54 protein-coding genes (2 of these 54 cut by a window edge) are annotated in these 57,671 nt (G+C 42.5%); 19 read left to right on the plus strand and 35 right to left on the minus strand.

The genetic code is table 11. The annotated features are described in order from the left end of the window. From PGRAT_RS22315 to PGRAT_RS34445, 12 genes are all read left to right on the plus strand, one after another. A protein-coding gene (locus PGRAT_RS22315; RefSeq protein WP_025705853.1) for a type II secretion system F family protein crosses the window boundary here: on the plus strand, window positions 1-686 show its 3' portion. The gene continues 250 nt to the left of window position 1, outside the view; 686 of the gene's 936 nt are visible here — the last part of the coding sequence; its start codon lies off the left edge, out of view; the stop codon is at window positions 684-686. Then, entirely contained in the window at window positions 683-892 is a 210-nt protein-coding gene (locus tag PGRAT_RS22320; protein ID WP_025705854.1) for a hypothetical protein, read from the plus strand. Before PGRAT_RS22315 ends, PGRAT_RS22320 begins: the two co-directional genes overlap by 4 nt. Continuing rightward, a complete protein-coding gene (locus PGRAT_RS22325; RefSeq protein ID WP_025705855.1) occupies window positions 892-1,638 on the plus strand; it encodes a JAB domain-containing protein in 747 nt (248 codons plus the stop codon). The genes PGRAT_RS22320 and PGRAT_RS22325 overlap by 1 nt, the downstream gene beginning before the upstream one ends. An 18-nt stretch (window positions 1,639-1,656) precedes the next feature. Further along, window positions 1,657-2,529 (plus strand): hypothetical protein, encoded by an 873-nt coding sequence (locus PGRAT_RS22330; protein WP_025705856.1) that lies wholly within the window; start codon window positions 1,657-1,659, stop codon window positions 2,527-2,529. Between the two features lie 34 nt (window positions 2,530-2,563). After that, window positions 2,564-2,956 carry a DUF4320 family protein gene (locus tag PGRAT_RS22335; protein WP_025705857.1) on the plus strand — a complete coding sequence of 131 codons (393 nt, stop codon included), beginning with the start codon at window positions 2,564-2,566 and terminating at the stop codon, window positions 2,954-2,956. Continuing rightward, window positions 2,953-3,495, plus strand: a complete 543-nt coding sequence (locus tag PGRAT_RS22340) for a hypothetical protein (RefSeq protein ID WP_036705099.1) — start codon at window positions 2,953-2,955, stop codon at window positions 3,493-3,495. Before PGRAT_RS22335 ends, PGRAT_RS22340 begins: the two co-directional genes overlap by 4 nt. 127 nt (window positions 3,496-3,622) lie before the next feature. Further along, window positions 3,623-4,213: a DUF6550 family protein gene (locus PGRAT_RS31790; protein WP_025705859.1), complete on the plus strand. Its 591-nt coding sequence runs from the start codon at window positions 3,623-3,625 to the stop codon at window positions 4,211-4,213. A 68-nt stretch (window positions 4,214-4,281) separates the two neighbouring features. Next, window positions 4,282-6,021 (plus strand): DUF8193 domain-containing protein, encoded by a 1,740-nt coding sequence (locus tag PGRAT_RS22350; protein ID WP_025705860.1) that lies wholly within the window; start codon window positions 4,282-4,284, stop codon window positions 6,019-6,021. Between the two features lie 18 nt (window positions 6,022-6,039). Continuing rightward, window positions 6,040-6,711 carry a TraC-like domain-containing protein gene (locus tag PGRAT_RS22355; RefSeq protein ID WP_025705861.1) on the plus strand — a complete coding sequence of 224 codons (672 nt, stop codon included), beginning with the start codon at window positions 6,040-6,042 and terminating at the stop codon, window positions 6,709-6,711. Window positions 6,712-6,714: 3 nt separating this feature from the next. Then, window positions 6,715-7,536 (plus strand): C39 family peptidase, encoded by an 822-nt coding sequence (locus tag PGRAT_RS22360; RefSeq protein WP_025705862.1) that lies wholly within the window; start codon window positions 6,715-6,717, stop codon window positions 7,534-7,536. A 13-nt stretch (window positions 7,537-7,549) separates the two neighbouring features. Beyond that, window positions 7,550-9,364 (plus strand): VirB4 family type IV secretion system protein, encoded by a 1,815-nt coding sequence (locus PGRAT_RS22365; protein ID WP_025705863.1) that lies wholly within the window; start codon window positions 7,550-7,552, stop codon window positions 9,362-9,364. A 96-nt stretch (window positions 9,365-9,460) separates the two neighbouring features. Further along, window positions 9,461-10,477 carry a PIN domain-containing protein gene (locus PGRAT_RS34445; RefSeq protein ID WP_025705864.1) on the plus strand — a complete coding sequence of 339 codons (1,017 nt, stop codon included), beginning with the start codon at window positions 9,461-9,463 and terminating at the stop codon, window positions 10,475-10,477. A 142-nt stretch (window positions 10,478-10,619) separates the two neighbouring features. On the opposite strand, the gene PGRAT_RS22375 is transcribed toward PGRAT_RS34445, so the two are convergent. The 5 genes from PGRAT_RS22375 to PGRAT_RS22395 form a co-directional block, all read right to left on the minus strand. Further along, a complete protein-coding gene (locus PGRAT_RS22375; RefSeq protein ID WP_025705865.1) occupies window positions 10,620-12,305 on the minus strand; it encodes a hypothetical protein in 1,686 nt (561 codons plus the stop codon). After that, window positions 12,286-13,365 carry a dsDNA nuclease domain-containing protein gene (locus PGRAT_RS22380; RefSeq protein ID WP_051424732.1) on the minus strand — a complete coding sequence of 360 codons (1,080 nt, stop codon included), beginning with the start codon at window positions 13,363-13,365 and terminating at the stop codon, window positions 12,286-12,288. The genes PGRAT_RS22375 and PGRAT_RS22380 overlap by 20 nt, the downstream gene beginning before the upstream one ends. A gap of 262 nt (window positions 13,366-13,627) precedes the next feature. Then, window positions 13,628-15,352: an ADP-ribosylglycohydrolase family protein gene (locus PGRAT_RS31795; RefSeq protein ID WP_025705867.1), complete on the minus strand. Its 1,725-nt coding sequence runs from the start codon at window positions 15,350-15,352 to the stop codon at window positions 13,628-13,630. A gap of 14 nt (window positions 15,353-15,366) precedes the next feature. Then, complete coding sequence (locus PGRAT_RS22390; RefSeq protein ID WP_025705868.1) at window positions 15,367-16,044, minus strand: DarT ssDNA thymidine ADP-ribosyltransferase family protein; 678 nt, start codon at window positions 16,042-16,044, stop codon at window positions 15,367-15,369. Continuing rightward, entirely contained in the window at window positions 16,041-17,462 is a 1,422-nt protein-coding gene (locus PGRAT_RS22395) for a 3'-5' exonuclease (protein ID WP_025705869.1), read from the minus strand. Before PGRAT_RS22395 ends, PGRAT_RS22390 begins: the two co-directional genes overlap by 4 nt. A gap of 290 nt (window positions 17,463-17,752) precedes the next feature. On the opposite strand from PGRAT_RS22395, the gene PGRAT_RS31800 reads away from it, so the two are divergent. Further along, complete coding sequence (locus PGRAT_RS31800; RefSeq protein WP_025705870.1) at window positions 17,753-18,100, plus strand: helix-turn-helix domain-containing protein; 348 nt, start codon at window positions 17,753-17,755, stop codon at window positions 18,098-18,100. Then, complete coding sequence (locus PGRAT_RS22405) at window positions 18,090-18,626, plus strand: ImmA/IrrE family metallo-endopeptidase (RefSeq protein ID WP_025705871.1); 537 nt, start codon at window positions 18,090-18,092, stop codon at window positions 18,624-18,626. The genes PGRAT_RS31800 and PGRAT_RS22405 overlap by 11 nt, the downstream gene beginning before the upstream one ends. An 824-nt stretch (window positions 18,627-19,450) precedes the next feature. Here PGRAT_RS22405 and PGRAT_RS22410 read toward each other — a convergent pair. Next, window positions 19,451-20,200: an SDR family NAD(P)-dependent oxidoreductase gene (locus PGRAT_RS22410; protein ID WP_036705100.1), complete on the minus strand. Its 750-nt coding sequence runs from the start codon at window positions 20,198-20,200 to the stop codon at window positions 19,451-19,453. 226 nt (window positions 20,201-20,426) lie between these two features. Between PGRAT_RS22410 and PGRAT_RS22415 the strand changes: the two genes are divergently transcribed. Beyond that, complete coding sequence (locus tag PGRAT_RS22415) at window positions 20,427-21,038, plus strand: TetR/AcrR family transcriptional regulator (RefSeq protein WP_025705872.1); 612 nt, start codon at window positions 20,427-20,429, stop codon at window positions 21,036-21,038. A 189-nt stretch (window positions 21,039-21,227) separates the two neighbouring features. Then, window positions 21,228-22,550 (plus strand): IS4 family transposase, encoded by a 1,323-nt coding sequence (locus PGRAT_RS22420; protein WP_025705873.1) that lies wholly within the window; start codon window positions 21,228-21,230, stop codon window positions 22,548-22,550. Between the two features lie 199 nt (window positions 22,551-22,749). On the opposite strand, the gene PGRAT_RS22425 is transcribed toward PGRAT_RS22420, so the two are convergent. From PGRAT_RS22425 to PGRAT_RS22435, 3 genes are read right to left on the minus strand one after another with little or no spacing between them, the layout of a single operon-like run. Beyond that, window positions 22,750-23,424: an SDR family NAD(P)-dependent oxidoreductase gene (locus PGRAT_RS22425; RefSeq protein WP_025705874.1), complete on the minus strand. Its 675-nt coding sequence runs from the start codon at window positions 23,422-23,424 to the stop codon at window positions 22,750-22,752. A 23-nt stretch (window positions 23,425-23,447) separates the two neighbouring features. Then, window positions 23,448-24,101 (minus strand): NADPH-dependent F420 reductase, encoded by a 654-nt coding sequence (locus PGRAT_RS22430; RefSeq protein ID WP_025705875.1) that lies wholly within the window; start codon window positions 24,099-24,101, stop codon window positions 23,448-23,450. Further along, entirely contained in the window at window positions 24,098-25,075 is a 978-nt protein-coding gene (locus PGRAT_RS22435) for an SDR family NAD(P)-dependent oxidoreductase (protein WP_025705876.1), read from the minus strand. Before PGRAT_RS22435 ends, PGRAT_RS22430 begins: the two co-directional genes overlap by 4 nt. Window positions 25,076-25,355: 280 nt before the next feature. Between PGRAT_RS22435 and PGRAT_RS22440 the strand changes: the two genes are divergently transcribed. Next, window positions 25,356-25,640 (plus strand): hypothetical protein, encoded by a 285-nt coding sequence (locus tag PGRAT_RS22440; RefSeq protein WP_025705877.1) that lies wholly within the window; start codon window positions 25,356-25,358, stop codon window positions 25,638-25,640. Between the two features lie 127 nt (window positions 25,641-25,767). Here the strand turns inward: PGRAT_RS22440 and PGRAT_RS34450 are convergent, their stop codons facing one another. Then, window positions 25,768-25,896 (minus strand): HTH domain-containing protein, encoded by a 129-nt coding sequence (locus PGRAT_RS34450; RefSeq protein WP_238326810.1) that lies wholly within the window; start codon window positions 25,894-25,896, stop codon window positions 25,768-25,770. 274 nt (window positions 25,897-26,170) lie between these two features. Beyond that, on the minus strand, window positions 26,171-26,302 hold the full coding sequence (locus PGRAT_RS34685; RefSeq protein WP_280515241.1) for a hypothetical protein: 132 nt from the start codon (window positions 26,300-26,302) through the stop codon (window positions 26,171-26,173). A gap of 195 nt (window positions 26,303-26,497) precedes the next feature. On the opposite strand from PGRAT_RS34685, the gene PGRAT_RS22445 reads away from it, so the two are divergent. Further along, entirely contained in the window at window positions 26,498-27,475 is a 978-nt protein-coding gene (locus PGRAT_RS22445) for an AraC family transcriptional regulator (RefSeq protein WP_025705878.1), read from the plus strand. Between the two features lie 78 nt (window positions 27,476-27,553). Here the strand turns inward: PGRAT_RS22445 and PGRAT_RS22450 are convergent, their stop codons facing one another. The 9 genes from PGRAT_RS22450 to PGRAT_RS22485 all read right to left on the minus strand — a co-directional run bounded on the left by PGRAT_RS22450 (window position 27,554) and on the right by PGRAT_RS22485 (window position 35,827). After that, window positions 27,554-28,411 carry a class II fructose-bisphosphate aldolase gene (locus PGRAT_RS22450; protein ID WP_025705879.1) on the minus strand — a complete coding sequence of 286 codons (858 nt, stop codon included), beginning with the start codon at window positions 28,409-28,411 and terminating at the stop codon, window positions 27,554-27,556. A gap of 29 nt (window positions 28,412-28,440) precedes the next feature. Further along, complete coding sequence (locus tag PGRAT_RS22455) at window positions 28,441-29,571, minus strand: carbohydrate kinase family protein (RefSeq protein WP_025705880.1); 1,131 nt, start codon at window positions 29,569-29,571, stop codon at window positions 28,441-28,443. A 32-nt stretch (window positions 29,572-29,603) separates the two neighbouring features. After that, complete coding sequence (locus PGRAT_RS22460; RefSeq protein ID WP_025705881.1) at window positions 29,604-30,638, minus strand: TIM barrel protein; 1,035 nt, start codon at window positions 30,636-30,638, stop codon at window positions 29,604-29,606. 196 nt (window positions 30,639-30,834) lie between these two features. Beyond that, window positions 30,835-31,950 carry a zinc-dependent alcohol dehydrogenase gene (locus PGRAT_RS22465; RefSeq protein WP_202903640.1) on the minus strand — a complete coding sequence of 372 codons (1,116 nt, stop codon included), beginning with the start codon at window positions 31,948-31,950 and terminating at the stop codon, window positions 30,835-30,837. Window positions 31,951-32,115: 165 nt separating this feature from the next. Further along, entirely contained in the window at window positions 32,116-32,676 is a 561-nt protein-coding gene (locus PGRAT_RS22470; protein ID WP_025705883.1) for a TetR/AcrR family transcriptional regulator C-terminal domain-containing protein, read from the minus strand. Window positions 32,677-32,703: 27 nt separating this feature from the next. Next, window positions 32,704-33,021, minus strand: coding sequence for a helix-turn-helix domain-containing protein (locus PGRAT_RS34965; RefSeq protein WP_025705884.1), 318 nt, complete (start codon window positions 33,019-33,021; stop codon window positions 32,704-32,706). Between the two features lie 1,212 nt (window positions 33,022-34,233). Further along, on the minus strand, window positions 34,234-34,575 hold the full coding sequence (locus tag PGRAT_RS22480; protein ID WP_025705886.1) for a carbohydrate ABC transporter permease: 342 nt from the start codon (window positions 34,573-34,575) through the stop codon (window positions 34,234-34,236). 85 nt (window positions 34,576-34,660) lie between these two features. Continuing rightward, a complete protein-coding gene (locus PGRAT_RS34455) occupies window positions 34,661-34,936 on the minus strand; it encodes a hypothetical protein (protein ID WP_036705102.1) in 276 nt (91 codons plus the stop codon). 48 nt (window positions 34,937-34,984) lie between these two features. Then, on the minus strand, window positions 34,985-35,827 hold the full coding sequence (locus PGRAT_RS22485) for an AraC family transcriptional regulator (RefSeq protein ID WP_025705887.1): 843 nt from the start codon (window positions 35,825-35,827) through the stop codon (window positions 34,985-34,987). A gap of 113 nt (window positions 35,828-35,940) precedes the next feature. Here PGRAT_RS22485 and PGRAT_RS22490 point away from each other — a divergent pair, with 113 nt between their 5' ends. Further along, the gene (locus PGRAT_RS22490) at window positions 35,941-37,926 is read left to right on the plus strand and encodes a beta-galactosidase (protein WP_081758839.1); all 1,986 of its coding nucleotides are present in this window, start codon (window positions 35,941-35,943) and stop codon (window positions 37,924-37,926) included. Window positions 37,927-38,316: 390 nt separating this feature from the next. Here PGRAT_RS22490 and PGRAT_RS22495 read toward each other — a convergent pair whose 3' ends face one another. From PGRAT_RS22495 to PGRAT_RS22565, 15 genes are all read right to left on the minus strand, one after another. Next, window positions 38,317-39,906 carry a glycoside hydrolase family 43 protein gene (locus tag PGRAT_RS22495; RefSeq protein ID WP_025705889.1) on the minus strand — a complete coding sequence of 530 codons (1,590 nt, stop codon included), beginning with the start codon at window positions 39,904-39,906 and terminating at the stop codon, window positions 38,317-38,319. Between the two features lie 39 nt (window positions 39,907-39,945). Then, window positions 39,946-40,704, minus strand: a complete 759-nt coding sequence (locus PGRAT_RS22500; protein ID WP_025705890.1) for a response regulator transcription factor — start codon at window positions 40,702-40,704, stop codon at window positions 39,946-39,948. Next, window positions 40,701-42,533: a cache domain-containing sensor histidine kinase gene (locus PGRAT_RS22505; protein WP_025705891.1), complete on the minus strand. Its 1,833-nt coding sequence runs from the start codon at window positions 42,531-42,533 to the stop codon at window positions 40,701-40,703. Before PGRAT_RS22505 ends, PGRAT_RS22500 begins: the two co-directional genes overlap by 4 nt. A 59-nt stretch (window positions 42,534-42,592) precedes the next feature. Continuing rightward, window positions 42,593-43,459 (minus strand): carbohydrate ABC transporter permease, encoded by an 867-nt coding sequence (locus PGRAT_RS22510; protein WP_025705892.1) that lies wholly within the window; start codon window positions 43,457-43,459, stop codon window positions 42,593-42,595. Window position 43,460: 1 nt separating this feature from the next. Beyond that, on the minus strand, window positions 43,461-44,372 hold the full coding sequence (locus PGRAT_RS22515) for an ABC transporter permease (RefSeq protein WP_025705893.1): 912 nt from the start codon (window positions 44,370-44,372) through the stop codon (window positions 43,461-43,463). 107 nt (window positions 44,373-44,479) lie between these two features. Then, complete coding sequence (locus PGRAT_RS22520) at window positions 44,480-46,081, minus strand: type 2 periplasmic-binding domain-containing protein (protein ID WP_025705894.1); 1,602 nt, start codon at window positions 46,079-46,081, stop codon at window positions 44,480-44,482. 248 nt (window positions 46,082-46,329) lie between these two features. Beyond that, a complete protein-coding gene (locus PGRAT_RS22525; protein WP_025705895.1) occupies window positions 46,330-48,354 on the minus strand; it encodes a beta-galactosidase in 2,025 nt (674 codons plus the stop codon). A gap of 253 nt (window positions 48,355-48,607) precedes the next feature. After that, window positions 48,608-48,880 (minus strand): hypothetical protein, encoded by a 273-nt coding sequence (locus PGRAT_RS22530; protein ID WP_025705896.1) that lies wholly within the window; start codon window positions 48,878-48,880, stop codon window positions 48,608-48,610. Beyond that, a complete protein-coding gene (gene glf, locus PGRAT_RS22535) occupies window positions 48,877-49,983 on the minus strand; it encodes a UDP-galactopyranose mutase (protein WP_025705897.1) in 1,107 nt (368 codons plus the stop codon). The genes PGRAT_RS22530 and glf overlap by 4 nt, the downstream gene beginning before the upstream one ends. Before the next feature lie 76 nt (window positions 49,984-50,059). Then, window positions 50,060-51,076: a glycosyltransferase family 2 protein gene (locus tag PGRAT_RS22540; RefSeq protein WP_025705898.1), complete on the minus strand. Its 1,017-nt coding sequence runs from the start codon at window positions 51,074-51,076 to the stop codon at window positions 50,060-50,062. A gap of 26 nt (window positions 51,077-51,102) precedes the next feature. After that, window positions 51,103-51,699 (minus strand): hypothetical protein, encoded by a 597-nt coding sequence (locus PGRAT_RS22545; protein ID WP_025705899.1) that lies wholly within the window; start codon window positions 51,697-51,699, stop codon window positions 51,103-51,105. Beyond that, window positions 51,686-54,085, minus strand: a complete 2,400-nt coding sequence (locus PGRAT_RS22550) for a glycoside hydrolase family 2 protein (RefSeq protein ID WP_025705900.1) — start codon at window positions 54,083-54,085, stop codon at window positions 51,686-51,688. Before PGRAT_RS22550 ends, PGRAT_RS22545 begins: the two co-directional genes overlap by 14 nt. A gap of 19 nt (window positions 54,086-54,104) precedes the next feature. Next, complete coding sequence (locus tag PGRAT_RS22555; protein WP_025705901.1) at window positions 54,105-54,527, minus strand: hypothetical protein; 423 nt, start codon at window positions 54,525-54,527, stop codon at window positions 54,105-54,107. After that, window positions 54,514-57,471 carry a glycoside hydrolase family 3 protein gene (locus tag PGRAT_RS22560; RefSeq protein ID WP_025705902.1) on the minus strand — a complete coding sequence of 986 codons (2,958 nt, stop codon included), beginning with the start codon at window positions 57,469-57,471 and terminating at the stop codon, window positions 54,514-54,516. Before PGRAT_RS22560 ends, PGRAT_RS22555 begins: the two co-directional genes overlap by 14 nt. Window positions 57,472-57,504: 33 nt before the next feature. Next, window positions 57,505-57,671: the final stretch of a hypothetical protein gene (locus tag PGRAT_RS22565; RefSeq protein WP_025705903.1), read on the minus strand. It continues 457 nt past the right edge of the window; only the last 167 of its 624 coding nucleotides appear in the window; the start codon falls outside the window, past its right edge; it ends in the stop codon at window positions 57,505-57,507.

Here is a 57,671-nt window from a genome sequence, read left to right on the forward strand (position 1 = left end):
CCGCAAGCTCTTTGGCCTTAGCTATTCTGGGGGCCATACTGGGAATGATGCTTCACAACGGCTGGCTGGCCCCGGTACTAGCTGGAGGGCTCGCCCTCTGTCCTGTATGGATGGTCATCTTCACCTCCACCTTCTATAAGAAACGGCTTCACGCTGAGCTAGAAACCTCCCTCTCTATTATCACTACCTCATATCTGCGTAGTGAGAACATACTGGCAGCGGTCGAAGAGAATGTGCCGTACCTTAATCCGCCGGTATCCGATGTCTTTCAGGCATTCCTAGCCGAATCCAAACTGATCCACTCCAATTTGCGCTTAGCGCTTCTTCAGCTGCAGGACCGAATTAATGACAGCGTCTTTCAGGAGTGGTGCACTGCGCTGATCGCTTGCCAGGATGATCGCACACTCAAGTCCACGCTAATGCCAATTGTCGCCAAGCTTTCGGATATGCGCGTGGTTTCTGCTGAGCTAGATTATCAACTGTACGAACCATTGAAAGAATTTATAACGATGGCGCTGCTCATGCTGGGAAACATCCCTTTGCTCTACTTTCTCAATCGGGATTGGTTCCACAGCCTAACTGATAGCTTGCCGGGACAAATGGTGCTGGCTCTTTGTGGCGTGACTCTCTTTATTGGGTTTGCGGCAGTCATCCGGTTAACAAGGCCTTTGGAGTATAAGCGATGAAGGACGGAGCTATTGAAACTGCCTATTGGTTGGGTGAATTGCTGGAGACAACTCCTCAGGAGCAGGAGGAGATTGCTCACCTACTCGATCAGCATGGGACGAGCGAATTCTGGGTGCGGCTGAAAGAGTGGGAATTCTCTGATGAGCTTTATACCAATTTGCATTTTGTCAGCGAGGTATTGAAGAACCTAAAGGAGCCTACCTGATGGCCTTAAATCCATTGGATGATCAATTAATTACGGATTACATCCAATCGCTCTCACGTTTGACCGGCATTCCGCTTGATAAATTACAGCAATATGGATCTGCAAACAACTTGCTGAACGCTTTGGAGCATCCGTACTCTTTGGAATTAACAAGCGCGCAAATTCGCAAGGTTGAGCTACTGAACGCTTTCCTTCGTTCTCATCGTTTTTTGCAGTGGGAAGAAGAAAACGCCAAACAAGTGATCTCGTCACCTGAAATAGCAAATCGCTATTTCTCCATCCATCTGGCCGGCATAAAAGATCGGGAGCGTTTTATGGTTGCTTTTTTGGACCGCAAAAATCAAATCATAGAAACAAAGGTGATTTCTGAAGGAAGTGTAAGCGAAGCACAAGTCTATCCCCGGAACATCCTGAAGGCTGCTTTGAATGCTGACTGTTCTTCGATCATTCTGGCCCATAATCATCCAAGTGGAATTTCCACACCTTCACCCGAAGATATCATGCTTACCAAGAATCTAGTCTCGATTTTCTCTCCCCTTCATATCCAGGTTCTTGATCATATTATCATTGCAGGAACAACCTTCGCCTCGCTTGCCAATCTTGGACAAATGCCGCGTGTTGCAGAAAGTACACCGAGTTATAGTAGTCAAAGGCATCAGGCTCGGGAAATAAATACTCCCTATTCTATCGAGTTCCTTCCTTCTTCTGCGTTGGAAAAACAAACTGATGATGAATGGGAGAGATAAAGGAGGCACCTCACACTTATGACCTGTATACTGATTGGTTTCCAATTCCTTATGGCAGTTGGATCTTATTTTATTGTCGCAGAATGGATAAAACTCCCCACTTTAGCTTCTACTCGCGCAACTCTTCTGGTTGCCAGAATTGGGAAAGCTAAAGACTCCATTTTGCAAAGCGTCATTTTTCGTTTATCTACTTGGCTAGCCGGCAAGTTAAAACTCAGCGATTACTACAAGCGAAAAACGGCGGCGACCTTGCGTTCAGCGGGGATATCACTCACCCCTGAGGCTTATTTAGCCGGGGCAATTGTAAAGGCTGGATTAATCTTCTGTGCAGGATTCTTCATTCTTCCACTGCTTCCACTGTTGTTTCCAGTATTTATGTTTCTCGCAATTGCTGTTTTTTTCAAGGAATCGCGGCAGGCAGACGAAGTCGTGCGCAAGAAACGGGAGCAAATCGAAGTGGAGCTTCCCCGTTTTGTTGCCACCATTGCCCAGGAGCTTAAGGCATCCCGCGATGTACTCCGCTTACTGGAGGTTTACAGTAAACATGCTGGCGGTAGCTTAGAACACGAACTGAATATGACCGTAGCAGACATGAAGAGTGGCAATCAGGAAACAGCTCTTTTACGGCTGGAGGCACGATTGGGAAGCTCCATGCTGTCTGATGTAGTGCGCGGGTTACTTGCCGTTATGCGCGGTGATCAAGGTTCAGTTTACTTCGATATGCTTGCCCATGATTTCAAACTCATGGAAATCCAACGCCTTAAACTCACAGCCATGAAACGACCTGGGAAAATCCGAAAATATTCTCTTTGGATGCTGGTCTGCTTCATGTTGATGTATGTAGTCATTTTGAGCATGGAAATTATGAGGACTGTCGGCACTCTTTTTTAGTCATACGCTCACCTTATGAGAAAGGAAGCTGGCTATGAAGCACCTCATCAATAAACGTGGCGAGGGATATGTGGATGTTGTCGTATTGGTCATGGCCGTCATGCTTTGTGTGGCGCTGGTGGTAAAAGTTATCCCCGTCTTTGTAACAAAATATCAATTAGATACTTTTGCGGCAGAGTTAGCGCGCGAGGCTGAGATTTCAGGTAGAGTCGGACAGGAAACTACGCAGCGAGCCGCAGAACTACAGGCGCAAACGGGGCTGCACCCTACGATCTCCTGGAGCAAAACCGGGCAGATTCAGATCAATCAGGAGTTCACGGTGACGCTGAATACCACTGTTAATATCGGGTTGTTCGGCGATTTTGGTTCCTTTCCAATTGAGCTCACGGCGAAAGGCCCCGGCAAAAGCGAGGTGTACTGGAAATGAAGATCCTTCTGAAAAATCGGTCTGGTAGCGGATTCCCCCTAATTGTAGCTATTGTATTAGCCGTGTTGCTTCTCTCTTGCGCTGTGTACGAATTTTTAAGACTCAGCATTATAGCCTCCGGAGTACGCGATGCAGTTCAAAGTGCCATTATTTCCGTTGCAATAGAAAACTACAGCAATGTCTATCCAAGTCTTCGACAAAGCTACTCAGGAGGATACATTCGTTCCTCGGGTGGATGGGCAATAAAGGTTTCTACAGGTGACATCTACACTCGGCTTGTAAAAACTCTAGGATTAGTCCAAGAAGGAAATCAATATGTAAAGCGGACAGGGGGAGAGGTTGAATACACTATTTCCGATCTAAAGGTCACAATACAAAACCCAATCTTTGCTCCCTCCTCCACTGAGAGCATCCAGCAATTCACTGTACAGGCCGTTATTCACCTGGAAGTACCACTTTCTTTTGGCTGGGGGCATTTGCCCTCTATGAAAGCAGACTTGCCGATTCAAGCCGTTTACCGCCCTAAGTTCAGTAAGTAAAGCATTATTTCATAAAAAAACAAAAAACGTTACGCTGTTTCTATTGGAATTTACATTTTTATACAGTAATATAGAGATAGTATCTCCCACTCCAAATTAATCTTTTTTATAAAGGAGATGTAGAATTTTGAAGAAGAAAAGAATTTTATTGATAGCCAGTGGCCTGGTCATTGTAGCCATCGGAGTATACTTGTGGAGTGACTCTTCCCATCCAGATGATAATAAGAATGTAGCTACTCTTAGTAATAAGGTTTCCGTTGCTTCACCCTCTCCTGCAATAAAAGCACCCGACGTAACAAAGGCCCTCGTCATCTCTTCGGAACAACCAAGTTCATCACAAGTTGCTGTACCCGAAATCAGCCCCCAACCTTCGCCTTCTGAAGCCCCTATCCTCCAGCCTGAAAAAGAAGCAACCAAGGTTGAAGTCCCTATCTCCCAGCCTAAAATAACCTCTAAACCCACAGAACCACCAAAACCAAAAGTTAAGGAGCCTGAAAAAGTAAAGTCCTCTGCGACCCCACCTAAGTATGACGAGAAGCAAACTGAACCAAATAAGGAAACGGCAACTACTCCTAGAGCAGGAGATAAGAACGACAAAGGGCAAGTTTATGTTCCTGGGTTTGGTTGGGTCAGGGATCAAGGCGGTGGGAGTCAAGGAACAAGCGTAGGCAGTGAAGGCGATGAACTAACCGGCAACAAAGTTGGCTCGATGGACTAAACACTACACACATTAATTGGAGCGTAGCAATCTGCTACGCTCTTTTTATTTTGGAGGAGGTTTATTCTTTGAAAAAAATAAAATCAGTTCTCCTCATCATCGCAGTTCTTCTGTGCGTGTTTCCATACTCCGGTTACGCTGACGGAACAGGAGATGGCAACATTGATCATGGCGGAGGAGGCATGGGCAGCGGCAGTGACCAGAGTTTTTGGAATACTCATGATGAAGGAGTGCGAGTAACAATCATTCGAGACAGTGACCAAACCACTGTCGCTCCACCAGTTGATCTCACAAATCGAACACCGCCGAATGCAATTCTGCATTTTGGTAAAGTCAGCAAATTACAGTATACTCACGGAGCGTATTTAACACCAAACACCGGTGTGTATACCTATGTTCACCCCCAGAAAGAGCTTCCCTTCATTATTAAGTCGAAAAGCGGGCAGACCAGCATTGAAGAAACTAAAAGTTATTTTACAGACGAACTGGTTGTTCAATATATAGCAGAAGCCAGTCATGTCGATTACGACACTCTGACTAATGGTAACTATAAACTGCTCATTGAACCGATTGCCTACATCACCTTTCAAGGTGTACAAATGGCCATGACTGCACATGAAGCTGCCTTGTACGATCAAATCCTTAGTGGTGGTCTACGCTCAAAGATGGTCAGCCTAACCCACCAGAATCTTCCTCTATCTTTGTTTTTGGAAACACCAGATCTTGGCTTCCCAGCCTGGGACGGTCCTACGGACAGTCGCGTGAGCAACGATCAAATCATCAGTTCTCTTGGACTCGGGATAGTACGCTTTAAAGACGCTCCAACCATTCCCCCTCCCACCGAAAACAGCTTACAGTACCGCACTGACACTGATGTCATCACTTCCGTACACCTTTCCACAAGCACTCAGATTACCCCCAAAGCCCCTGCCAGTGTTACTTTCTATATTATGGGCAGCTGTTACACAGTAACAAATATCGTTATTCCAGATGGGGATAGCCAGGTCGTTTGGGTAAAATGGAGAACCCCAAGTAAAGCGCAAACCGCTACCATTCATATTACATCCTCTAATGGCTGGCTTAGCGAAAGTACAATTACAGCCTCCATTGTCGATATAAATCAAAATCCACCACCTGACCCCAAAGCAACCGATCTAAATACCAGCTATGTTCTACCCAGTGTTCCATCTTACTCCAATCGAACATCAGCATCTTGGGGTGTGTGGTCCGCCAGCTGGCATGAGTATTGGGTATGGATATCCAATTGGCAATGGTACACCACGGGAAAAGACACTGGCTACTGGCAAGATAATGGGCATTGGCGGGACGATGGATGGTGGGATTATACACGCACAAGCTATATGGCCACCTTCTCCGCAACTCAATCCCTCCTACCTGATCCAAAGTCCCCTTATCTCTTATCGAATCAAATGAAATCAGGATACGGAATTGAAATCAACACTACTACCGCTCTATCTTCTAATGCTCCAAGCAGCCACATTACAAGAGCACAACATGCCGTTTCCTATTTCCCCGAATTTGCTTATCAAAACTACTGGCGGTTGCATGATATAAAATCCTCAGGATATAGCACAAGCTTTTGGCTTAAGCCTAACGAATATTCCACTTATCAAAGCCGCGTACATTTTACCCCCATCTGGTTCCCTAACGGGTCCTATACGCCGATCACTCGAATTCTGGACGCATGGACGCCCGAAGGAATGCTTACGATCCAACTGCAAAAATCCATCACCATCTCCGGAAATTTGTTCTCGGATTGGCATGTTGCCCCGGAGAATCCTAAATAGAAAGATGGTGCCGCTCCAATGCTGCTTCCTATCGTCATGCTGCTCCTCTGCCTAATCGGTGGAGGAGCTGTTTTATTTTACTTAAAAACAAACAAGCCTGGCTCCAAAACTCCCCTCAAATCAAGCGAGCAGACAGCCCAGCAATTCGTAAACGTCCAAGATATCCGAGAAAACTTTCTGTATACCCAAGATGGTTGGCTGCTCTGCTATCTTCGCATTTTCCCTATCAGCCTAGATTTACTCAGTAGCTCTGAGAAAAAGCTCCTTATCAATAAACTAACAGCCGAATTATCCTCCATCCGCTTTCCCTTCAAGTTCTTGGCGGTTAGCCGCCCAGTAGATATTTCTCCACTTATTTCTGAACTTGTCACGGCAATCCCCACTGCAGACTCCAAACAAAAAGAGCTTTTGCGGCAAGAAATTGCAGAAATGAACACCTTGGCTTTGTCCGGAGAAGTGGTGGAACGGCAATTTTATTTGATTCTATGGCAGCAGCAAGAAAACGGAGAACGGGATTTATTGGAGAAAGCTAAACGGCTTGTTCAGCATTTTGAAGATGGACAAGTACAAGCTCATGTATTAAAGCAGCATGAAATTGTTCAACTGTGCAATTTAGTCAACAATCCTTCTTTCATTCATTTAGAAGACTCAATCTTCAGCGCGAACATTCCAGTGTTAAAGGAGGTTTAAACTTTGGATCCGGTTACAGCTAAACTATTACTTAAACTTTCGGCAAGAATTGCGGCCGATAAAGAATCGCGTAAACGAATAGTCCTGCTCATCGTCACTCCCATCATTGCCTTTCTACTTCTCGTATCTTTGGTACTCCAGATTCTCACCTCACCTATTGAGTCACTCAAACTCATGCTGAACACGAAAGAAACTCCGGTGGTTGATGAACTAAGAGTGGACTACGGCTTCACTCAAGCACTTCAGGCCTCTGACGATGGATATGTAGAAAGCCTTGGACAGCAATATGAAGACGTCACTTTTCAAGATGGAAGCCAGGAAGTTGTTTACTTCAATCAACTCGATACACGCTGGGCGAATCTGCCCTATGGTCCTCTTGACACCATTGGCGTTGCTGGCTGCGGGCCGACTTCATTGTCTATCGTAGTTTCTACTTTGACGGGGAACACCGTCGATCCCGTGACGATGTCGAAATGGGCTTACGAACATGGCTACTTGGCTGAAGGAGTTGGCAGCTATCATAGTTTGATTCCCGATGGTGCCAAACATTTTGGCCTAAATGTAACTGGTTCCTCTATCAACGAAGCACAAAAGGTCATAGATGCCTTAGCTCAAGGAAAGCTTGTAGTCGCCATTATGAGCAAAGGTCACTTTACATCATCGGGTCATTTCATGGTGCTGCGAGGTGTCACCTCAGATGGAAAAATATTGGTTGCTGATCCAGCCAGCCGTAAACGTAGCCAACAAGCATGGGATTTCTCGATCATCTTGAATGAAGCCCGGAAGAACGCTTCCGCAGGTGGCCCGTTCTGGATTATCGGTTGAAGGAGGACAGCAAATGCGGCATGAACAAAAAGATGCGGGCGTGAACAGTTCGCTACTTAATGTAATAACACCTATGGGGTTGGAGTTTTCGCGTAATAGCTTGATCATTGGAGAGCAAGCTGCGAAGCTGTACGGTGTCATTCAATACCCACCAAAGGCTAATGTAGGTTGGCTATCCGCTCTCACTAATTTACCTTCCACCATGGTTTCCATTGGATTTCAACCCATCGACAATAGTGCACTCATCTCATCTATTTCCAAATCCATTACTCAAAACCGCAGCACAGCGGATAACGCCAAAGACGCACTAACCCGGCAACGAGCGGAAAAAGCTGCAATAGATGGAGAAAGCATCATGCTTCAAATTGACCAAAACGGAGAAACCGTCGGGCTCATGAATGTACTGGTCATGCCCTTTACTAATGATGACAAGCTATTTGCACGGACCTGCCGGCGAGTTGAGAATACCTTCAGCCTAATGCGCTGTAAGATTCGTACTCTAGCCCACTTACAGAAAGAGAGTTTGCAGCAGCTATCCCCCATGTATCCAGCGCAGGAAACCATTGAAAACATCTTGAACAAAATCATGCCCATGAGCACCTTCGTTGGGGGATTTCCGTTCGCCAGTAGCGGGTTTAATGATGGCACCGGCTATTATCTGGCTAAAGACTCCAGTGGTGGCCTCATTATCATCGATCCCTGGAAACGCGGTGGCGATCGCACTAATTCTAACATTGTCGTTATGGGTGTAGCTGGAGTTGGTAAGTCCACTGCTGTAAAACACGTTGCACTAAGCGAATATATGAAAGGCACCAAGATCATCTTTATCGATCCGGAATCGGAGTACAAGGAGCTTTGTCAGCAGCTAGGCGGGGACTGGATTAATGCTGGGGGCGGCTCCCTAGGCAAAATTAATCCGCTACAGATCCGGCCAGCTCCGCGGGATGAGGATGGTGAAGAATACCCCCTCTACAAAGATGAAGGAAACGGTATGTCCGACATGGCTCTGCATCTTAAAAACTTGGAGATTTTCTTCAATTTGTACCTTCCCGATTTGAACATGATGCAGCTCGCTGTGCTCAAGCAATGCCTAATCGAACTCTATAACCAATTTAACATCACCTGGACAACCAATATTACTACGCTTCACAGCACCGATTTCCCTACCTTCAGCGATTTGTACACTCTCCTTCAATTGAAAGAGCAAGCTTTAGGCGATCAGATTTACAAAGAGTTAGTACTCCTACTCTTTGACATCGCGAATGGCGGAGACTCATTCCTCTGGAATGGTCACAGCACCATTCAAACCCGTAGCCGCTGCATTTGTTTGGATACACATTCCCTCCAAAACACCAGTGAAAATATTAAGAGAACTCAATATTTCAATCTTCTTTCCTGGTGCTGGGAGCAGATGTCGCAGGATCGAACGGAGCGAGTCCTGTTGATTTGCGACGAAACTTATTTGATGATCGACCCGAAGGTTCCGCAAAGTTTGGTATTTCTTCGCAACGTTGAAAAGCGCGCTCGTAAATATGAAGCTGCATTAGCCATCGTTTCGCACAGCGTTGTTGATTTTCTTGCTCCAGAAATCAAGATGTACGGACAAGCTCTATTGGACATTCCTTGTATTAAAATATTGATGGGGACTGATGGCAAGAATCTTCAGGACACTAAAGAACTGTACAATCTGACGGATGCAGAAGAAGAATTATTGGCGAGCAAGAAGCGCGAACATGCTCTGCTTATGATTGGCTCCAAGCGTATCCATGCCCATTTTGAGATTCCCGATTATAAGTTTTCTTATATGGGATCCGCTGGAGGACGTTAACGATGAGTAAGAACAAACAGATTATTGAACTATTCTTTTACATCGGTCTGGTAATCGTTGGAGTCATTCTCTTACTGCTGAAATGAGGGGTAACGTATGATCTTATATCTAACCAGTGAAGCTCGTGTGAATTTACTAGACTTTTTGGAGCAGGAGTTTCCCATTAAGAAGCTAACCGGAAGTTTTAGTCTGCTGTCCTTCGTCGTAAAAGACATGAGGAATTTCTCTCATGCGCGCTTCGTCGTATTGGATCGGATAGCAATTAATGAATCTGACGAGGAATTGATTCAAGCGCTTCTTTCGTATCAGACGATTTATGGAATGCGTGTGATCATCATTGCTGAAGGGTTGTCTATTGGCAGCCCTCTGGTTCAGCAATTGCTTCAAATCGGTATTTCTGAAATTGTGACGTCCACTGAGATTAAAAAACTCCAAATCGAATTGAAAGAGTGCCTTTCAGATGATGGCATGCGGCGGTTCAAATCCGCAGCACCACCTCAAGTTAATCCAGAAGAGCAGCCCACTTCACTTATTCCTGAGCAAATAAAGTATAAATTTAAATGTAATAATTTAAGGGTTGCCATTGCTGGCTCCGATCGACGTGTCGGAACTACGATAACTGCAATGAATTTAGTTTGTTGGATCAACACTCATGGGGGATCTGCCTGTTATGTAGAGGCAAACGCAAACCACCATTTGGCTCATATTATTCATTTATTCGAACCTGAAAAGTTAGGTAATGCATATAACTTGGAGGGTAATGATCTCTATATAACTGAAGAGTTGAACCAGAAATACAATGTTATTGTGTTAGATTGCGGTGTGTTAAGTGAGCCTCGAATCCAAGAAAACTTTATCGCGGCAGATATTAGACTTTTGTGCGGATCAGCAATGCCTTATGATTTGGCACGTTTCTATCGAGCTATAGAACGGTGCAAGAATTTATCTGTACAGTCGCTGGGGTTATTTGTTCCCCAAGACTTGAAATCATACGTACTTGAATCAATTGATCCTTGCATTGTATTTGGAGATTCTTCTCTTAACTTATTTGATCCGTCTGCTAACGATGATTTATATCAAAAACTACTTGCGGCCTATATCTCTGCATTCTAGCGGCTTTTGCCAAAGAAACCTCTGCGTTATCATTCTACCATCATTAATAATAGTAATCAGATTCTCACTCTGTTGTTTATAAAACAAAGCCCCTTGAACCAATTGATTCAAGGAGCTTTGTTTTATAAGGATCTGATGTATTTCACTCTTTCTCAAAGATCAATTTTAAGATGCCTTCATTCGACTCATAATCAGTTGTATTTAATAGATGATACTTTTCGTTTTTCAATTCGATGACATTATCAATTTCTATTTCAGGAAAATCATTTACGGAAAATCCTAATGTGGACAATATTAACTGAGTTTCATTAGCTAGATTACTAAAAATAAATTCAAATAATGCATTCTCTTTTATATCATCTGATTCAACATTATTAGGACTATCAAGAACTAACGGGAATTTAATGGCTTTTGGATTTAACTCAGACTTAATTTTCAACAAATTAAAATACCACACAATTGTTGCTAACGCCCTATTACTACCTCTAGCCTCATAATTCTGAGTTACATTTTTTATCCTATCTTCTCCAATCTCCTCTAACCCAAATGTAGCTTTACTTGTACTCATATAACTTTCATATAATATGTTGGCATTTTTTTTCAATTGAGTATATTCTCTTAGCTTTTTATTATTTGCTTCAACATCTTTTGTATTCTTAAATAGTTTACTTTCAGTTTCTCCAAGTTCTCTAATCAAATTTTCTTGAGTCTCTAGATACCCCATGTGTTTTATAGTATTAGACACGTTAGTTTCATTTAATTTCAAATTATTTTCATAAGTATGTAGCATCTCTAATAAGCTTTTATATTCATTTTCTTTTAATTCGAGCTTTCGTTCCACTTCAATTAGAAGCTGATCTAGTTCATCTTTCATAATATAAAAATCTTCCAACCTACTACTATGCTTAATTTTAAACTCCATATCATCTAATTCTTCTAATTCACTCGAACATACAGGGCAAACATTATGTACTCTGTTAGCAAGTTTTATATGCTCTGAATTTTTTGTTTTCAACTCATTTATTTGCATTTCTATATCGACTTTACTATTTCTAAAATTTATTAAACTATTCTTTATTTTCTTTAATTTATTTACAATATTCGAGTATTCATCTTTTTTCATTTCAATTTCGATATTGAGTAATTGCAAGTCTTTAGGAGCATCTAGACCATTTAAATAAATTTTAACCTTAATTAGCATATTCTCAATAATTACTTTTTCATTATTCATTTTTTTGAATTCTTTCTTCAAATCCTCCAATGATTTCAACAATTCGAAATATTCATCATTGAAGATTCCAAAGTGGTTATAGATGACGTTTTCTTTATAGTCGGTATATTGCCCTAAATTTTTAAACGAGGAAAAAGTCGTACCATTCATATGATCTTGATCTACATAATTTAACAAATAATTATATACTGGAGGAGTTAGTTCAAGACTTTCATTTCTATTGGGCAATTTCACTCCAAATTCAAAAATTTCACTTAAATATAATGAAAGTTCTGTTCGATTTATTGTCGTAAAAAGCTTTTCAAAATGATTAGAATAAATTTTGAAATAATTAGCATTTCTATAAATATAATATTCATTTTTATCTACACTAATGTTTATTAGATAAGTTTTATCTTCAGCTTTCCACATACTATCAAACCTGCTGTCTGCTCCAAGTGTATGATATATACTTTTCATCAAGATGGATTTACCCACATCATTCCCGTTCATTTTATCGGAAGTAATGACATTAATTCCTTTACTAAAATCTACTCTTTTAGCAAGCTTATTCTTATATTCAAATATAAATAAGCTATTAATTTCCAATCTTTTCATACATGCCCTCCTCGTATCTTTTCAGAACAACTACGATAAGCATTTTCATATCGCTTAAACTCATTTCTATCGGGACTTCATCAAAATTCATTGATTTCGAAACAAATTCCACAATTTCAAAGTCATCATTTGGAAGATTTTGAAGATTTCCATGTATAAACTGTACAATTTCTTGCTCGAATTTTTGCATGATTTTATTCCCAGGGAGTTGAATTAATACTTGATTTAAAGATTTGTTCATTTCGACTCTCATCTTAAAATTATCAGTAAATTTATTTGATATATAATCCTTTGCCTTACTTATTGCAGTGTCAGTATTGTCGTAATATTTCCTAAAAAGCAATGTTAGCTCGTCTTTAGAAATCCCTTTTCTCTTTAACAATTCCTTATAGTCATCTATTCTTAATTCGTATGACGCTTTTGACGAAATCTCTGCATATAATAGTCTATAAAGAGAATTTATTTTTTTTGCTTCTGAATAAAAAACTTCTTCAAAAAATAAAGACAATTCTCCAATCAATGTTCTTTCTGGATTTATTAAATCCATACTTGTTCGAATAAAATATGAATTTTTTAAATTTATCGTTTCTGACCTAGCCAACTCATTTGTAATAGCTTTCTTGATCTCAGTACATGCCTTATTAGAGATACTTAAAAAATCTAAGCTTTCGGTATCTGTATGTACTTTCTCACCATCTGAAAATGGAGCGTTAGACACAAGTGCAATAATAACATCATCTTGCTCCTGCTCATCCACACCATATTTCAGCAAATATAACTTTCCTAATACTGAGTCGCCGGATTTGTTTGGCTTTATAAGCTTATTAATTTTATATGCCCCGTTATCCTTTTGAGTTTTTAATTGATAAAACTCAAATTTACCATTTGCCATATGGAATTCAACATCACACTTATAATCAAAGACGATAGTAAAATCATTATCTGTTTTATATACTTCAAAAACTTTTTTCAAGCCCCATAACATTTCATTTCGAAATCTATTTTTCGACATTGAACCTGAAAGTTCATATGGTAAATTCATGTAATTCGCCAAAGACAATCCATTCCCTCCAATTCTAACGATGAATTAACAGGATATTAGGCTTCAATTAGTTTGCTCCTTATTTTAACATGTAAATATCTTCAAACTCTATACTATTTGAAGTTCAAATAATATTATTTCAATATTAGTTCCACCTTAAATTTGATTAAAAATAACACCTACAAGTTACCCTATAGCTAAGGGCTTTGTAGGTGTTCTCATTTTATTTTTCTTTAAAAAATCTTCTGACTTTCGGATTTAATTTTCTTAAACGAAATAATTATTTTTCACTTTCAGAAAAATAGTTTACCATTTTGATTAATACTTCTTCATCAATCTTTGATTTAAATTTATTAATTACCTCTTTCGTGAAAAATTCACCAACTGATTCTTGCTTTTTCTTTTTTAATTCAATTTCCGTGTATAAGTCAATTAAAATCGGAATTGCTTTATTGGCTGTCATTCTAGATGGTAGCAATCTTGTTATATCCATGAGCTGTTTAGTTGATAAAAAATATTCATGGTTAGAACTAACATTACTTTTCGATTGCTTCTCAACTTTTTTAATATCATTAAATTTAAAATCAAACTGCTCCTGATCAACTACTTCTCCAGTTTTTTCTATTTTTTTATCACTTACAATATTCTTTTGTTTTGGGACCTTAGCAGAATTCTTTGTGATACTCTTAATATAGATGCATTGTCCTTCGTCAGAAATTAATTTATAAGTAGATACATTAATGCTATCAGTAAATGTTTTATTTGATTTTTTTTCTTTTAATTCGACTTTTTCGAATGGACCGAATTTAAAAGTTTCTCCTATTGATACTTGTAATAGTTCTTTTTTTATTCTTTCATTTTCTCTTGAACTCCAAAAGTTAACCGTAGATTCTTCATTAACCACAGCACCTTGCCCATTTATCAACTTTTGTATGTAGGCAAAGTCCTGCAAACCGCCCCATTCATTAATAATCCAATCTGATCCATGAATCGCACCGAGTAATCCACCGACCATAGAAGCATTAGTATCAGTATCCGCATTTCTCATAAATGCGGTTTCTATTAAACCATTTAATGGATTAGTTGCATATTTTGAAGCCATATACAATGATACTAAAGTAGCAACTGTACCTGCACCACGAATGCGCTTATCAAAGCAATTTAACATAAGGAGCGTTTCCTGAGTATTGTCCATCATCCCCGACTTTAAGGCCTTATGAATTATTCTTAAACCATCTATCAATTCATTAGTTGTTTGTGCCCAAACATCAAGATATTTGTATTTAGTCGCAAATTGCGCTGCTTCAAACCATTCGTCCATTTTATTTAATTTAGGAAATTCACTCCATGCTTTCACATTATCAATAAGGTATGATATAACTTCACCATATTTTAGTGAATCGCTTTTATGACTCAAATAATGGACAGCATACGCATAAAGAATTGCACTTAATAATGCACGTGGATGACCATGCGTAGAAATCCCATTTTTAATAACGTCTTGAGAAATGCGAATTAAGTTATCGTGAGAAAGAAAAGCGTGAGGGAGTATTCTCATGGTAACGCCGTTACCACCAGCATTAAAATAGCTAATAACTTCTTCATCCTTCAGCTTATCTAATTTCCAGGGGACAATACCATTACTTAGCTTTTCAGCAGCTCGTTTTGTTGCGCCGCCACCTCCACGTTCATAAAGCAACCAGGCTGGTAATTCTACTTTAGTAAAGTGTCTAGACCAGTTGTCTCCATAGCGTAAGCTTCTCGCAGTTGCAATAAGCAACTGACCATCGTCGCTGTAAGAACCAGCTTGAATACTTTCTTCGTAAGGTTGGTATCTCCCTCCGCTTTTTCTTTTCCATTCCTTCAAGATGTGCGATGGTTGAAGATTCCCTCCACCTATTCGATTACTACGATCTTCTTGTGGCCATCCTAAAGAATCTCCCACAACCGCTCCAATAAACGAGCCATAATATTTATCATAAATAACAGAATCTAAATTACTCATGGTATCCCTCACTTTCATAAAGGCTTTTCCGATACTCTTATCCCTTGCCTTGCCATATTACTCCATTGATTAGAAAATAAATCCGGTGCTACAACGATGGGAATATCCCACCCCTGACGTTCAACATTAATACGAGCTCTTTCTTCCAATGCTTGTTTTTCATTAGGTACGACAACCCCAATGATATCACTTCGCCGCACATTTTTGTATATTAGAACCTCAGCTTGCCCATCGGTAGGGCAACACGAGAGCATCCTAGAATTTCTCGGATATTTATAATATGGACTGTTTCGTGCAAATAGCTTTGAAAATCCGGCTTCATCTTTCTCTATAAGAGCTCCACTTTGAGTGGCAGCATTAACCTGACAAAAGTGTGTGGTTTCATCCAAAATGAGATTGGGATTAATAAGTAGTATAACCCATTCTCTAAAAAACTTATCTTTATCTCGTTCAATAAGTTTTTTCAAGAACCAAGAATTTGGATATTCGATTGAACAACAAACGAAATCTTCTCTGCCATCAAATCGAAATTCATCATTCTTGTTAAGCAGTTCTTCCTCATTATCAAAAAATTTATTTGCTCTAATGCCAATTTCATTGGACATTATATGAAGGAATGACTTTGATTTGGTAAAATGACATAACCTTGTGATTCCTTTTTCTTGAATTAATTTTTGAAAAGAAGTTGTCATATTGTAAACTCCTGATATAAGTCATTTTCATTTGTTGGTAACAATTCCGTAAGTTCTCCTGTGTATGAAATGATGAGACCTCTTCGCGCCCTTGTTACTGCTACATATATTAACTTTACTTCTTCCGACATTGCCTCTTCTTCATCTTCCAAAGCAATGATTCGTTCAGAATCTGGAAGCTTCTCTTTTGTAAAATACGGCAAAATAACAGTATCAAATTCTAGACCTTTTGCTGAGTGATATGTCCCAACAGAGATACCAGAGGTTAAACTAAAACCATTCATATCTCCATGAAGAACTTGATAATTCGCTCTAGCGATTCTCAAAAAGGCAACAATATTATCAACATCTTTTCGACTCCGAACTAATATACCAACAGTCTGCGTGGCAAACTCCTTTTTCGCTCTTTCAATGTGATACAAGATCTCTTTCTTCTCATCAGTAAACTTAATTACTGCCGGAAGAACACCTTCAGCTTTAGGTGATGATGGCTCAACCATATCAGCAACGCCCTGAAAATATTTCGACTTAGAAATCGCCAGCCCAAGAGCTGCAATTTCTTTAGTATTACGGTAATTTTGTTCAAAATACCAAATATCTTTTATTTTAAAACCTGCATTTCGCCAGGAGATCCTTCCACCATAAATCTGCTGTGCTACATCCCCAAAAAAGATAATGCTCCCGTCCGAAGGTATCGCTTTCGTTAAAGAACGCAACATTGTTGGAGAGAAATCTTGACCTTCATCTATAACTATATGTTTATAGTAACGATTTGAGGTATCTTGCTCTAGCTCATCTTCAACATATGAAGCTAAATCTTCAAGGTCATATTTATATCCTTTCTTAGATCTTAATTCCATATAGTGTTCAAGAACTGCCCAAAAGTATTTTCTGTTATTTCGTAGTATTCTAGTTCCACTTCTACCAACTCTTTCAACTTCTTCATATTCATTCAGAGTTCTAATCCCCATCTTTTGTATCCAATTAATTTCCTCAATAAAGACATTAACGTCACGTTGAAATGTTGTGATTGAAGGGTCACTACTTTTTAATTCAGAAAGAGCTTTTTTAATTAGGTCTGTTTTAGTAAACCTATGCCTATCATAAGCAGGTGCTATTACATTGAACCCCATAAGATTTCTACTATTTAAGTAACCAATTGCAAACTTGTGGTAGTTTCTAACATCTACTTTCTTTAATTCATTATCAGAAATAGATTTAAAATAAGCGACAAGCGCCTTATTAAAAGTAACTAATAAAACCCTTTCATTTTTACTACATAGCTCTGCTAAGAAAGCAGCTCTCTTTATTGCCATTAATGTTTTACCGCCGCCTGCAGTTCCTAAAACCACAGTATGACCGCCCACGGGAAGAGCAAGAACTTCTCTTTGTTTACCATCTGCTGGAGGAAGCGCCATGATTTACACCCCTTACGTTTTAATATTCTATTATATCTGAATTGAAAACCACAATTCGTATGTTAATCAAAGGTGTCAATAGCATGGCTCCAATTGGTAAAACTTTCTTTATTAAGATAGCATTTTTTTATAAATACGTCAATATCAGCAACAATAAATTTAGATGTTTCTGTCAGCAACATTTTTCTATCTTACGACATGTTTGCTACGTTGACATTCCTCTAAAGGTGGTTAATATTAATTAAAAGGATATTTCTTTCAATATCCTCAGTTTTTTAGGGGGAATATCTTTGGAAAACAATGTGTATACAGAAACTGGAAAGCGTATACGTGAAGCTCGGGAACGCAAAAGTTTGACTCAGCAAGAATTAGGTGATCTTGTTGGACTCAAGAGAACATCCATAACCAACATAGAAAGTGGTCGTCAAAAATTCATGTTTCATATGATATATGAATTCTCAACAGCATTGGGGGTACCTCTCCAAGAATTAATTCCAGAAAAATCTGATCTTATTTCAAACGAATCACTTTTGCCTAAATTTAAAAATTTAGATAAAGATGCTGCTGACTTTTTAGATTCTATTCTGACTAAATCGAAACAAAAATTAGAACTTGGTGATGATAGTTATGAGAAATGAAGAAATTGAAGCTTTAGCAAATAACTTAATAAAAAAACTCAACATAAACAAATTACCTATTCCAGTAGAAGTAATACCGAAACACTTAAATATTGAATTACAATACGAATCTTTTGATGGACAAATTGATGGCTTACTTTACCGCGATGAGGATAGTGAGCAATACGTCATTGGAGTTAATTCTAAACATCTTCCAAATCGTAGGCGTTTTACAATAGCTCATGAAATTGGACATTTCTTATTGCATCATGGTGAGTCGATTTATGTTGATGGAGGTAGTTTTCAAGTTAATTTTCGTGATTCAGAATCATCAAAAGGAGCTAATATTGAGGAAATTGAAGCTAATTTATTTGCTGCCGCCTTACTCATGCCTGAAGAATTAGTTAAAGAAACAGTTATGAAACGTTTAAAAAATGGAATTGACTTTCTTCATGAATCAGAGGAACTTGATAAAATAGCTAATGACTTCAAGGTAAGTGTTCAAGCATTATGCATTCGTTTAGGAAGGCTAGGATATACATTTTAATAAGAGAAGGACTGAACTCTTTGGATCAACCCTCTATTTAAAGACTTGCTCTGTTACTATTTTGTAAGTACTATTCTTTCAGATGCGCAACCTGTTTTGAATAATTGTAAAGCATCGTAGTTCGACAAAATAAGATTCAGAACTAGTTTTAAAAAGGCCCACTGAAAATTTCACCCTAGATAATCTGTTTATACTATGAAATACGCATATTTCAGTAGTTTCCTAGACAAATGCAACTAGTATATCTCACTATTGATTATCTCGAAACAGCGCATAATTTAATCTTATGTGCTGTTTTTTTGGCGTTATATGGACTATTTTCACATACTCTCTAAATACCAAATTGCCAGCAATCATTTGGATTTCTCTGGCACCAATTCACTAAAGGACAAGAACTTATATCCTTTGCCGTAATATTTGCGTTAACACGACCAAATACAATAAGCACTGGCCGCTTCCGATTCTGTACGGTGCCAACTCGGCCAAGATCAAAACCTGCATATGCCGATAAATCGCTGAGATGTATTGTCCGTGTGATTCCGCTACACCTTGGTCATTCCGCCTGCCATTCTTAGTTTACCTTATACCCTCCTGTATAGGGTGCTATTGCAACTATTTGCCCGATTCCTTGATACATATGGAGGTTATTGAAACTAATTTCATTTAGACAATATCCGGTACCTTTTCCGGGAAAGGAGACAAATAAACACTCCCAGAAGCCAAAAACCGTCAAGGGTTTCCCTGACGGTTTTTCCAGTATCCGGGCGCTGCTCCAGATCCTCTAACTGTTCTTAAAGTCTGCTTCCACCGGTAGCATCAATGAACTACCCCGTGATCCATCGCGCTTCCTCAGAGGATAGAAATACAACGATATCTGCAACGTCCTCAGTGGCACCAATTCTTCCAAAAGCAGACATTGAAGCTGCTTCAGCGTAAACTGCCGGGTCAGCGAGCCAATCCTTGTTCATATCCGTAGCCGTAACTCCCGGCCTTACTGCATTAACTGTAATACCTTTTGCTGCAAAAAGGGGAGCCAAGGCCAAGGTAAGTGTCTCAATAGCTCCTTTGGAAGCCGCATAAATAGAACGCGTTGGACCAGCCACTCGAGTAAAGCCCGTTGAAAGGTTAATGATCCGCCCATCATTCCGTATAAACGGGCTGGCTGCTTGAATAAGAAAGTAAGGAGCTTTAAGGTTAACATTAATGACATCTTCAAACGTTTCTACCGACGTTTCTTCGAAAGGAATGTCCGGTGCAATCCCTGCGTTATTGATCAGGATGTCCAATTGCACAGAACCCATCTCTGAACGGACAGCCTCTTCAAAAGCGGACCAAAGCATGTTAACACCGGCAATACCCGTGTTTAATTCTGCTTCCAGAGCTACCGACTTTGTGCCCAGCGCCTTAAGTTCTTCAACAACCTTCAAAGCCGCATCTCTATTCGTTGCGTAATGAACGCCTATAAATTCCGCTCCGCCTGCAGCTAATTTTTTAGCTATTTCAGCCCCCATCCCGCGGCTTGCTCCTGTAATCAAAGCAACCTTACCACTGAATCTTCCTTCATTCGTCGACATATGATCTGCTCCTTTTATCCGTAAAATATCGTAACGACCGTTATGATAAATGATATTATCTGATTCGGTGCAGATTGTCAATAACATAACAATCATTATTTTATATGGTGTTTACCTGCCCGATGGATTGGCAGCATTCTGTAACGTGTGTTATGATAAAGAATATAAAATGAACTTGTAGCTGTATGAAATTTGACCTTCACGAAAAAGGCTAGGTGATTAAAAAATGGGACGTAACCGCGAATTCGATATAGATCAGGCACTGGACGCAGCACTTTGCGTGTTTTGGAAAAAAGGGTACGAAGGTACGTCGTACACGGACCTGACGCAGGCTACGGGTGTCGAACGCCCGGCGCTCTATTCCGCGTTTGGCAACAAGGAGTCGTTGTTCCTCCGGGTTCTTGAACGCTATTACGAGCACTACCACGATTTCTTTCCGGTGGCGCTGGAGCTGCCGACCTCGCGGGAGGTGGTAACACGTATCTTTCGCGGGGCGGCCGAATTGCAAACGCGTTTCCCGGATCACAAGGGGTGTCTATATGTCCACGGTGACTTGGCTGGCTCGGATGAATCCGAACCGATTCGACGAGCACTGGTCGATGCACGTGCGGACGGGGAGACTTCCCTGCGTGATCGTTTCGAACGGGCGAAGCAGGAGGGAGATCTGCCGGAGAATGCGAACTGTACTGCGTTAGCTGCATTCGTGATGGCTGTGCTCCACGGTATGGCTGTTCAAGCCAAGGCCGGTTTCAGCCGCAACATGCTGGAAGCTGTTGCCGAACAAGCGCTCTCCACCTGGCCTGCCGGCAGTTCTGCACTGTCTGGAAAGTCTTCCTAAGCAAATTCAAAAAGGCTCCCGATAAATGGCAATGTCATTAAGTTAAGGTGCAGGAGCAAATATCCATGTAAAAGAGCAGGTTATCGAAAAGATAGCCTGCTCTTTTTTGCGTAAAAAGAGCAAAAGAACTTGACAAGCAGTTGGAAATGTGTGGCGAAGCCCTTTGAAAAAACGAGGAGGCGCTCACCCATGAATACTTACGCGAGTTCACTAAAACAAAAGCTGACATCCCTCATACGAGAAATGTCAGCAACACCAGCACCTTATGTCAAAAACCCTGATAAAGATTTTACTCGAAAGATAAAGTTGCCCTTTGAAACGGTTATGCTGCTCCTTTTCTCTATGGGCGGTAACAGCCTATACAAGGAACTTTTGGAATCGCAAGGCTATGACGCCAACACAGCAACCACTTCTGCTTTTGTGCAACAGAGAAATAAGATTCTGCCATCTGCTGTGGAGTTCTTGTTTCACAAATTTACGCAATCGCACACGGATCTCAAGCGCTACCGAGGGTATCGCTTACTTGCCATTGACGGTTCGGATTTGCATTTTGCCACTGACCCTACGGATTCAGACACCTATTTTCAAAGTCAATCTGTAGCAAGAGGCTATAATTTGCTGCATTTAAATGCAGCCCATGATCTTTGCAACAGACTTTACGTGGACGCGATTGTTCAGTCACGAAGATTAAATAACGAGCGAAAGGCACTGGCGGCTATGGTTGACCGTTCCTGCATCAAGGGAAAAACCATTGTAATTGCCGATCGAGGTTATGAAAGTTACAACAATTTTGCGCATATTGAACGCAAGGGATGGAACTATGTCATACGGGTAAAGGATTTAGCTTCCAGTGGTATTCTTTCGGGCTTACGCTTGCCCTTGGGCGGAGAGTTTGATCGGGATATTCATCTAACCCTCACTAAAAAACAAACCACAGAGGTTAAAGTACATCCCGAGATTTACAAGTTTGTTCCTTCGACGTCTACCTTTGATTTTTTGGATTTGCAGGAACGCCTATTTTACCCGATGTCCTTTCGGGTTGTTCGTTTCGTCCTGCCAAATGGCACATATGAAACCGTCATTACGAATCTATCTGACGCCGATTTCCCACCCGATGAACTTAGGTCCATCTATAACCTGCGATGGGGAATTGAAACCTCGTTCAGAGCATTAAAATACACCGTCGGTCTGACGAATTTTCACGCAAAGAGACGAGAGTCCGTCATCCAAGAGATTTTCGCAAGAATGATCATGTACAATTTTGCAGAAATGATGACCTCGCACGTCGTCATTTCCCAAAAAGCTAACCAGCACCACTACCAAGTCAACTTCACGGTTGCCGTTCACGTTTGTAGACATTTCCTGCGCTCAAGAGACGTTGGACCCCCGCCCGATGTTGAAGCACTGATTCAAAGAAACGTTTTGCCGATTCGACCCATTCGACCAGGACAGCAGAATACGCGCAAAATCCGTTACAAATCATCTGTTAGCTTCGTCTACAGAGTAGCATAAATTCGGTTTGTATGAACATTTTTTAAGTGGATAGTCTATCCGCTTGTTTGCTGTACGCTTTTTTTCCTTACATGCACTAAAAATAAACGACACGGGACTTTGTCCCATGCCGCTTAGATTTAATTCTTATTCCCGTTTTGTCTTTAAGCTAACTTAATGACATTGCCGATAAATGGGAGCCTTTTTGTTTGCAGCTACTTTAATTTATAAATTGCATAATACCTTCTGGATAGGTGTCTTCTGCCGCTTCTCTTTGCTCATATAGATGATACCAGGCTTCCGCCACTTGATCTGGATCAAACCCTGTACCTCTCTTAATCAGAGGACTAATGGATAAATGTCCAACAAATACCCCATGAGGATGCAGACTTTGGTGTAAATTAAGGATATAGTTTCGCAATCCCGACATAACGATACCCGAATTCCCAAACATGGGAGTGGGACTCATAGCGGAGAAATCACTTGTAAACAGAAGTGCCCCTTCGCCTCGTTCAATCATATCTGGAATGATTAGTCTTGCAGTATTGATGGCTCCGATCACCACATTATTAAAAATAGGAAGGACGGTTTCCTCTGTCGTATCAAGAACAGGTGTCACAGAAACACTTCCGCTATGTGGGCTAAACTCGACAACGTCAATTGTACCGTAGATGTTCTTAATTTGTTGATAAGCCCTTGCAAGCTCCATTTTGTTTGTAATATCAGCAGCAAACCCTCTAGCTTCAATACCCAGCTCACTTAACTCTAAAGCATATTGATCCAGCTTCTCTTGTGTTCTTGAAACCATAGCAATACGGAATCCATGCCTGCCAAAAGTTTTGGCCAATGAGAAACCAAGACCAGGCCCAGCGCCAATTATAGCAATTGTCTTCAATAATCTATCCCCTATTAGCAAACTCACTTCAAGATGATCCGTTTCGCCCTGGCGAGATTGGCGGACAGCTCAGCACGGGTTTGGTGCGCATGCGCTATCCAAGCGGGCTGGCCGGGTCCGCTGCGCCATGACTCGCTCAGCGGACTGTTGTCGACCGTATCGAAACCAAACTGGTCGTACAGCCGCGTTACGAGTTCGATGGCTTCAGGAAAGTTGCTTGAGACCGACAACGCGTGGCGGTTAGGGTCGCCAGCGGGTCTACTCGAAATGAAGAGGCGGGGGGCCTGGATGTGGGTAAAGGCCTTCGCCACCTTCGAGGCCGGAAGCTGCTTCTGACGAAGCTCATGAACGGTCATCTCACCCGAGTCGATCATGGGAAAATGGCCATCACGCCAAGGCATGTAGTTGTTCGTGTCAAGCACGATCTTGCCCGCGAGCTGCTCCGCAGGCATGTCGTTGACCAGCTTGAGGGGGACGGCTACGACGACAAAGTCGCCAGCCTCGGCAGCGCCGGCCGCTGTTGCAGCACGTGCTGACGGGCCAAGCTCATCAATGAGGCCCTTCAACGTCTCGGGTCCCCGCGAATTGGCAATGACGACCTCATACCCGTTCGCGATCGCCGCACGCGCGATCTGGCTGCCGACTTCGCCCGCGCCAATGATGCCGATCACGGTCATAAACTCGCACCTTTGGCGCTTATCAATTCCTCGCTTTTTGCCCAAAGCTGCTCGGCTTTGTTAACGTCAAGCGCATACGATCTTACGCCATCGGCAAACGGGTTTGGGGTGTCATCAATCGGTGCGACTGCACAATCCTCAAGGTAACGTCCGCTGATTTCGTCTTTGTCAGCCACGACTGCAGCCCAAACCGACGTAGCAGCTGCCTGTGGAATTTCTTTGAGCTCCGCTGCCGGAAGGCCAGCTTCAGCGCGGGCTTTGGCAACGTTCGCGAACAGACCCTCCATGTCTTCCTGCGAGAAATGGCGCGGGAGATCGGTAGGACTATTCCCGGGCATCACCGAGGCCGCCCGGATACCACGGTTACGATGCCGTTTATCAAATTCCACTGCAAAGAGAGAAGTAGCCGTTTTCGATCGGCCATAGGCAACAAACGGGTCGTATTCCTGATGCTCAAAATTCGGGTCATCCAGGTCAATATCAGCGGCACGATGAGCTTGGGAAGACAGCACAATCAATCGTCCGTTATCGGCGAGCAGTGACTCGATCCGATTGATCAAAGCGAAATGGCCAAGATAATTCGTCCCAAACTGGACTTCGAAGCCGTCGGCCGTCCGGCCGAACGGGGTTGCCATGACGCCAGCGTTGGCGATAATGACGTCGAACCGCTGGCCGATCGCCAACAGCTTATCCGCGCAGGAGCGAACGTTTTGCAGGGATGCGAGATCAAGTTCGATCAATTCCAGGCTGCCGCCTCCTTGAACTGCAGCGTTAAGGGCCGATGCCGTGGACGACTCCGCTTTGACAAGGTCTCTAACCGTGCCAACGACGCTGGCGCCGTGAGCAACCAGTGATCGGGTAGTTTCGAGGCCAATGCCTGATGAAACACCCGTAATGAGAAATCGTTTCCCCTTGAGATATACGCCGGAAAGCACCTGATCAGCAGTTGACTTTGCATTAAATTTACTAGTCATATATTTGCTCCTTTACTTTCATATTTGTTATATGTTTTGTTCTTCAGCGGCCTAGCATTAACGTACCGATGCCCGAGCGCTTCGCTGCACAGAATAAGGCACAGCAGTCTCACTGGTGCTTGATTAATATCATAATGATCATTACATAATTTTATACTATACAATTGCGCACTAAATGTCAATATCATAACAATCATTACGTTAATAATTGGTAATCCATTTCTAATATTTCGGCGATGCGGTAGTGATGACGTCATAGCCAGCTAAGACGGAGAGCAGAATGCCATTGCTGCACAGATTCGTAGAGCATCCCCAAAATCCGTACGCTTTTTCCGGTTGGGTTTGGAGGGACAGAGGGATATTCCAGGGCAAGATGATCTTTCTGGAACAGGCCGCAGGCTGCGGTAGCCAAAGACAAGAACAGGTACTTTGGCATGTTCATAAGCCATGCTTTAGTAAATCAGCGCTGCTAGGTTTGCACGAACAGCCGTATTTGCTGAAAGTTAATGAGGCCGCTGCAGGAAATGCAGCGGCCTCTGGCAAGCAGAAAATGGTATTTTTCTGAAAAAATAATATTATGCTGCCATTACTGGCGATTACAGCTACAACGTATGAGCTTTATCCCGGTCTAAAAAGAGGCTGCTTAGATTATAGCTGTCCATAATATAGTATCCTCCGCCCTTGCCGCTGGACTAGGCAATCGGTATGCCGACTTCGCTTATTTTTTCGATATCCCGGTAGATCGTCCGCAAGAATACCTCGAAATGCTCGGCAAGCTCCTTGCCCGTTACCGTACCTTTACCTGAGATGATCAGCAGCATGGAGAGCAACCGATCGACTCGCATGATTGTGTGTGAAGTTTGGTAACGTCTCCTCCTGTGGGTAGAATTCATTTTTCATATTATATATTTACGAAACACCTTATCCCATTTTCATCTGTTTGCTATAATCCTCCCTTCTCAGACATTATTTCTGTAAATGGCATTAAAAGAATTCGTGTGAGTTATCACTATTCGTTCTCTCATTATCTCTTTGAAAAATTCGCCCTACTTGTGATACGGTTCAGCGTATCATAAGTAGGGCGAAATCAGGAGACTAGTCTGGGACATTATACTCTTCGAGAGTACGGATCAATTTCCTTTTGACAGCTTCTCTTAATTCTTCCGGTTGGAGCAGAACCGCTTCAGATCCGAATTCTGGCGACGTTGGTGCATAAAATGTAGTCATTCAGATCCTCCTTTTCATCTTCAAAAGAATGCACTTACATCATACTTCTTTTACATGTTCCCAACTTGCATAAGTTTATGATTAAGTAGCTACAAATTGACGGTGACAATTCTAGCGGCTTTTTCCTGAAAAGAGTCGAAATAAACGGCTTCAACTGATATAGTTAAATATATAGATTGAGGGGAAGACAAATGAATGAATAAGGAATTTGAAATTATAGACCACCCCAGTATCAAACATCTTAATATTTTCTTAGTGGATATGGACTATCGTACCTCTCATCTACACAGGGAACTGGAAATTGATCTCGTGCTTGAAGGCAAACTGGACATTCATTCCAAGCAACAGGTCTATCGATTGAACCCTGACTCCTCTATACTTTTAAATACCAATCAGCCGCATGAGATTCGAACCTTAGAAAGCAAAACGACCATTTTATGCCTGCAGATTTCCCCCCACTTCTGCAAAAACTATTTTCGGGGAATGTCCAATATTGTTTTTGATTCCGTAACTTTGGAGCAGCATATAACCGGAGATACCTATACATATATAAAATCCTTAATGATTGAAATGGCATGGCAGTATTTCGCACAGCCAAAAGGCTTTGAATTTTCTTGCATGAGTATGCTGAATTTATTATTCGGGGTTCTTTTGAATAACCTGCCTTATCACCAAATTAGCGACGATGAAAAAAACAAAACTATGGTAAAGGTTGAACGTTTGACCCGGATATTAAATTATGTCGATGAGCATTATACCCACAAAATCCGTCTGTCCGATATCGCAGAAAATGAAGGCCTTTCGATGACCTACCTATCCCAGTTTATCAAAGAGAATTTAAATCAATCCTTTCAGGATTATGTTAACAACCTTCGCTTCAGTTATGCTAAAAAGCTTCTAGCTGAAGATATGAAACTGCTAGATATCTGCTTGGAATGCGGGTTCTCCGATTATAGATACATGAATAAAGCTTTCCTTGATAACGTTGGCTGTACACCTGGTGAATACAAGAAAAAGGTTTTGAAGGACAACATCACAAGAAGTATACCAAGCCCTTTAAATACGGTGGAAAACTATTATTCTGAGCAGAATACGCTTAATCTATTACAAAAACTGCGCCATGAACATCTTTCTGTTCTTCGTGAATGTCCTAATCCTTTGCTAGGGATATAAAAACAAACCATCAAACATAAAAATCAGCGATTCTCCGTTTAAGAGAACCGCTGATTTTATTTTCGCCTAAAATAGGTGTCAAGCCTTGTTATAAGAATCAAACAAGTCCATTTTTTCCATGACATTTTCTTTAATCGATTCAACCGTTGCCGGAATCAAATCAATCATTCCCTTGTTGAAAGAGCTGAAATGACGGAACATCGCTTCCACAGCAGCTGTGTTGATATCTGTAAAGATATTCACTTTGCTGATCCCTGATCGGATAGCTTTTTTAAAATCAGAATCGCTTAATCCAGAGCCCCCATGCAGAACCAAAGGAACGGAAGTCGTTCTATAGATCGTTTCTATTCTCTCAAAATCCAGCATAGGTGGACGTTTATAAGCTCCGTGTGCAGTTCCTACCGCGATGGCCAGAGCATCGATACCGGTTTGATCTACGAAATTCTTCGCTATTTTAGGGTCCGTAAATAATACGCTGGGATCCTCCGTCGCATGTTCACCTTCATATGAACCTTCATTATCGCCCACATGACCCAATTCCCCTTCAATAGTAGCGCCGAAGGAATGCGCGAGCTTCGCCATCTCTTTAACTTTACGGACATTCACATCATACGATTCCAGAGAACAATCATACATGATGGATGTAAATCCAAGCTCCAGCGCCTTTGCGCATGCGTCCTCTGTCATACCGTGGTCCAAATGAATGGCGACCGGGACTTTGGCCTTCTTCGCCATAGGAATTAAATAGTAAGCTGCTTCCTCCAATGGACAGTAAGAGAAAAACACCTCCGCAGTCCCCATTATTACCGGAGAACTCGCTTGCTCCGCAGCTGCAATAATGCCTCTTGCCATTTCCAGATTCACAGCATTGAACATACCTATACCGTACTTCCCTTTTCGTGCCGGCAGCAAAACTTCGTTCATATTCACTAACATCTTCCCAACCCCCTCGTTTACATTACATTTTACAATTTTCTTTGTTTTTCCCAACCACTATTAATTTTCTGCTGGAGCTCATCAATTGCGAGTAGTCCGCTTAATGGATCAAACTCGGTTACACAGGAGGCCCCTGCCGCAGCACCCAATTGAAGGCTTTGTTTAAGGGAATATCCATTTAACATGGCGTATAAGAAAGCGGCGATACACGTATCCCCGGCTCCTGTTGCCGATACAAGGCGATCCGGAATATAGCTTTCTTCAAAATGTTCCAGTTCTGTCCATTCGGAAATGCACATATCCGGAATAGACAACTGGTTAAAAATATCTTCATTTGCTGCCCGGTAGTACAATCCTAACGCACCGCATTTCAATAATAATACTTTTGCCCCCATACCCAGAATTTTATCGGCCAAAGGTTTTACGTCCTCGCTGATTGACAATATTTCAATGATGTCTTTTCCGGCAGCCCGTTTTTGCCAGTCGACGTATCGCTCATGGTCAATCATGTAACAGAGTTCTTCGATACTCGGAACAAAAATATCAACGTAAGGAAGTATCCGGGACAGAATAGTTTCCCAGTCTACATGGCCTGCTTTAGACTTGGGATCCACAGCAGCCATATCCAGAGATGTAACAACCCCTATTTCTTTTACCGTCTTAAATATCCGTATAAGCTGCTCGCCTTCATTTTCATACATCCGCTTCATCAACGGTGGATAGCCGAAATGAAACAAATTCGCTTCCTTGATAGCATCCAGCGAGAGGTCCTCAAAAGTAAAGGTATCGTTGCTTCCGGGGCTATGCAGAAAGATCCGGTCAACTCCGGGAGCAGCCAAAACGATGGTATACGATGTATTTGAATCATTGCTTACAGCCATATAACTTGTATCCACATAGTCATTTAAAAGATCAAGAACAAGCTTTCCGAAGGCATCTTGTCCGATTTTCCCGTTTAAACTGACGTTTGCACCGAATAAGTTCAAAGCCAGGCCGGTATTTGCCACGACCCCGCCGGTATGAATATCGGCACCCTGCATATGGACCAATTTCCCTGGCAACAGGATATCATTGAGATTTGAGCTTTTATCAAGCGGGAATTTCGGCGTAATATCCAGACATACATGTCCTGCTACGACAACTTTTTTCTTGTGGGGCAATGTTTCCGCACCTCCTGGAATAGGCATTACTGTTAATCAATCCCCATCAGTAGGTTCATCACATACATTTCCAGTCCCTCAAAATCCCTAATTTCAACACATTGCTTCTGGAACTCATAGTCAAAACGTTTGGCCTTTTCTTCCAATGTTCTTACAATATTCAAGCTATTCTCCAAATGTTTATAACGGTCTTGATCCTTTGTGGTTCTCATCGCCTTGACATCAAGTCCCACATATTCGCCATTGGAGCCGTAATTATTTTCAACCAGCACTTTAATCTGATTAAAAGCCTGTCGGAGATTCTCTACCCCAAAACTTTTGTCCTGATCGAATTTCAGACCGTTCTGGTCATTCAGGTGAACGCCCCACAGTTTATTCATTGCCAGAGCAAAGCCGATTTCGTGGGAAGGATCAAGTCCCGCCAAGGTTGCATGAGCAGATTCAAGTAAACCGCCTACTCTTGAAGGATCTATAGTTGCAGCAGATACGGCAAGAACATGACCCAGTGTTCCACAGATACTCCTGTCAATGGGCTCATTCGGTTTCGGTTCGATCAGAACTTTAATCTTGTTATCATATTGCAGCATTTTATTAATAGCATCGATTAATTGCTTGGTTGCAGTCACCGGACTTTTACTTTCCGCACATAGAGTACCTTCTCTGGCAAGCCATAATACAAGTTTGTCACAGCCCAACTCGTTCGCAATGTCAATTGAACGATAGGATCTCCATAATGCAAATTCCCGGTCTTCTGCTGATCCGGACATGAATCCACCGTCCACTGTATGTGGGTCCATCCATAATCTGGGCGCTACAAATTCTGCAACCAAATTATACTTGTCCAGAAGAGCCTTCACTTTTCTGGCTTCAGTTTTTATTTCTTCATCTGTCAGAACGTTCATATTGGGTACTGCATCATCGTCATGGAATTGGATTGCGCTGAACCCCATTTCAGCAAAGGTTTTAATTTTCTCTTCAAAATCGATTTCCGTACGGGTTGCCGGCCCGTAAGTATCTGCTCCATCATGAACATTCCAAGGGCCGACAGAAAACTTAAACATAGACATTAAGCCATCTCCTCATATAAGCTAGTATAATGTTGCTTATCTAATGTAGTTCATCTCTGATAGGATGGCTTGCACAAGTTTACGTTTTTCCACCTACAATATTGCTTTTAGACCTACATTTTAATTATTTATGGAAATAAAAAAGGATGAGCGGTATATACCGCTTATCCTTCTACACAGTTTTCTTACAATAAAATTAATTTTCACTCTGGTAGATAATTTTACAGCCTTCCATACTGATGTTCTTCTCGAAGGCTTCAGTAAGATTATCAATGCTGTAACGATGCGAGATAATTGAGGTAATCGGAATGCCGCGAAGTGTACATTCTTTCAGAAACTCGCATGCCTGCAGCCAGTCTTTTGATGCGTAGGTCCAGGAACCGACTACTTTAATTTCTTTGTTGCAGATATCCAGATGGGGATTATAAGATGTTTCTCCGTTGTTAACAAAGAAGCCCAATTCACAGAGCGAGCCGCCGCGTCGTACATAGTTCCAGATCATGGATGCCGCTTTCGGCGATCCGGTCACCTGGAAAGCCATTTCAGCACCGAGCTTCCCCGTAACCGCTTTGACCGCAGCTACAGGATCTGCCGTTTGGGAAATGTTCACCACTTCGGCGGCGCCTAATTGTTTGGCCAGGTCTAGCCGCTTCTGATCGGCATCCACGGCAATAATGTTCCGTACTCCCATAGTCCGTACCAGGCCCAATAAGAGCAGCCCAATCGGACCGCATCCTTGGATGAGAACATAGGAATCATGTTTGAAATTGAATATTTCCTTGGCCTTCTCTACCGCATGAACGACAACTGCAGCCGGCTCGATTAAAATCCGCAAATCGGTATCCATATCGCTCACATTAAACAAAACGCCGCCCGCATTCACTTTCATGTAATCCCCGAACCAGCCGTTAAAGTAATGCGCTTCTCCAGGCAGCAAACCGAAAATCTCTCCATTCCCACACAAATGAATCTGCTCCGGATGGTTCAGACAAATATCGCATTTGCCGCAGGGCTTGAGGCCGGTTACGATTTTATCGCCGACAGCCAGCGGCTTGCCGGAATAGTCTCTGGTTACGTTTTTACCGAGCTTTACAATGGTACCGGTTCCTTCATGCCCCAGATGGACCGGAATGTAACCGAACGGATCGCCCTTGTATTCATGAACATCCGTTCCGCAAATGCCGCATCCGTCCACACGAACCAGAATCTCCTCATCATTGATTTCGGGAATTGGAAGCTCTTTGATTGTAATTTCCCGATTGCCGGTTAATACTGCAATTTTCCCTGTTGCTGGAATAGCATACTCTTTCACTCGGATTCCCCCAAAAGTAACATAATTATATTAGTGAATTAATTCACAATAAAATTATAGTCTTTTGTTTTTTTAAAAGCAGTTCTCATTCCAGTGAATCTGTCACCAATCGTTACACATCAGGCAGAATAGATCAAAACGTTACAACTTCAACTATATGTAAACTCAAAAGCTTTCTGTATCAGCTAGAGGATACAGGCACAGATATATTTTTTGCGGCATTAAGTCGATTAACAGCGAAGCCATATATTCCGGGGATTGTCTCATTCCATGAAGTACCCAGTCTCCGGTCATATCCAGTGCTGAGCGGCAATAGTATTGGAGCAGCATATCTATATCCTCCGTCACCGTTTCTCTTTTCCGGATTATCTCCCTGAAAAAATGATAGATGCACTCATAATCATAACGCAGCAAACTGTTGTAATCAGAGGATGAAAAAGCAGAGATGAAAAAATAACGGTCCTCTTTCATCAACTTCAGCTTCTTAATCAGTCCTTCCTCAATAGTGAGGCTTAGCCCCATTTGTCTGATCGTCTTTTGCACAATTTTATCAAAGTACCAATTTACCAGATCATATTTATCCTTAAAATTACGATAAAAAGTTTGCCGCGTTGTTCCGCAATGGGCAACGATTTCACTCACCGTTATTTTGTCCAGCGGTGTAGTCTTCATTAATTCCTTAACTGCATTGGCTAAGGCATACTTTGTCCGTTCCTGAAATTCCATAGGTTTGCTCCTTTGCCAAGCCATTTGCTATTGTATATCTAGGCCGTAGTACATATCTCTATATTCTCTCGGCGTATAACCATGCTTCGCTTTGAATATCGGGTAAAAATGGGAGCGGTTAGAGAAGCCGAGCTTGTGTACAATGTTGGAAATACTGTCGGTACTGTGAATTAGCAGAGCTTCCGACTCCTTCATGCTGAAGGTTTGCCCATATTCAAGTATGATTGCTCCGGTATTTTTTTTGATGATACGGTTGAGATATTCAGGGTTAAAATTTAGCAGGCTCCCCAGCTCGCCTCGTGAGATATGGCCTTTTCGCTCTTCAAGCAGATAGGATGTACGCATAAACAGAATATCTTCAGGATTGGAGGATAAGGCCCATGCGTTTGGTATTGTATAAAGTCATTCTTCCAGCAGGGAGAACAGACCTTTCACCATATAGGACCATCCTGGTATCTGGTTTAATATTTCCATGATTAACTCGTTGATTAAGCGCTACAACCTGTCCGTGATACCGAAGTGGGATCTCGTATCATTCATGAAAAAGTTTATATACTCTTTGCGGTGTTGATCCTTTTTGTCAAGCTATCCGATATGAACTCATAAACGATGTTGGTATGATTAACAGGCTTGTTGCTCTCCGTATACGGTAAATTGTTTTGAATGACCTCCCTAATGGTTTCGTGCGAAATACAAAATACACCGCAGTTGAAATACGCTGAAAATTCTTCGACATATCTGGTATTAAGTCCGAACAAACACACATAGCCACTGCCATAACTGCAACAGGTATCTTTAATGTAATTAATACTTCACCGCTGATCACATACATGAATTCAAAGTAATTGTGATTATGGATTGTCCGCCGATTATAGTGGGACTGAAGTTCTTTTTTGGATAAAGAGCTAAGATAATGTTGCCCGGGTATTACTGTATTCACAATTAAAGCCACATCCTCATTGCTTAAGTCACAATACATGCTGAAAAAGCTTTAAAGCATGGTAAGATTGTACTGCTTTGCAACGGAGTTGCCTGCATTTTGAACACGCAGAGCCTTATCCCATTGTACCTCTGAAGCGCTTTGAAATTTGATTGAGCTCATAGGACAACCCTTCTTACTTTAGTCAGTTTTTGATACACTTCAAGCGGATTAACGACTGTTATCAGCACTGTTCCCTAAAATAAAGCGATTACAATTGTATTATAGATTTTGCACATTGGCTTCGCAAGCCTGCCTAGGCAGATCTAGTGATAAAATCATTTTAAAAGGGGATAAACATGCAGCTAACAATCAAAATAACCTCATCGACTTCCACTCGATCGGGAAGATTGGTCTGAGAGAACGGATGGCTTATGGCTGCGGCGATGTGGTATGAGCTTCCATTGCTGCGTTCATGGTGTATTTTTTTACAGATAAAGTCGCCCTAACAGCAGGGATAACCGGTATTATTTTACTGGTCGAGCGTATTTTGGACGGTTTTGTAGATGTGCTTGAAGGAAATGGTCCAAATACAACCTTTCGTTCAAAAAGAACGCAAGGGAGAAGCATAATCGATATTACCATAACCAGCGTTTATTCATTTGGACGACCGCTAATACGGCTACGATCAGCGATAGCGCGATGCTGATCGGAACGACAAGAACGGTATACAGCAGCGTATTACCGACAGCATGCCAGACTTGAACGTCATCAAACATCTTGCGGTAGTTATCAAGACCCACAAAGATATTTCCCCGGCCGAAATCTCCGCTCTTAAAGAAACTTAGATAGGCTGATTGAATGATCGGGATGATATTCAGCACGATAAGTCCGATCATTGTCGGCGCAATCAGAAACCAGCCCCAGGACCATTCGCCCCATGTCTGTCTGGAGATTCTTCTGGATACATCTTTACTCATGGATTGTCCCCCTCTCCTATCCTTAGGCGGCAGCCCTCCAGATGCCGCCCAAAAGGATGGTATATTTGAGTAAATCTTCTCCGGCTTACTTCTCCTGAGACAAGCTTTCGTTCATCACCTTGGCCGCATTTAGTGCCGCTTCCTTAACCGGAATCTTCCCGGAAAAAGCCTGGCCAAGGGCTTCATTGACCTTGTCTTCCCACACCGCCGTCGTGTTCGAGTATGGACGGATAACGCCGTAATCGACCATATGGCGCGTTAGGCATCTGGGGCGCACTCGCACTGTTGGCCGCGCTGTTCTGGTTGCCTCAAGCTCGGGCGGGTCACATGTCTTCCGGAACAGCAACAGGCGCTCAGACAAGTTGCTTCCTGAATTTCTATAGTATGTTAGATGAAGATCGTATATATGCTACGACTTCTGGTAGGTGCGGCGGAAGGCGCCGGGTGTAATCCGTTCCAGCTTCTTGAAGATTGCGCCATAATAGCTGGCAGATTCGAAACCGACTTGATGGGCAATATCCTGCATCCCGCGCTGCACATTGTCGAGCAGCAGTTCCTTGCTCTTGTTGACCCTCACCTGATTCACATAACTGATGGGACGAATGCCAGTCGTCTTCTTGAACAAATGGCAGAAGTATTCCGGTGTGACGCACATCAATCCGGCGAGCGTCTGCAAACTAATCTCTTCGGCATAATGCTGGTCAATATAGTCCAGGACCGGCTTTAACCGTTCATACTGCTGCCCGACTGTATCGCTGCCTTCTACAGAGATGCGCTGAATAATCTCCGTCAATAAGGTATAGAGGATGGCGGAGCATGCGTAATTGCTTAACGTTTGCTCTCGCGGCGTAAGGGCAGCCTGCAGCAGCTCCTTCATTCCGGATAAAAGGTATTCGGGCGATGCGAGTGTGAATACGCATGTGTCTACAATGCCGACTGTTTCAAACAAGCCCGCTGACCCGCTGCCATCGAAGATGATCCAGTCGACTTCCCAGCTCCCTGATAAAGCATAATATTCATGCTTCTGGCCGGGGAACAGCAGCATGCCCATACCTTGCTTGACGATATGCTCCGTTTCACTCAGCTTGAGCTTGCCCCCGCCACTGCGGCATTGAATCCACTGATAATCCTGAATGCCCGGGTCCCGGTATATATGCTCCTGTTCATGATGCAGACCTATCCCTAGCAAATAAAATGGGAGCAGCTTGTCTCGGGCAGATAGTACCGGAAAAGCGCGATTTGGATGAGACATTCGACCAACTCCTATTATCTTAATATTCTTATGTCGTATTAATTATTTAGGATATTCACTCCAATTAATATAGCATATAATCGCAATATATTGATGAGCAAAGGAGATTAGGAATGACGATTAAGATCGGAATTGATTATTATCCAGAGCAATGGACTCCCGAGCAATGGGAGAAGGATGCAGCGCTTATGCAAGAGACAGGTGTTGCTGTTGTGCGGATGGCGGAATTCGCCTGGAGCAGAATGGAACCGACCGAGGGTGATTATCGGTTTGAATGGTTGGATGCGGCTATAGAAGTATTCGCCGCACGCAATATGGCGATCGTGTTATGCACACCTACCAATACCCCGCCGAACTGGATGACAACCCGTTATCCGGATGTGCTGCCAATGGATGAGCAACGTCAAATCATCCGTCCGGGTGTGCGTGGACATCGTTGCAACAACAGCTATTCCTTAAGAATGCTGGGATCCAAATTTGTGGAAGCGATGTCACAGCGCTATGCGAAGCATCCCGCCGTCATTGGCTGGCAAATCGACAACGAGATGCACTACCAGGAATGCCATTGCGATACGTGCAATCGTGCATTTGTCGCTTGGCTGCAGAAGCGTTATTCCAGTCTGGAAGAGTTGAACCGGGAGTGGGGTACGGTCGTCTGGAGCGGGGAGTACAGCAACTGGTCCGAGGTAACGACACCGCTCGGTACCAGTAAACCGATGAATCCTTCCTATCTTCTGGAGTACAAGCGCTTCTGCTCGGACAGTGTAGGCTATCTGCTGGGATGGCAGCTTGATATTCTGCGCAGCAACTGTCCGGGCCAATTCGTGACGCATAACATGTGGCAATACCCGAATAGCCTGGACTATTACAATCTCTACAAGGAGCTGGACTTCGTCTCTGTCGATTATTATCCGAATGAGCTGTATCGCGATTATGGCGACCGGTTCCCGAGGAACGGAGCGTTGACACTGGACTTGGTTCGAGGCATCAAGCGCCGCAATTTCTGGGTCATGGAGCAGCTGAGCGGAGCGCAGGGCGCCTGGATGCCTATCCAGCGTACTCCTTATCCCGGATTAATCCGGGCCCGTTCCTGGCAGACAATCGCCCGCGGTGCCGACATGGTCGTCCATTTCCGTTGGCGGAGTGCTATCGTCGGAGCCGAACAGTTCTGGCATGGGCTTATCGACCACAGCAACGTTCCTGGACGCAGGTTCAGAGAGTTTGCGGAGCTTACTAGCGAGGTGAACCGCCTAGGAGAACTGCTGGCCGGCTCGACAATCGTTAACCAGGTTGCGATTTTGCATTCACATGATCAACATACGGCGCTTTCCCTTCAGCCGCAAGCAGAGGGGGGAATACACTATATAGACAACTTGTCCTCTATGCACAATGTATTTCTGAAAATGGGCGTCGGTACGGACGTTATCAACTGGACCGAGGAGCTCGATGGCTACAAGCTGGTCATTGTCCCTTCCCTCTTTCTGTTAAATGAAGAAGCAGCACAGCGGCTGGAGCGATTCGCTGCCAGGGGCGGCACGGTCGTCCTCACCAATCGGACAGGCGTGAAGAACATGCGGAATGTCTGTGAGATGCTGCCTCTGCCGGGACTGCTGGCGGAAGCGGCGGGGGTTGTCGTTAGTGAGTATGATGCAATTGGCAACAGCGAGCATCGGATTCGAAACGCGGAGGGCCAGACATTCGCTGCGAAGCAATGGAGCGATCTGCTGGAACTGCGGGGAGCAGCACCGATTGCCTGGTATGACAACGACTTTTATGAGGGTGTACCGGCAGTTACCGTCAATAAGTTTGGTGAAGGTGAAGTGTATTATATCGGCACTTGGCCGGAGCCATCGTATTTCTATCAGCTGTTCGAAGGAATATTGAAGGAAAAGGACCTTGCGCCTAAGCTCCAGCTGCCGGAAGGTGTCGAGCTGTCGATTCGATCGAAGGGTAAGGAAAGCTTCCTGTTCCTGATCAATTTGACGAATGAGCAACAAGAGGTTGCGCTTGACGTTCCCTATCGCAGCTTGTTGACGAGCAAGAGATCGGAGCAGAAGGTGATGCTGCCAGCTATGGGAGTAGATATTCTAACTTTATAGGACAGCTGCTTACTTCATTGCAAAGAGCTGTCTCACAAGGCGGAATATCTTGAAAGACAGCTCTTTATTGCTGTTCAATAGAAGTGTCGATGGACGTATGTTAAAATGAGCGAATTTTCTATTTTAGAATCTCATCAAGCCTTCCAACGGCCATTACTGGAATGTCCAGATAATCTATAGGGACTAAATAAATCTTTCATGTAAGAAAGAGAAAGACTGATTCCAGCAGACGGAATCAGTCTTTCTCTTTATCAATTCAGCATGTGCCCCTCGAACTCCTTGCCAAGATTCAAGGAGCTTCTTGGAGCCAATCACAACAGCCACCAGTTAAACCATGAACATAATATACTATATTTTTACTTATGTTGTTTTCAGGAGTGCAGATTGCAACTACAACCCCACCGGATTAATTGATTGCTCAGTATAGCGGAAATAATCAAAATCTGCATGCTTGCCAGTACCACTTAAATCCTGAACGCAAAGACCTATAAAATTCCCTGTAAACCTTATAAAATCCCCGCCCTCATCTGATAGATGCAGAATATCCAACTTGGGACCGATGGGCGTCCATTCCCCACCATTTATGGCATAATAACAACAGGCATTCCGGCCTACGATGACGAATTTCAACTTGCAGCTCTCAGCTTGTTCAATAGAAATTTCCGAATCAGAAAACTCTTCCCACTTTCCATTCACAGTGCGGACGATTCCAAGACATTTGCCTAGGAGTTCATCACGGCTGACCCGCAAATATACATAATCTTGAGTGTCGTAGTATAATACCATTCCGGCCATCTGCTGAAAATGATCCGGCTGAAACTCCAGCATAGTCTCCGCTTCACAGTTCATCCCTTGCTGGCGCCGGGCGACAAGACTCTGACGATGTTTCGAGTTAAAAGATTCTCTACCACGTAAGCGCAAATAGCCTGGACGCTCCGTCAGAGTAAGCCATGTTTCCTCTGCAGGTAACCTTAGCGTATTCCAATGGATACCCAATTTACTGCTAATGAAATGATCGATATCCGGCTCGGCTGGAAAAGTATGCTCCGGCAAAGAAAACTCTTGAATCCTATGATTCGGAGCGTTGTCCCCACCTTTAATCCGAAGCCATCCCTCTTCATTCCACTCCATTTTTTGAATAGCTGTTTCACGGCCAAGGATGCAGAAATCATCAGCTACAGGTCTTCCGACCAAATGTACCATAGCCCATTCTCCAGCTTGAGTTTCCACTATACAGCCATGCCCCGCTTTTTGGAGATACAACTCTTTCCGTTTCGAAGAAGTCAAGATCGGGTTTTGCGGGTCTATCTCATAAGGTCCTAATATACTTTTAGAACGCGCCATCGTTGCTGCGTGTTCATAACCGGTACCGCCTTCAGCAGTCAATAAATAATAGTATCCATTTCGCTTGTACAGATGTGGTGCCTCAGTTGATTTGATTGGAGTTCCCAGAAAAATATTCTTTCGCTCTCCGATCAGTTTCCGCTGCTGCACACTATATTCCTGAAGTACGATGCCTCCAAATGAATTGTGCTTAGTGCGGTGATCCCATAGCATGTTGACTAGCCATTTCCGTCCATCCTCATCATGGAAAAGCGATGGATCAAATCCGCTGCTATTCAGATAGACTGGATCAGACCATGGACCTTCAATAGACGGAGATGTGACCAGATAATTATGTGTATCCTTGAATACACCTAAGCGGCTCTTTACATCCGTATAAATTAAATAGAAAAGACCGTTATCATATGTCAAACAAGGTGCCCAAATTCCACAAGAGTCGGGATCTCCGACCATATTAATCTGTGATTCCTCTGTAAGAACATGAGTAAGTAGCCGCCAGTGCTTCAAATCTCTTGAATGATGAATCTGTACACCTGGAAACCATTCAAATGTTGAGGTCGCGATATAATAGTCCTCGTCAACACGAACTATAGATGGATCCGGGTTAAAACCTGTAAGTATTGGATTTTCAATCATTATAGTGCTCCTTCCACAGAAGTGACAGTATTTAGCTTTCTAGCATTGAGATTTTCTGTATTCAGTCGGCTTACAGCCTACCAAACGTTCAAAGACTTTTGAAAAATGTGTTGGATCGTTATATCCTACCCTTTGAGCAATTTCATAAATTTTCAGATCAGTTCCGGTAAGTAGTTCCTTCGTCCGCTCCATCCGTACTTGTGTTAAATATTCGAGATAGTTCTGTCCTGTTTTTTCTTTGAAAAGTTGGCTCAAATAATTCAGATTTAAATAGAATCGGTTAGATAAATCTGCAAGGCTTATATTCTTGTCGAAATTATTGGCGACATACTGCTTAATTTCAGTAATAATATCTTTTCTAGTAAATGATTCCTTAGCAGGTGGCGGGTATTCTGTGAGCAATTCACCGCTAATTCGCTCTTGTTCAATTTCATTGATGATCTGTTGCATGCATTCTTGAAGTTCATCTTCCTCAATGGGCTTATTCAGATAATATCTTACACCCAGATACATCCCTTTGCGTGCATACTCAAATTCAGCATAACCGCTGAGGATAATGAACTTTGAGGCTACACCTTCCTTTTTCAGCTTTTCAATCATCTCTAGTCCGTCAACTTGCAACATCCGGATATCTGTAATTACGATATGGGGCTGCAAACGACGTACAAGCTCAAACCCTTCGTCCCCATCGTAAGCGAAGCCAATAACTTCACACTGGGGTAAGTAACGTCGTATAATGACTTTTAATCCATCAATAATACCCTTTTCGTCATCAACCAAAACTATAGTATAGTTCAACTCAGTTCCCCCTCGATGTCATCCTGAAGTGGAATTCGCATTTCCACCACTGTTCCGGCCTCTTCATCCGAACGTACCCTTAGAACGTAAGTTTCACCGTACTGTAGCCTGAGCCGTTCTGCTATATTGTATAGTCCAATCCCACCGTCAGCATTCCCTTCATCCGTACTCTGATACATTCCACCTGAATCAGACAAGCACAGAAGTTCATTAATTTCTAATGCCTTATCGGCAGTCATGGAGAACCCATCATCCGTAATTCGAATCAAGACATCTCCTGACTCAGTGAGTTCTTCCTCTATCGTAATATGCAGTTGACTTTCGTAATTGTGAAAGCCGTGTTTGATGCTGTTCTCAATGATAGGTTGAAAAACAAGTGGAATAATGGAAGTGTCTAATACTCTGTCGCTCAAGCGCACATCTAGAACAAACCGGTTATCATACCGGATATTCTGCAGAAATAAAAAATTCGCGGCATATTCTACCTCATGCATGACTAGATTGTGCTTATGTTGTTTGCCTAAAGAATGTCTGAACATACGGGCCAAAATCTTGATCATTTCAGCAATGTCATCCTGCTCTTTCACCACAGCCCTCATCCGGATTGATTCTAACGTGTTATAAAGCATATGCGGATTAATTTGCGCTTGTAGAGCAAGAAATTGAGCCTGTTTGCGCTTTAACCCGGCCAAATAAACATCCTCAATAAGCTCCTTGATTTTAACAATCATCTTGTTATAGCTCTTAACCAGATTACTGATTTCATCGTTTGCGAGTGGAGTCTGAATAAGGGATGTATAATTGCCAAGCTCCACCTGCTTCATGCTGCGGCGCAGATTCAGCACCGGTTTGGTAATTTTATAGCTAAACAGGATTGATAATAGAGCAATGAAAAACAGGAACACCATAATAGACCAGATCGTCACATGTTTGATGTTACTGATGGTAGCCAGAAGATTTTTTAAAGGAATCTCCGTAATTATCCGCAGTCTCCCGTCATCCGCATCTTTTGACAACACAATATTGGCTTTCCCGGTCCCAGAAAGATCAGCAAAGTATTTGTCGGCAATAATGTCCTTCCATGCTGTCTTTCCAGTGGCACCATCAGAATGATATATTAACTCGCCTTCATCATTGGTAATAATCATCTTGATGTTATAGCGGTTGCCTAGCATTAGGAAATCCTCGTTCAGATTTATCAGATGAGCAGGATCCATATCTAACAAAATCATCCCAGCGTAGGATCCGTTATAGTTACGGAGTATTCTTCCGACCGTAAACGTCGCATCGTCTTTTGATTTTCCGTAATAGCTTTTATCATGCACCGGGGTAATAAAAAGTGCTGTTTCCGATTCCTGAATGCGCTTATACCACACCTGCTCCAGTAATCGGTCTGTATTTACCTTATCGGGATCCTTGGTGTAGTGATAAATCGTTCCACCTGCGCTAACGAGCATCACTGTTTCAACCTCTGGGTATTCCATAGACACCCGTCCGAAATACCGTGAGATCATCGTTTGGGTCTCAATCGACTCTTCCATCGTTAACGGATTACGCTTGTTTAGAATACCCATAATATCTGTTTCCAGCAGAACTGAACGCGTTGACCGGTTATACCGGTCAACGAAATCGTTTAAGTTCGTAGTCGCCTGTGAGATGTACATCGAAGCAAATTCCCTTGAAGCATCCTCCACACTTTTTGCAGATAAATGATAAATAGTGACGCCAATTACAATAGTAGGAATAATCGAAGCAACGAAATAACTGAACATCAACTTGTTTCGCAGCTTCATTTCCCCGATTCGCCGACGTATCGTGCTGATAATCATGCTGTCTCCCGCCTTCAAATTTAAAATGAAAAGTCAGGGCGACAGCATGAGTTTATAGCTTATCCTTTTACGGAACCCAGCATCGCGCCTTTAGTGAAGTACTTCTGTAAGTAAGGGTAAATCATTAGGATCGGAACGATTGCAAAAACGATGGTAACTGCACGAAGCGTTCTTGCGCTGTAGTTCAGTTGCGACATATTGCCCACAATTTGCAGCTCATTGTCACTAGTAATAAACTGTCTTATTTTGATCTGCAGTGGATACCAGTCCGGATTCTGGATGAACATTAACGGATGCTGGAATTGGTTCCAAATTGTCACTGCATAGAATAATCCAAGTGTAGCGAGTACGGCCTTGGACAACGGGAGCACAATGTTGAACAGCAACCGGAAGTACCCTGCTCCTTCGACAACCGCAGCTTCCTCAAGCTCACTCGGGAATTCCAGAAAAAAGGTACGCATAATAATTAGATTATAGGCAGTGAGTATATGCGGAATAACCAGCACTAACGGATTGTCATACAGTCCAATATTCTTCATTGTCAAAAAGTAAGGAATAAGCGGAGCCTTAAAAACCATTGTAATAACTGCGGCAAGCATAACAACTTTCCCTATCGTAAACTCTTTTTTGGTAAGCGGATAGGCTAACAACGCGGTAATTAACAGACTCAGAACGGTTCCGACAATGGTCGCAATTGCCGTTACTCCGAATGATCTCCATAGGTCAGGCCGGTCAAGCACGTATTTCCATGAGTCCAGTGTAAACCCTTTCGGCCAAATGGTCACCTGATTCAGTTCCACCGGAACCCTTGAGCTGAATGAAACAGACAAAACCGAAAGCAGTGGAATTAGAGCAATTACTGATAATATAATTAGAAAAGCAACGATGCATTTCTGAATGACTTTCTCACTAAAGGACATCGACATATTACCATAACCCCCCGCCAGTAACTTTTTTGGAAATCCGGTTGAAAACATACACAAGTACAAAACCGATAATGGCTTGGAACAGACCGACTGCTGTCGCAAAGCTGTACCGTGCTTCCTGAATACCTGACCGATACACATAAGTATCAATAATATCCCCGACGGAAAAAGTCATTGGCGTAAGCAAAGTGAAGACTTGATCAAAACCCAAATCAAGGAAACTTCCGAGATTAATCAAGAAAAGCACTAAAGCAGTTGGCAGGAGGAGCGGTAATGTAATATGCCGGATTTGCTTCATTCTGGAAGCACCGTCAATTGTGGCTGACTCGTAAATTTGGGGATCCATTGCACTTATAGCTGCCAAATAAATAATTGTTCCCCAACCTGCTTCCCTCCATATGGAGGTAAATACATATATCCATCGAAAATAGCGTTCATCCTGCATAATCAAATTTGGTCCATAACCAAACCAATCCCGCACCGTATTGAATATCCCATTTAATGAAAACATGTCGAAGGCAATACCCGCAATAATTACCCAAGACAAGAAATGGGGAATATAAAGTGCAGTTTGAATCCCTTTCTTCAATAATACAGCCCGAACTTCGTTAATCATTAGAGCCAATATCAACGGTACCGGAAATATGACAACGACTTTTAAAAAGCCGAGGATCAGCGTATTTGCAAAAATACGGTAAAAATCAGGAGAATCAAATAAAATCTTGAAATGTTTTAATCCTACCCACGGACTATCTGCGATTCCTTTAAATAACGAATAATCTTGAAAAGCGATAATAGATCCTCCGAGAGGAATATAGCGTAAGACTATGAAAAAAACTAAACCCGGCAAAGCCATGAGATACAACGGCCAGCATTTTCGTGCATGGTGATAAAATCGACCAGTAGCTTGCATATGGATTCTCCACTCCATCCTGTTTATTTATTCGTTTTAAGAAAGAAATGGACAATCCGATAGTAATCAAACTGCCCATTCTTCTTAAATTTCTATTTTATGTCCGTTTACTTTCCCAGTTTGGCATACCATTCTCTTGCCCTTTTTGTCACTTCTGCCCCACCAGAACTGTTCCACTTATCCACAAACTCATCAAATTTATCGATGGAATAGGTTCCGATAATAATTTTTGTCGCATATTCATACCAGAGCGTATTATTCTTGATATCCGGATAATCGGTATATACGGTAGAAGGTAAACCGTCACCAGCAATTATTTTTACGTACTGCTGAAGATCCTTCATGTTGCGAATGCTTTGTTCAAATTGCCATTTATCGCTTTCTGATGCTGATTCAGTCAGCAATTGCTCTTTGAATTCGATATTTCCAAATTGATCGTATGGGGTCAGACGATTTTGCTGAGTACTTTTATCATCAGGTAATTTGGTTTTTTTACCATCTGCTACACTATAATGCATGCCTTCCGCTCCCCAGTAAATGTCCATCCATTTAGATTGGTCAGCAATACCATTGAGGAATTTCAAGCTCGCTTTCAGGTGTTCATCATCCTGTTGAGCACTTACAACCCATTCAGGATTTCCCACTTGCTTAGTAGTGATAAACCCTTGCCCCTCATATCCCGGAGCTTCAAGAACCGGAAGTACCGAGAAGTCTGCCTTCACGCCAGATGATTGTTCAATGAGACCCAGATGTAAATAGGATGACTCAGCCCATTGGAAATAGCTTCCAACTAGATTTCCATCAACTTTCCCATCCCAAGCCGCTTTGTCATTAAGAAATGTCTCCTGATCCATCAACTGTTCCTTATAGAGTTTAGCAATAAAAGCAAGCGCATCTTTCATATTTGGTGAAACAGCAGAGTATGTTAATTCCCCATTATAAATATCCCAATCCGGATAACCTTCAACCATCGCTACACCATACATGTTGAAGAGGTGATCCATCCAACGGGCATTTTGTCTTCCACCGGTAGGAATTTCATCCGCTGTGCCATTACCGTTAGGATCTTGTTCTTTAAACGCTTTCAAAACATTTATATATTCATCTTGAGTCTTTGGAATTTGCAACCCTAATGTGTCCAGCCAGTCCTTGCGAATCATTCCCGTGGTTCTCTCATACCCTTTAATACCTGGAATCCAGTATATTCTTCCTTTCCCAGTTGGGTCATTCGCCTTGACTACATTCCATACATCCTCTGGGATCAGCTTCCATAGATTGGGTGCATATTCAGGCAACAAGTCAGTCAAATCCGCAATGGCACCATTTTTGGCAAGATCGGTTTCATTTCCGTTCCAGGGAAGAAATACATTGGGCATTTCCCCAGCAGCAATCTTCATATTGAGAGTGTTCAAGTAGTCCGTGCCGCCATTCCATTCTACATATGGGCTGATAACACCAACGCCAAGCAAATCAGCGTATTGTTTGTATAGCGGACTATCTTTCTCAATTCCCTTATAGCCCGTATTCGCCCACCAAACTTCGAGATCGACAAGTTTACCGTCTGTCGCCCCCTGCGTACTTTCTGTATTCGTCGTTTGAGCACTGTTCGTCTGTCCGGCATTTTCATTATTGTTCGACGAGCAGCCAGCAATAATACCTGGCAGCAATGCTGCAATCATGATAGAGCCAAAAAGTTTCTTTCTGAGCATACTGATGTTCCCCCTCTAATATTAGTTAAGTAGCGCAGAATTTGTGTTTCAGATATTTATGGTTGCGCTTGCATTTAGAATATACTATTGGCATCCTGGCTTAAACCAGGAGATTTAGGATTTTACTAAGGTGTTTTTAGGGTCTCTGAAATCGTTTACTTTATTCAGTCAAACTGAAACAAACCGGAGTATACCGCTACTCCGGTTTGTTGAGAAAAATTGTATAATTGCACTAATAATGACTGTGACTAGCTGAAATCCAAATTCTTAAGAACTTCTACACCATAAGGTTTCAGTACCAGTTCATCCTTAACTACACTATCTGATAAGAAGCTTCGTCCCTCTTCGGTAAGGATTACTGTCTGCTCCAAGCCAGTTGTGTTCACATAAATAGCTGAGTCTCCTATCTGGCGGGCTACAACACCGTCCGGAGTAGTAATTCCCTTACGTATACCCAGATTAAGATAGCAAACCTCAAGCAACGCTTGCAGTATATCTGCTTGTGCAGGAACAGCCAGATAGATCGCTGTTCCCTGTCCGTAAGCATTTGCAGTAACAGCTGGTAATTCCTGCTCTAAATCGGTAAATACAGCCCACGTCTCTGCCGTGTTAGGCTCTAGAATCTCATAATAATCAATGGGTGTGTCCATAATTTTCTCACCCATGCGAACTCGTGGCGATTCACGGCGCAAATTCATCCGCTCCTTCTGAAGCCCTCCTTCGTTCGCTTCGGAAGTATGATAAATCGGACGTTCAAACGCACCTGCACGGATGCCGAATACATCGCTGAGCCTGCCGGGCATGGTCGAACTGAAAACCTGATTATTTTCATCCACTTTGGCAGAATATGCAGTCATAATGACCGTACCGCCCTGTTCTACAAATTGACGAATAGACTGGGCAGAAGCTTCGTCCATAATGCAATGACCGGGAATCAATAGAAGCTTGTAATCCTTTTCAATATTCCGCAGATTCACTACATTACAGTCTGTGTTGTCAGCCATCAAAGCCTGATAAGTCGTTATAACTTGTTTCAGATAAGGCGTTTTGTAATACGCCTTCTGATTCTCGGAGACTTTGAAAGCTTCATAGGAATAGGCAAGTGCAATTTCGGGATTTGGCAGGTATGGTAAGCCCAGATCAGAAAGTTTATCGAGTTCAGATGTAAACTGCCGGAATTCATCCAGCTTTCTTCCCGGAAGTCCGTCATGATCCAACAAACCGTAAAAGTACTGCTCTTCGCCTCCCAGCATGGATCGCCATGTCCAGGCACATACAGCCTCTGCACGGAATAACAAAGCTAGATAGGCATACATTCTTAGCACACCTTTTGGTGGGGCATATGCCCCAAACGACCCCGTTTGGAATTCCAGACACCAAATCGGTTTGTTGGTCTCACCAATCCGGTGATTCAGTGAGAAGCAGGTACCGTGAAGAGCATTTCTGTCTTCGGGATTGACACCAGGATAAAAGCCAACTCCGGGAATATCAAATAATGTTCCATTAGTCTTCAAATAATCGAATCCATATCCAGGATGCTCACCCCAGTGATTAGTCGACTCTTTAATCCCTGGAGCATTTTTACGAACTAAGTCCCTTAGTCCCTGTAGATAATCAATCTGTTCATCCGAGAAAAAACGCCACATGTCCAGCATACGCTCTGGTGCTCCATTCATTGCACCCGCTACCGGGAACTCTGCATCCTCAAAGCTGTTCAACTTGCGTGACCATCGATGCGCAGCCCAGCAATGATTCAACTGTTCAATCGTAAGATATTTATCTCTGAGCCACTGCACATAACGCCGGCGTGCATCCTCTGAGAAGCTTGGTGCCCCACTGCCTATCTCATTGCATAAACCTAGAGCATAGAGCGCTGGAGCATTAGCGTAACGTTTGGTTAGCATATCAGCAAACCGATAGGCGTACTCTTGAAAGACGGGATTTCCTACATCATCCATATACCGATGGACTGCAGCAAGCCGATGGCCACTGCGATCGGCCAGGTCGATTTCCGGGTATTTCTTATGCAACCAAGTCGGAGCGGGACGGGTGGCAATATCAAGTACAACCTTGATTCCTGCTTCCGCAAACAGATCCATTACTTCATCAAACCACTCGAATGTGAAATTCCCTTCCGAAGGCTCAAAGCTGTCCCAACACAGATGTCCCAAACGAACGAGATTGAATCCGGATTCCTTCATCAATTGAATATCAACTGGCCAGCGTTCTCGAGGCCAATCATGCGGATGGTAGTTCGTTCCTACAAAAATCAATTGTTTCACCTCATTTTCGTAATTCTAATGTAAAAGTACATTAGCGTCATACAGTATGATAACAGAGCGCTTACATATTTTTAAACCGACAAAGTTAGGGACTTTCTAGGGTATTTTCCGGACAATAAAGTGAGCATGCAAAATGCCCCATTGCCCGGAACAGACGGGGAAGGTCGTCGTACTTTTTTTTATTTCACCTGTCCTTCTTTACTTTTAGTCGTGTAAAAAAACTTTAGAAAATCCTTTCAGCGAGTTACAACCTACGTAGAATTAAACAATCTCTTCTACATTCCAGCTGTTGGCTACATACAGTCGCAGCGGTTGGGAAACAAGTTGCTTGAATGCTGGGATTTAGTCCATGATGGTTTGCTGCTGCCAGCCTTTTAACACCATGTGGCCTATCCGCCAGATACAGGCTGCGGATTCCCAGACGGTCGAGGTTTTGAGTCGTCCAGAAATCCTTGCCTGACATTAACAATGCTTTCTCTTCTAAAGTCATTTGTTTAATTAAAGTTTTATACTTCATCTGAATTCTTCTTTGACTAAGCTTAATGCTGCTGCAATTACTTGATGCATATCGAAATATTTATACATACCCAGTCGTCCTCCGAGCATAATATTGGGCAGCTCCTCCGCTAGCCCACGGTACTTTCTATATTTCTCGTTATTACAGTCGTCATTTAAAGGATAATACGGTTCATCGCCCTTCTTCCAGGCTTTCGGGTATTCTCGAGTAATGATGGTCTTTGGCTGTTCGCCAAATTCAAAATGTTTATGCTCAATAATCCGCGTGTATGAAGTTTCTGCGTCGGTATAATTGACCACTGCATTTCCTTGATAGTTTTGCCGGTCCAAAGTAACGGATTCAAATCTTAAACTCCGGTATTCTAATTCACCATACCTGTAATCAAACAATTGATCAATCATTCCTGTATAAACAATCTTGGGGTATTCTTCTAAGTAAGTCGCTTTATTTACAAAAAAGTCTTGATTCAGCTCTACGTTAATCAATTCACTAGACAGCATTTTTTCAATGATTTGCGTATAGCCGCCGATAGGAATTCCCTGATACCGGTCATTGAAATAATTATTATCATAGGTGAAACGGACAGGGATCCGTTTGAAGATGAAGGCAGGCAGCTCTGCTGCTTTACGCCCCCATTGTTTTTCCGTATAACCCTTTACCAGTTTCTCATAGATATCGAGTCCAACTAATGAAATCGCTTGTTCTTCCAGGTTTTGCGGAGATTCAATCTTTGCAGCAGCCCTTTGCCCGGCAATCTTTCTTAGTGCCTCATCAGGAGTAATCGTCCCCCATAACTGGTTAAACGTATTCATATTAAACGGCAAGTTGTAAATTTCACCTTTATAATTAGCAATGGGACTATTGGTGTACCGGTTAAATTCCGCAAATTGATTGATATAGTCCCAAATATCTTTACAATTAGAATGAAAGATATGAGCACCATATTTATGCACCTGTATACCTTCTATCTCTTCTGTATAAATATTTCCGCCTATATGTTCTCTTTTATCAATAACCTTTACCCGTTTCCCCCGTTTGGCTGCTTCATAAGCAAAAGTACTGCCATACAGTCCAGAGCCAACAACCAGATAGTCATACTGCACTCGTAATCACCCTTTCTTAAATTTATTGCATGCTAAAAAAACCTGCGGATAGTAGACCGCATCCACAGGTTTAAGATCAGTTAAATCCAACAATCTTCTGTGACACTTTATAGGCCGAAACGGTGATACTGCGGCCCAAGTAACCCGGTATATTCATTAATCTTCCCATTACACCATACCGAATACTATTGTATAACTGGATATCTTTATCCTTAATATACTTCCACAATTCCTTTTTCTTCTTCAGATCCTCTTCCTTTCCTGAACGGATTAACAGTATCGTAGAAATGACAGTGATAATTTCAAGATAATTCAGCATATACTTACGAAGTTCGGGACTTGTTATTTGCTCAATGTCCACCCCGTCGATCATGAGTTTATTCACTTTAAGCTGTTGATCAATTCTTTCAATCATTACTTTTTCATTGACTGACTGATCCGCCCTCCCGATAAAATACCGGTAGAAATCAACATTTATATAGTAGATCCGCTCTACTTTTTCAAGAGGTTTAAATACGAACAGATTATCTACGTAAAAAGTATGTTCGGGAAGTGTGAATTGGCCTTCTTTCAGCAGGTTCGTCCGGTAGATAATCGAATGCATCAGAATATACTGGCCTTTACGAAAGGAGCTAATTTCATCCCAGGTGAACACACGTTCTTCAGGAAAATTTTTGTCATATTTCATCACTTTCCGATGCCGTTTCCCCTGCTTTTCATAGACAAAATTGCTAACCACCATATCCACTGGCTTCGTTTCCGCAACCAGTTTCTTTAGGCTCATTAGTATTTTCAGATATGCATGTCGGTCCACCCAATCATCGCTATCAACTACCTTCACAAACATCCCGGCAGCAAGTTTAATCCCCGTATTGACTGCTCCACCATGACCCAGGTTATCTTGATGTATTACTCTAACTATAGATGGATACCTGACCTTATAGTCTTCAGCAATAAGTCCGGTATGATCACTGGATCCGTCATTAACAATAATGATTTCAATTTCTTCGTCATTAACTAGCAGGCTGCTAATACAGCGGTCCATATAATCCTGAGAGTTATAGCAGGGTACAATGAATGACAATAATTTCATTATTACTAACCTCTTTTTATTCTTTTTTAGGCCACCTTTTGCTGTTTATCTTCTTTGAAAATAATTTTCAGTATCGGGAAGTATACCCAGAACGAAATAACCGCATTAATAATCATCGTAACCAGGTCTGCCGCAATTTCACCGGTTCCTTCAAATTTATCAATAAAGAATTGGTAGATAGGATCCTTATACCATCCCTGGAGAGCCCCTGCACAAATGGTTATCAAGATGTACGCTATAACGTACCAAATAGCTGCTTTGTAAATATTTCCGGTTGAACGGAAGGTTATATTACGTTGAGCAAAGAAATTAATTACCTGTGCGATCCCCAGAGTCAGTTGAACGGCAATAAAGTAGGCAAGTCCCCCGCCTCCGCCAGAGGCTATAGAGCCTGATGGATAGTTAAAAATGTAATACGGTGATCCATCAGAATTATGACCGATCGGTAGAATTTGAAAATCATGAGCCTCCAAAGCAGATCCGCTAAATATCGCCTTCAAAACCGGCATAAGAATCATCTGAAATACGGTAATTCCGTTACTCAATATTAGAAACATAATAAACTGTGCAATTTGGGGATGTTTAACACTATAATTATTCCAAAACGACTTAACTCCACTCACTGCTGCCACTTCCTTCTATTTTTACACTAAAGAGCAATTGGACCGATTCAGTCTGATTAGATGTAATGGTGAGTTTCCCCTCACCCGTTACCCCCGTTGTTTTAACATAAGTACCACACATTCCACCTTCTGTAGCGACACAGTCCGGACCTACAATTTCTATAGCACCCTCTGCTTTTAAGAAAATGGGCAGATGAGCGTACGTTGCGTTATTATTATTCGCATCTGCTACTCGAATACGAACTGAGGCGACATCATAAGTATCTGCTTCAGTAAGGCTGGTACCGCTGACTGTAGTTTCCAGGTGAAGGGCCGCGCTAGAAGCTTTAGTGACCTCAGCTACAACCTGCCCATTTTTGATAGCCTCAAAGCGATAGACCGGTGCAGATACACCCCAATTTTCAATATATTTGAAGAATAATTTGTAAAAGGTTACCGGCGATACAAGATGCCGCAGCATTACCCACATCGCTTTAAAAATGTATTTTGGCGGTAATGCGGTACCAAACCGTTGGATTGCTAACAAACATTCTTTGATGGCTTCAGCTTTCTTGTGGGAATACTTTTCTCCCTCTTCAATTACATTTCCGACAGTGTCGTAGAATTCAATAGGCGAATGTGGTAAATAACGGTATTTTTTGTTGAACGGCATAAACTCCCGAATCATCCGTTCATTTTTGTACAGGCGTACTGAATCTGCATTAGTGAAGATATAGTTTTCACCAACAGCACCTCCGGGGTAATCGCCAATATGCATATCTGAACCGACTTCCAGAACCGACGTTTCTTCCGAGAAACTCGCGTAAACTTTTGTGGCAAGTTTATGATTGCGGTACATGTCCATGATGCCGTGGTAACAAATACGGTCTCCGGATCCAAAATCGCCATGCGTTTGATAGTCGAACATACACCAGCCAAAAGCGCCTGCAATATCTTCCCTTTTATAAACTTCATTCAATACATTGGCATGACGCATAGCGTGTGACAGGCGATGGGTAGGCGTATCCGTTGCTTTGGTTGGAAACATGTGACCATTAAATTCGGCAATCAAATAAGCTTTATTCTTATTAGGTGAAATCAGCCACCTTGGCAGTAAGCCGCCATTTTTTCCTGTATGAGAGAAATCGTTGAATGCATATACATCTTCTAATAAACTGCTTCTCCATAAGAAGCGAACCCCGCTTGTTTGTCTGCTATGATCCAGACGGCGGGCAATTTCATTGGTCTTGGAGTACAAGACATCATCATCTTGTGACTCGTTAACACGAACACCCCAGAGAATAATCGAAGGATGGTTACGGTACTGCAAGATCATTTCTTCCACATTATCACAGACAATTTGTTTCCATTCTTCATCGTTTTTGATATGCTGCCAGCCTGGTGTCTCTGTGAATACAAGCAATCCCATACGGTCGCACGCATTCAGAAAATGCTTGGACTGAGGATAATGGGAGGTGCGAACCGCATTAACATGCAGTTCTTCTTTCAGTATTCTTACATCCTCAATCTGCATGGATGCAGGCATAGCATACCCTACATAAGGATAGCTTTGATGGCGGTTTACTCCGCGAATTTTATATTTCTTGCCGTTTAAGTAAAAACCGTCACTGCGAAACACAGCTTGGCGGAATCCAAAAGTTACATTGTACTCGTCCACAAGCTCCTCATCAGGGCCCTTTATTATAGCTGCTAATGTGTATAGATAAGGAGTTTCTGGACTCCATGCATGACTATTTGATACAGCAATGCTGCAATCCGTGATTGCTGCTCCTGATACCTTTAAGCTTTTTTGGCCAACAACATTTTTCTGCTCATCCAGTAGAAATAATTCCAGCGTGTGGTTTGTATCAGGCTGGCTGATCGTAACATCAACAAGCGCTTGATTCATGTCTGGTGTCCGAACAAACACATCTGCCACGTAGCTCTGTTCTGCTATTAGCAACCATGCTTCGCGATAAAGTCCACCGTAAGTCATATAATCAATTACATGGCCAAACGGCGGTACATTTGCATCTTCCCGTGTGTTTAAGCGAACAACAATTCTGTTTTCGGCTCCGTACACCAGTTTATCAGTTACCTCTGCCCTGAATGCCGTATACCCGCCGTTATGAGTCATAAGCTTCTCACCATTGACAAACACTTCTGCAACGTGAGCAGCACCATCAAACTGCAGGAACATTCGCCTGCCTTTCAAGTTCTCAGGAACGTCAAGATAACGTCTATAACCGCATATCATTTGACAGGAGCTTTCTTCCATATAGTGCACAGGTATTTCTTTACAAGTGTGGGGCAGCCTTACGGCTGTCCCCTCTCCTGTAAAGTTGAAAAATTCATCAGTAAAATTCTCTATAAAACTCCATCCGTCACAGATACTAATTTTTCTCATTTACTTTTTCTCCATATTTTCATTTTGAAGTATTAACGGTATAGATTAATCCTTCTGACTTGGATTGATTCATAAAGCAAGAGATCAGTGAAGCAACGCTTCCAACGGCAAAGGCAATCCCAAAAATAATGACAGCTTGAGGATTTCCCCCAATGAAGTTGACCCCATTCACGACATCTGACAAGGTTGGGAATCCCAAATATAGATGCATCGACAGCCCCACACCAAAACAAATTGATGATAGCAACGGTGCGAAATAGTAATTTTTGATTAGAACCAACAATTCTGCCGCAAAGCCAGCGATAATTAGACCAAAGGTTACAATGGAAAAGGTCCGGTCTCCATAATCAAAAATAATAAACGCGATGTCCGCTGCAAGCATCAAGCAGGCTGCCATAAAGCCGATCCAAAAACCAAACGTTCTGTCTTTAAATAAGACCATTCTTTTTCCCTCCCTTTGCGTTTCTTCTAAGGCTGGTTCGGATGAAGAAGAACAAGCTTAACAGTAACAACGCGCCTAGCGTATAATTAATAACTTTTAGCAGTGTTTGCCACCAAGGTGTAAATCCTTTAACTTCTGTTTCATCTGTCAGGCCGTTAAGAAGACTGGATTTGGCCAGTGAGTAATAGAAATGTTTATTGGCTCGTCTTAACTCTTGCAGAACATATCCGTCTTTCTTACTTGCAAGATATTTATGGATTTCACTGGCACGGTCGGTATCCGCATTAAACGTGTCTGTTCCGGCAACAAGCGACTCGACCGTTGGAATATTCGGATTGCCCTTGACAGAATCTGTAATTGTTACCCCTTTAAAGCCCCATTCATTTCTGAGGACCTGCTTTAGCGTTGCAGAATCGGCATAGGCCAGGCGGGCACCAATCCGGGAGAAAGACATCATTGTTCCAAGTGCTCCCCCTTCTGTAAACGCACCCTCAAAAGCTTTCAACGGTCCTTGGCGGTATGCCTGCTCCGTCATAAATGTAGCCAGTTCTGATCTGTTCGTTTCCTGATCATTGGATACGAAATGTTTAATGGCCGCTGTTAACCCCTTGGCCTGCATCGCCTTTGTCTGATTAGCTCCCATCAGGTAGGACATAATACTGTCTTCGGAATAGTATTCAAAGTTACGTCCGCTGAATGGAGTCCGGTGCATATTAGCACCTGGTGACCACAGTTGTGTGGTACCACTAAACAGACAATCCTCTGCAATGAAATTACCGCGTTCTGCGATTAATTTCTGGTTCCATGTGGAGGCTGCCACGATTTGGCTGACATGAGCCGTTGCTGGCTGATTACCGCCATACAAATAACTGGATTGTGAACCTGAAGGGCCATCTGTATTTTTGTTGGCCGGTTTATTAATCGATTTGACAGCAGGTTGACCGAAGTTCTCACCAATTGTTGTGCTTAATTCACTGATTGTTAACTGATCAAGGAATTTATTCCAGGTCTCATCATCTTCAAAAGGAACGTCTTTCATATCGAGCAGCTTAAGGGTGACCTCAGCACCTTGAGTAAAGCTGTCGTACGCAGGTGCATCTGCCGGTTTTTCATATTTCTGATCGTACATCACTGCTTTCAGTTCATCTGTTGCTGTGAGATCAATATAAGGCTTAGGATAAGTGTTCCAGTCATTGCGTGTTAAATAAGTAACAGGGGCCCCTGCATAGTAGTTAAGATCCATATCATCGAACTGATTGGAAACAACTTCGTCCGTATACTCAGACTTGGCATAAGTAACATTATCCAGTGACTCCAGTGGAACAGAGATTACTTTATCCGGAGCACCCTCTATACTGGTTCCATCAGCAGAAATTAGTTTCCCTTCTACTTTAGCGCCTTCTTTTTTTGCCAGGATATTATTTAAGGCATCATGACTGTCATTTCCAATGGCAAAATAATAATTACCTGGATCAAAAACGTAACTGCCCTTCTTGCTTGTCTCCGCTCCATTGACAGCGTTAGCGTCATAAGTTGCGAACAAATACTCATCAATAGTAACTTTTACTTCTTCCGATTCGCCTGCGCTGAGTTCGCCCGTTTTTCCGAAGCCAATCAATTGAATCGCTGATTTCTCGGCTTGCCCTTCTTCATACGGGAGTTGGGCATATACTTGTACTACTGACTTTGACTTGCCAGTATAGGCTGACTCTGCCGGATATCCTTCATTGGTCACCTTCACGGTTGCAGTAACTGTTTTTGCTTGTCTATCCCAATTCACAGCTGTTAACTCCTGGGAGAAATTAGCGTAAGAACTCCCGTATCCAAACGAATACACCATTTCATCTGCATAGTTCCAGCTGTCTTTATTAACGAAAGCCCCGGCATTGCTGTCTGCATTATGAAGCCCTAAGACAGCATCCTGATATCTGGTTTCATAATATTTATATCCCTGATAGATCCCTTCTGCTTCAACAACATAGTGACCATCGTCATTCGCATATTGGAAATCACCTGCGTTTCTGACTGCTGGTGCAGACAGTGAATCTGCAGCAAAGGTGTCTACCAGCCTGCCTGAAGGATCCGCTGCCCCTATTATTACATTGACAACACCTTCGAATCCTTTCAAACCGGGATTACCGATCCAGAGAGCGGCATCGACCCCATATTCCTCTTCTTCAAGCCAACCAAGCTCCATGGCATAAGCACTGTTTATTAGAACAATAGTCTTCGAGAATTTGCCGCTATCTTTAATCATCTTTAATAAATCTTTCTCTGAATCGTGAAGGGCAAGATAAGAAATCCCATCCCGGTCAGAGGTCGCCAAGTCTTTGCCCTCCCCACCATCACGGGATAACATTACAATAGCCGCATCATTGAAATTATCCTGGTATGTGGCCTGCAAATCGGCAGTATAAAAGCTTTTTCCAACTTCTCCAATAAACCAATCCGGCGCAGCCTTCACTCTGGCAACTTCGCTATTTTTATAGGCATCAAATAACTTTTCATTGATTTTGAATCCAGCCTCCGCAAGTGCACTATGCAGACTGACCTGACGTTTCTCATCCATTCCCGGACCGCCGGAATTTCCGCTGTACACAGGGTCGGCTGTTGATCGGCCAAACAATGTCACACTGCGTTCTCCGGAGCTCAATGGCAGAACCGCCTGATCGTTCTTTAATAGAACCATACCTTCTTCCATCGTTTGAACATCATGTTTATCAGAATCTACTAACATTGCCTTTAAGCCTTCATCAGATAACCCATAATCGCTCTTATAGTGCATAGTACTGGCATCCGCTTCAATTACAGGTGCCGTGACATTTAAAAAGACGTTAACTTGACCGCTCCAACTTATGAGCAGTTGCGTCATAAGAATACTAAATGTTAGAAAGATCGCCGTAACAGCTGTAAGCCCACGCCAGATATTTGATTTTCTACTCAATGATGTTACCTCCTCGCTCAGGTGCCCGTTAGCTTATTTTGATGCAGCAGCTTCACCGGTCAACTCGACGTAGTCGAAGCTGGCTTTTGCAGCGTCAACAATAATAGATGTTTCCGGGAAAGCAACGGAATTTAGATACTCCTCAACAGATAATGCTGGCCCTTCACCGCCAACTGCCTTGCCCATCTCATCGGTCCATT

The organism is Paenibacillus graminis (assembly GCF_000758705.1).
Lineage (GTDB): Bacteria > Bacillota > Bacilli > Paenibacillales > Paenibacillaceae > Paenibacillus_AQ > Paenibacillus_AQ graminis.

What these genes read in the sequence shown, in the direction of transcription:
- PGRAT_RS22320 (WP_025705854.1), top strand. Translation starts at nt 683, where the DNA reads ATGAAGGACGGAGCTATTGAAACTGCCTATTGGTTGGGTGAATTGCTG.
- PGRAT_RS22325 (WP_025705855.1), top strand. Translation starts at nt 892, where the DNA reads ATGGCCTTAAATCCATTGGATGATCAATTAATTACGGATTACATCCAA.
- PGRAT_RS22330 (WP_025705856.1), top strand. Translation starts at nt 1,657, where the DNA reads ATGACCTGTATACTGATTGGTTTCCAATTCCTTATGGCAGTTGGATCT.
- PGRAT_RS22335 (WP_025705857.1), top strand. Translation starts at nt 2,564, where the DNA reads ATGAAGCACCTCATCAATAAACGTGGCGAGGGATATGTGGATGTTGTC.
- PGRAT_RS22340 (WP_036705099.1), top strand. Translation starts at nt 2,953, where the DNA reads ATGAAGATCCTTCTGAAAAATCGGTCTGGTAGCGGATTCCCCCTAATT.
- PGRAT_RS22355 (WP_025705861.1), top strand. Translation starts at nt 6,040, where the DNA reads ATGCTGCTTCCTATCGTCATGCTGCTCCTCTGCCTAATCGGTGGAGGA.
- PGRAT_RS22365 (WP_025705863.1), top strand. Translation starts at nt 7,550, where the DNA reads ATGCGGCATGAACAAAAAGATGCGGGCGTGAACAGTTCGCTACTTAAT.
- PGRAT_RS34445 (WP_025705864.1), top strand. Translation starts at nt 9,461, where the DNA reads ATGATCTTATATCTAACCAGTGAAGCTCGTGTGAATTTACTAGACTTT.
- PGRAT_RS22375 (WP_025705865.1), bottom strand. Translation starts at nt 12,305, where the DNA reads ATGAAAAGATTGGAAATTAATAGCTTATTTATATTTGAATATAAGAAT.
- PGRAT_RS31795 (WP_025705867.1), bottom strand. Translation starts at nt 15,352, where the DNA reads ATGAGTAATTTAGATTCTGTTATTTATGATAAATATTATGGCTCGTTT.
- PGRAT_RS22390 (WP_025705868.1), bottom strand. Translation starts at nt 16,044, where the DNA reads ATGACAACTTCTTTTCAAAAATTAATTCAAGAAAAAGGAATCACAAGG.
- PGRAT_RS22395 (WP_025705869.1), bottom strand. Translation starts at nt 17,462, where the DNA reads ATGGCGCTTCCTCCAGCAGATGGTAAACAAAGAGAAGTTCTTGCTCTT.
- PGRAT_RS22405 (WP_025705871.1), top strand. Translation starts at nt 18,090, where the DNA reads ATGAGAAATGAAGAAATTGAAGCTTTAGCAAATAACTTAATAAAAAAA.
- PGRAT_RS22410 (WP_036705100.1), bottom strand. Translation starts at nt 20,200, where the DNA reads ATGTCGACGAATGAAGGAAGATTCAGTGGTAAGGTTGCTTTGATTACA.
- PGRAT_RS22415 (WP_025705872.1), top strand. Translation starts at nt 20,427, where the DNA reads ATGGGACGTAACCGCGAATTCGATATAGATCAGGCACTGGACGCAGCA.
- PGRAT_RS22420 (WP_025705873.1), top strand. Translation starts at nt 21,228, where the DNA reads ATGAATACTTACGCGAGTTCACTAAAACAAAAGCTGACATCCCTCATA.
- PGRAT_RS22430 (WP_025705875.1), bottom strand. Translation starts at nt 24,101, where the DNA reads ATGACCGTGATCGGCATCATTGGCGCGGGCGAAGTCGGCAGCCAGATC.
- PGRAT_RS22435 (WP_025705876.1), bottom strand. Translation starts at nt 25,075, where the DNA reads ATGACTAGTAAATTTAATGCAAAGTCAACTGCTGATCAGGTGCTTTCC.
- PGRAT_RS22440 (WP_025705877.1), top strand. Translation starts at nt 25,356, where the DNA reads ATGCCATTGCTGCACAGATTCGTAGAGCATCCCCAAAATCCGTACGCT.
- PGRAT_RS34450 (WP_238326810.1), bottom strand. Translation starts at nt 25,896, where the DNA reads ATGCTGCTGATCATCTCAGGTAAAGGTACGGTAACGGGCAAGGAGCTT.
- PGRAT_RS34685 (WP_280515241.1), bottom strand. Translation starts at nt 26,302, where the DNA reads ATGACTACATTTTATGCACCAACGTCGCCAGAATTCGGATCTGAAGCG.
- PGRAT_RS22445 (WP_025705878.1), top strand. Translation starts at nt 26,498, where the DNA reads ATGAATAAGGAATTTGAAATTATAGACCACCCCAGTATCAAACATCTT.
- PGRAT_RS22450 (WP_025705879.1), bottom strand. Translation starts at nt 28,411, where the DNA reads ATGTTAGTGAATATGAACGAAGTTTTGCTGCCGGCACGAAAAGGGAAG.
- PGRAT_RS22460 (WP_025705881.1), bottom strand. Translation starts at nt 30,638, where the DNA reads ATGTCTATGTTTAAGTTTTCTGTCGGCCCTTGGAATGTTCATGATGGA.
- PGRAT_RS22470 (WP_025705883.1), bottom strand. Translation starts at nt 32,676, where the DNA reads ATGGAATTTCAGGAACGGACAAAGTATGCCTTAGCCAATGCAGTTAAG.
- PGRAT_RS34965 (WP_025705884.1), bottom strand. Translation starts at nt 33,021, where the DNA reads ATGCGTACATCCTATCTGCTTGAAGAGCGAAAAGGCCATATCTCACGA.
- PGRAT_RS22480 (WP_025705886.1), bottom strand. Translation starts at nt 34,575, where the DNA reads ATGAGTAAAGATGTATCCAGAAGAATCTCCAGACAGACATGGGGCGAA.
- PGRAT_RS22485 (WP_025705887.1), bottom strand. Translation starts at nt 35,827, where the DNA reads ATGTCTCATCCAAATCGCGCTTTTCCGGTACTATCTGCCCGAGACAAG.
- PGRAT_RS22490 (WP_081758839.1), top strand. Translation starts at nt 35,941, where the DNA reads ATGACGATTAAGATCGGAATTGATTATTATCCAGAGCAATGGACTCCC.
- PGRAT_RS22495 (WP_025705889.1), bottom strand. Translation starts at nt 39,906, where the DNA reads ATGATTGAAAATCCAATACTTACAGGTTTTAACCCGGATCCATCTATA.
- PGRAT_RS22505 (WP_025705891.1), bottom strand. Translation starts at nt 42,533, where the DNA reads ATGATTATCAGCACGATACGTCGGCGAATCGGGGAAATGAAGCTGCGA.
- PGRAT_RS22510 (WP_025705892.1), bottom strand. Translation starts at nt 43,459, where the DNA reads ATGTCGATGTCCTTTAGTGAGAAAGTCATTCAGAAATGCATCGTTGCT.
- PGRAT_RS22515 (WP_025705893.1), bottom strand. Translation starts at nt 44,372, where the DNA reads ATGCAAGCTACTGGTCGATTTTATCACCATGCACGAAAATGCTGGCCG.
- PGRAT_RS22520 (WP_025705894.1), bottom strand. Translation starts at nt 46,081, where the DNA reads ATGCTCAGAAAGAAACTTTTTGGCTCTATCATGATTGCAGCATTGCTG.
- PGRAT_RS22530 (WP_025705896.1), bottom strand. Translation starts at nt 48,880, where the DNA reads ATGAAGTATAAAACTTTAATTAAACAAATGACTTTAGAAGAGAAAGCA.
- PGRAT_RS22540 (WP_025705898.1), bottom strand. Translation starts at nt 51,076, where the DNA reads ATGAAATTATTGTCATTCATTGTACCCTGCTATAACTCTCAGGATTAT.
- PGRAT_RS22550 (WP_025705900.1), bottom strand. Translation starts at nt 54,085, where the DNA reads ATGAGAAAAATTAGTATCTGTGACGGATGGAGTTTTATAGAGAATTTT.
- PGRAT_RS22555 (WP_025705901.1), bottom strand. Translation starts at nt 54,527, where the DNA reads ATGGTCTTATTTAAAGACAGAACGTTTGGTTTTTGGATCGGCTTTATG.